This window comes from uncultured Vagococcus sp., assembly GCF_963518325.1.
GTDB lineage: Bacteria > Bacillota > Bacilli > Lactobacillales > Vagococcaceae > Vagococcus_D.
The window spans coordinates 1-57,671 of the sequence record NZ_CAUQJB010000011.1 but is presented as its reverse complement, the minus strand read 5'-3'; the positions used below and the strand labels follow the sequence as shown (position 1 = coordinate 57,671).

Genomic DNA, 57,671 nt, shown 5'->3' with positions numbered 1-57,671 from the left:
CGATGAATATGATCCGTGGTTACGGCTGAACTAATCCCTTTATAAAAACGATAAGGTTGCTCCTTATACCAGCGTTCCCAAACAGTCTCTGCTTTACCAGTCTCGCCTCTGCCTTCGGCTTGTTCAGCCGACCAAGCGGACCCCCACCAAAAATCTTTTGGAAATGTTAACTGTTGCTTATTCATCCTATATCCTCCTCATTAAAAAACTAATAAATCTGTTAGTTGTCTCAACCATAATATCATGCTTAATAACAAAAAGAAATGTTTATTATTAAAAATATATACTTTATTGTGATTAGGTGATGTTTTAAGTGGAAATGACGACCATTTTTATGTTAAAGTATAGTAGCAGGTATATCTATAGGATAGAATGGATGAAAAAAATGAAAAAAATACCAAGATACATGGAAGTTTATCTCGATACAAAAGAAAAAATCACTAATGGTTATTATAAAATCGGCGATAAGTTGCCAACAGGAGATGAACTAGCAGAAAACTTTAAAACCAGTAAGCTGACGGTGAAAAAAGGATTGGATATGTTAGTAACAGAAGGAATTATTCGAAGTCGAAGCGGGTTTGGGACAGAGGTTTTAAGAACGCCAATTGATAATTCAAAGGTTTTTGGTCCTAACGAAGGATTGTTCAGTGTAGTGGGAGAAGAGCATGTGGACTCAGAAATTCATACCTTTTCAATTGAACTACCATCGGAAAAAGTAGCTGAAATGCTAAAAATCAGTGCCAAAGATTATGTGTATAACATTATTCGAAGTCGTTTTATCGATCATCAACCTTATTCCATTGAACAAACTTTTATGCCGCTGTCGGTTATTCCGGGATTGGAGCCGAAGCATTTAAAGAAATCAGTTTATTCTTACATTGGTAATGAGCTGAACTTGGAAATAAAGTCCTCTCACATCTGGATAAAGGGTGATTTAGCGACTGAATTTGACGCTCGTTTATTGAGTATTGAAGCTGGCGATTTTATGATAGAAGTGGATAAGGTGGTCTCGCTAGCGTCAGGCACGCCTTTTGAGTACTCTTTATCCCGACATATTTATAAGGATTTTATTTTTGAAGCTGTTTTTGTTGAAAATTGATAGGATTAGAAGTCTAATAAATTAAGAATATCAGAGAAATCATGGACTAGGCATTGGACTATTCCATGATTTTTTTTATTTCATATTAAAATATATATCTTTTTAAAAAGAGGTTTACTTTTATAATTAAATGATGTATTATTTTGTTGTAGACAGAGGAACCGTTTGCAGAAAATGAAGAGGAGAACTGTTATGGAGAAGACGAAGAAAGACATTATATTTGAAAAATTTGGAATCGTCGCCACGAAAATCGGCAATCAAATACATTTAAGAACCTTGCGTGATGCATTTGCTACCTTTATGCCGTTTATGATGTTGGCAGGTTTTGTTACATTAATTAATTATGTTATTTTGGAACCAACGGGCTTTATGGGAAAGATTATCAACCCTGATACCTTGATTAAAGTTCAAGAAATCGGCACGTCAATTGCCAACGGCACCTTAAGCATAACTACTTTATTAGTGGTTGCCGCTGTATCATATCACATGTGTATCAGTCGAAATTACACCAACCATATTGCAGCGGTTTTAGTGGCAATTTCCACATTTGTTGTACTAACCCCCATGAAGACCATGTTTATGCCTGAAACTGCCAGTAAAGCGATTGAAGTGACTGGGGTTATTCCGGTTTCACATACAGGGGCGTCAGGTATGTTTGTGGGGATTTTTGTTGGTTTGTTAACGACCGAGTTATTTATTAAATTATCGACTAATGAAAAATTACAAATTAAACTATCGGGGAATATTCCGCCGGCAGTCTTGAAATCATTTAATGTTCTGATTCCGATTATGATTACTATTACATCCTTTGCTATCTTGTCTTTTATTATCAACCAATTATTTAATATGGATGTGAATGGGTTGATTACCAAACTTATTACAGGTCCATTAAGTAAGGTGACAACTGGATTACCGGGCTTTTTACTGATAACGTCTGTGGCTAATTTGTTTTTTGGTTTTGGGATTCATCAAGCGGTTATCTCAGGATCGTTGCTGGACCCGTTCCTGATTCAAAACATGCAGGAAAATATGGCAGCTTATGCTAATAAGACCGAAATTCCACATATTATTAACATGGCTTTTAAAGATACCTTTGCCGTGATGGGGGGGTCTGGAAATACGATTGCGTTGCTAATCGCTATTTTTATTTTTAGTCGTCGGAAAGATTATAAGGACTTTGCGAAACTGTCAGTGGCACCTGCGGTATTTAATATTAGTGAACCAATTATCTTTGGCTTACCAATCGTTTTTAATATCAGTTTGATTATTCCTTTTGTCTTGGCACCCATTTTTTCATTGACAGTCGCTTATTTTGCTACCGCGGCTGGTTTAATTAATCATGTGGTAGTCCAAATTCCTTGGACAACACCACCAGTTATTTCTGGCTTTTTAGCGACAGGAGGAGATTGGCGGGCAGCTGTATTACAAATCGCCATTATCGTCGCCAGCGTCTTTATCTACTTGCCGTTCTTGCGTGTAGATGAGAAAGTGACTGCGAGTATGGCTTTAAAAGAAACTAGCAACTAAAGGACTGGGGAAAAAAAGTCGAGTAGGTATGACCTCATTGCTGAATGAATTTAAAATAACGATTGTTTGCAGGCAATCTATGAAATAAACGGAGCTAGTTGGGTGTATAATAAGAATATAAAATAACAGTTAAATAACGTATCGCTAGGATTCCAGAGAGTAGGAGTGATTGAGATGTGGCCATTTCTTTCAGTATTTTTTACCCAAGTGATGATTGTTGCAGTGTTGTTTACTTTTATTCGGTGGCTCAATTGGTACAGAAGACGATTATAAGAATAGCGAATCAATGCCAGTGATCTTGGCAATTGATTCGCTTTTTTTAATTAAGATAAATCAGACAATTCATGACAGATATTCTTAGTAGCCGGATAGACCTGTTGATAGACCTGATAAAGTCGTTGATAATCTGCTACGTTTTCTGGAATAGGCGTGTAATGATCGCTATAGTGAACTAAGGCCTTGCTGCATTCACTTATATCTTTATACCAACCGGCACCGACAGCAGCAATCATGGCTGCACCAAGGGCAGGACCTTGCTCGCTAGTTAAAGTTGTAACGGTTGTGTCAAAGATATCAGCTTGGAGTTGGAGCCAATGCTTATTTTTTGATCCTCCGCCTACAGAAATGATCGTTTCAATTGCTTTTTTAGCGTGTTGGGTCATTATGTATTGTGACTCTTTTAAGGAAAAGGTAATGCCCTCAATAACAGAGCGCGTAAAATGATCAAGAGTGTGACGGGCATCCATCCCAATGAAACTTCCTCTAATTTGACTGTCAGCGTAAGGGGTTCTCTCTCCCATAATATAAGGACTAAATAACAACCCATCTGCACCAATTGGCATATCCCCAAGGTTGTGCAAGAGCTCCTCATAAGTTTTATCGGCAGCAAATGTGTCCTTAAACCAATTCAAGCTATAACCGGCGGAAAGGGTGACCCCCATTGAATAATAGGCATTTTCCGCGGCGTGGTTGAAGTAGTGAAGATCACCGTGATAGTCGGCCTGACTACCTTTTTCATAAGACAGAAAGACACCGGAAGTGCCAATACTAGCCAAAGCCATTCCTTCTCGAGTTATTCCAGCACCCAAGGCAGCACAGGCGTTATCGGCACCACCGGCATAAACCATGACGTCTGCGGTAAAGCCTAAGTGTTTTGCCAGTTCAGGTTTCACCAGACCGATAGCCGCGGAAGAGTTCACCAATTTCGGGAAAATGTTTAGTGGCAACTCAAATAGAGTCGCAATGGTCTCACTCCAAGTGCGTTTTCCCACGTCTAGGAGCAAGGTACCTGCCGCATCAGAATAGTCCATTTGTTGATTGCCAGTCAAATAAAAGCCGGCATAATCTTTGGGTAAAAGAAAGCTGGTTGTTTGTTGCCAAACCTCAGGTTCGTGCTCCTTGACCCACAAAATTTTTGGCAAGGTAAAGCCTTCCAAGGCACGATTTTTAGTAATGCTAATGACTTCTTGACCAGCTCTCTCCATGATGTTCCGACATTGAGGGGTGGTTCGTACATCATTCCATAAAATGGCTGGACGTAAAGGTCGTCCTTCTTGGCCAAGTAGAACCAAACTATGCATTTGACCTGAAAAACTAATTCCTTCAGTCCGCTCAGCGGCATCAGGTATTTCTTGAATAATTTGCTGAATCACTTGCTCTAAAGCATCTGTCCAAACATCTGGATCTTGTTCACTATAACCTGTTTGAGGGGTGATAAGCTCATACTCTTCTTGTTTAATGGTGACGATTTCGCCTGCTCTATTAAGTAGAATTCCTTTTAAAGAGCTAGTGCCTAAATCAATTCCAATCAAATAACTCATGTTGAACCTCCTGTTTTAAGTGATGTAACTTGTTAAAAGCTAAGGCAGACTAGTTTAAGTTTGCCTTAGCTGTCAGATGACTAAACTAAGTAGTCATTTAATTTTGATTTCAATAACTCGATATGGGTTGATTCGTTTGTGATTTGATCATTCTCTAAGGCATAAGCTGCTAGAGAACTTAGAGTTTCGTTACCAGCGACAATCGACTCACCAATACCTGTTTGATAACTGGCGTAACGACGCTCGATTTCTTTATCAAAGAAGCGGTCTTCTTTTAGTTTAGCAGCAGCTTTTAGACCACGGGCAAAGGTATCCATACCGGCGATGTGAGCAAGGAATAAGTCTTCCATGGCAAAAGAGGAACGGCGTACTTTGGCATCGAAGTTAATGCCACCTGGGGCAATGCCACCATTTTCCAAGACTTGGTACATAGCTAAGGTCGTATCGTAAATATTTGTCGGAAACTCATCTGTATCCCAACCTAATAAAACATCTCCTTGGTTCGCATCTAATGAACCAAGTGCATCATAACATCTGGCAACATAAATTTCATGTTCGAAGGTATGACCAGCTAAGGTCGCGTGATTTGCTTCTAAGTTTAATTTGAATGAATCTTGTAAATTGTATTTTTGTAAGAATGCCATGGCAGTCGCTGCATCGTAATCATATTGGTGTTTCGATGGCTCCATTGGTTTTGGTTCAATTAAAAATTGTACCTCGTGTCCGATGTCTTTGGCATAATCAACGGCCATTTGAAACAGTCGGGCAATATTGTCTTGCTCCAACATCATATCAGTGTTTAGTAAAGTTTCATAACCTTCTCGCCCCCCCCAAAACACGTAGTTTTGACCGCCCAGTTTTTTGCTCAATTCTAACCCTTTTTTGACTTGTGCAGCCGAATAAGCGAAGACATCTGCATTGGAAGAACTGGCAGCCCCATGAACAAAGCGTGGGTTAGTAAACATATTAGCCGTATTCCAAAGTAATTTAATACCAGTTTCGGTCATTTTTTCTTTGATTAAATCGGTAACAATATCTAAGTTGTCTAAAAATTCTTGCAACGTTTCTCCTTCAGGTGCAATGTCGACATCATGAAAACAAAAATATTCCATGTTTAATTTTTGCAGAATTTCAAAACCGGCTGTTACACGATTTTTCGCTGTTTCCATTGGATCGTCAGTAAGCCATGTACGCTGGTTAACGGGTGCACCAAAAGGATCAGATCCATCTTGAGTTAGGGTATGCCACCAAGCCATTCCAAAACGTAAATGTTCTTTCATGCTTTTGCCAAGAATAATTTCTTCAGGGTTGTAATGTCTAAATGCAAAAGCGTTTTCAGTTTGAGTGCCTTCATACTTGATTGTGCTGATTGTTGGGAAAAATTCCATTGTAATACCTCCAAGTTTTTTGAGTAAGTTTATCGTACTAACTATATGATAATGAATTGAAAGTTAATTGTCAATCATTATCTCAGGAGAGAGAATGGAGGCGCCGAGGGAGTAAGGATTGTTATGAAGGGGCAATATGATATAATACTTTCAAAGGGATTATCAAGCATGTCAGTCTCAGTATAATGAGAAAATTGCCAGTCTAATGGCGATACGTTAGCATGATGAACTAACAACTCAGTTATCTAGATAATTGTTAACTAAAATAAAATAGGAAGTAGTGAAAGCAATGCTTGTAGATAAATACATGATTAGGAAACAAAATGAATCCATGGTATTAGAGCAAATTATTAAACACCAAAGGATTTCTCGAGCAGAAGTAGCCAAAAAAACGCACTTGAATAAGGCGACTGTGTCGGAAATTACTGCTAGTTTAATCGATAAAGAACTAGTTGAGGAACTAGGTGAGGGGAATAGTGCCAAGAAAGGTGGGCGTAAACCGGTGTTAATGGGTTTTAATAAGCAAGCCGGCTATACCTTAAATTTTGATTTAGGATATAACTACGTCTCAAGTTCTCTAACTTATCTAGATGGTAGTTTTGTTGATACTAGAAAAATCAAAAATTTTAGTGTTAATCGAGGCAATGTCTTGAAGATTCTAACAGAAATAATCAATGATCATCTGACTAAATGTCAGGATAGTTCGACGTATGGCATAGTGGGCATTACAATTGCCATACACGGAATTGTTGAAGAAAATCGGATTAGTTTTACACCCTATTACGATTTGGATCAAATCGACTTGGCAGGGGAATTAGGTAAGCTTTTTAACGTACCAATCATGTTGGAAAATGAAGCTAATTTAACGGCGATAGCAGAAGCAACCTTCTCCAGTCGTGATTTTGAAATTGTTAGTTTGAGTATTTATAGTGGAATTGGGGCAGGGATTATTATGAACAATCAACTCCACAAGGGGAAGGCGGGCAAGTCAGGAGAAGTTGGTCATTCCACCTTATTTCCTAAAGGGCGGACTTGTCCTTGTGGCAATCAAGGGTGTTTGGAGCAGTATTGTTCTGAAAAAGCCGTACTTGAGGAGTTTTCAAATAAAACGGGCTTAGAAGCGGATTTGGATGTTTTTATGACGGAGTACCAAAACCAACAGCCCATTGCTTTAGCAATAATCGCAGAAATGGCGTTTCATTTGTCAATCGGTGTCAATAATCTAATTTGTCACTTTTCACCGGAGACCATTTTTTTAAACAGTGCCATTATTCGTAAAATACCTGATATGCTGCCGCTCATAGCCTCTCATCTAACAAGTTCCTTTAATCAGGATGTGGAGTTAGTCAATTCTGCGTTAGGGGCAAATGCCACTCTTTATGGTGCGGCTGCCTTAAGTATTCGCCAGTTTTTAGAAATTAAGTCTTTGGATTTAACAGAGGCGTTGTAAGGTACGGAATCAAATTATCAGGGGGAGTGGCTTAACCTTTTTAAGTTACTAACCGGAAAGTAGTGAAACAAAATGAAGTCAATTTGTGATTTATTAGGTATTCGTTACCCTCTTTTTCAAGGAGCGATGGCAGAGGTTGCGCGATATGAATTAGTCAGTGCCGTTTCCAATGCAGGGGGGCTTGGGATATTAGCCTCAGGTGGACTCTCCGCCGATCAACTGCGAGAACAAATTAGAGCATGTAAAGAACGGACGACCAGCCCTTTTGCTGTTAATCTAATGCTCATGATGCCTAATCTTGTTGAATTGATCGCTGTGGTGATTGAAGAAGACATCAAGGTGGTGACGACGGGAGCTGGTACACCTAAGCCTTATATGAGTCTATTGAAAGAGGCTGGGATTAAGGTGATACCGGTAGTGCCCTCAGTTAAGATTGCCAAAAAGATGGAAGGGCTAGGTGTGGCTGCGATTATAGCAGAAGGTACAGAGTCAGGTGGCCATGTAGGAGAGACCACGACTATGGCCCTAGTCCCTCAAGTTGCACAAGCCGTCAGTCTTCCGGTTATTGCAGCAGGTGGAATTGCTGATGGACATGGGGTCGCCGCCGCTTTTGCATTAGGGGCTCAAGGGGTTCAGTTGGGAACTCTTTTTTTGACAGCCTTGGAGTGTCCCGTTCCACTCAGTGTCAAACAAGTGATTTTGGCAGCCGACGATACGTCGACAATCGTCACTGGGCGTAATCGTGGGGTTCCTGTTAGAAGCATAAAAAACAAGATGATTCAAGAGTATCAAGCCTTGGAGGTTGCCAATGGGTCTCGTGATGAATTGGAAGCGTTGGCCCTAGGATCGCTGCGCAAAGCGATGATTCAAGGAGATGTGGAAAATGGCTCAGTGATGGCTGGGCAAATTGCAGGGATGATCAGGGGGATTCGCCCTGTACAGGTAATCATTGAAGGGCTTTTTGTTGAAGCCAATCAGGTGATTGCATCGTTGAAGTCAATCAATTAGTGTCAGATACTAAAAGACCAAGTTGGGACTAGTCCCAACTTGGTTTTTTTACCCGTGTAAAATTTTTTTTTGAAACAATTCTTTATTAGGGTGTTCGTTATAATATTTTTTGGCGTAAGTGCAAAGATAGTCGCATAACAATTTACTGTTAATGCTAATATGTTCGATTGGTGGCTGATCTTTGGTGATTGGTGAAACTGTTCGGGGTTCTTCACCAGAATGAATATTAAAGTAAAGATTGTCGTATTTAATTTCACCTGTCATCGCTGAATCCCCTTGGTGAAGTAATAAACAACGTAGCTTGTAGCAAGCATAACCATTAAACTTATGAAGCATTTCTTCCATCTCGTGAATGGCATTGAGCTTGTCATAACTGTTCAGTGTGTTAAGGGTGCAATGGAAATCTTCATGCTTATGCACGTGGTTATTGTACCAATTGCGATAACGATAACCGACATTTTTTTCATTTGGGTATTCAATTTGGCTGCAAATATCAGGCAAGGTTAAGGCCAAAGCTAGGGCAGGTAAGGGACAGTTCTTGGCATTGGCATCTTGAATGACTTCAATTATTTTTAGCATGAGCAGTTCCTTTCTCAGTCTATTTATACAATAAATAATGTTATATTTTATTTAATTATACAGGAGAAAGGTCTTATTTGATAGTTCCTAGAAAGAAAAAAGTAAAACGTTTGCATTATTATCCGGAAAATAGTACCATCAACTTATATTAGTTGGTACTAATATTCCGGATAGGTTTTTGGCCAAAACCATGCACGTTTAAAATCGCAACTGGAGGTAAAACCATGAATAAACTAAGTGAAGTGTTAGAAAAAAGATTAGGACCAATCGCATTGAAGATCGGCAATCAACGACATTAATTAGCTATTAGAAATGGAATTACGTTAGGCATGCCACTAATTATCATAGGATCAATATTTCTAATTTTGGGAAATTTACCAATTAGCGGCTATGAGGATTGGCTAGCGGCCAATGGAGACTTAGGAGCTTGGTTTGCTAAGGTGGTGGATGGTTCTTTTGGTTTGATGGGGATTATTGCCGCCTTTGGAATCGCCTATAACTATGCTAAAGGGTATAATGTTGACCCAGCATCAGCAGGAATTATTTCATTGTCATCCTTCGTGATTGTGACGCCAAAAATGTTTGATGCAGATGGTGGGGCAGGGATTTCTTATGGATTTATGGGTAGTAAAGGGCTGTTTGTGGCTATTATTGTTTCATTAGTAAGTGCTGATATATTCCGCCGTTTTATTCAAAAAAATATTACCATCAAAATGCCGGATACGGTGCCTCCAGAGGTTAGCTGATCTTTTTCAGCCTTAATACCAGCAGCTGTAATTATTACTCTCTGGGCCCTTTTAATAAAATTCCTGGAATTACTAGGAATAGGGAATATTCATGATATAGTAATGTTAGTATTAGGTCGCCCTTTGGGAGTTCTAGGTGGAAGCTTAATTGGAACGGTTATAGGGATTATGTTAAATTCACTTTTTTGGTTTACGGGGATTCACGGTGGAAATATTGTGGGATCGGTCTTAAATCCTATTTATTTAATCAATACCGACGCCAATCGTCTGGCCTTACAAGCCGGAAAAGAGTTACCAAATATTATTACTTCGCCCTTTATGGATAATTTTGTTTATATTGGTGGTGGCGGTGCAACATTGGCACTGGTGATTATTTTAGTAGGTTTCGCTAAGAGCAAGCAATTAAAAACAATGGGGAATTTATCCTTGGCATCGGGTGTTTTTAATATCAATGAGCCGATTATGTTTGGAGTCCCTGTGGTGATGAATCCGACATTAATCATTCCTTTTGCCTTGGCACCGATGGCCAATGCTATTATCACTTATTTTGCCATGAGTGGGGGAATCGTGTCTAAAACAGTCGGAGTTGCAGTCCCCTGGACGATGCCACCAGTGATATCCGGATTTTTAGCGACTGGTGGCGATGTAAAAGCATCGGTTTTACAGATTATCTTAATTCTTATTGATTTTGTGATTTATTTCGGGTTTGTTAAGACATTGGATAAACAATTGTTTGCTGAAGAGCATGGGCAATTGAGTTATAAATAGAAAAAAGGATAGGTGAAAAAAATGGTAAAACGATTATTAAGTTGTTCAACAAGTGATATTGAGAAGATGAGCGGCTCAGAGTTAAAACAATCTATTTTAGCATCAGAAGGACGGATTATTTGTACCGAGACAGTTGTTATGGCGGCACCTGTGGCAAATGATATTACCAATGCGGAAGTTGCTAGAGCCTATGGTGCCGATTTGATTTTGCTTAATGGCTTTGATTGCTTGAATCCAGTGGTTATGGGATTACCGGGAATGACCACATTTGAGGACATCATCAAGGTGATGGAATCAGGTGCCGCAGGTAACCCAATCGCTGAATTGAAGCGCTTAGTTGGCAAACCGATTGGGGCTAATTTGGAACCCGTGGATTTAGAGGCAGATATGGCAGAGGACTTACTGGTAATCCCAGAAGGACGGATGTGCTCTGAAAAAACCTTGAAAGCAGCTGAAAAATTAGGTTTAGACTTTGTATGTTTAACTGGGAACCCAGGGACAGGCGTTACTAACAAAGAGATCGGCAAAGCGATTGTTCTCGCTAAAAAACATTTCTCAGGTCTAATTATTGCTGGTAAAATGCATGGTGCAGGTGTGGCTGAACCTGTGGCATCTTTGGAAGCAGTCAAAGCGTTTGTGGCAGCCGGAGCTGATGTTATTCTCTTCCCTGCTGTCGGAACGGTTCCTGGTTTTACTGACAGTGAATTAATTGAAGCGGTGAAATTGGCCAAGAGTCAAGGATCCTTAACAATGTCTGCCATTGGCACAAGTCAAGAAAGTGCCGATCAAGAGACGGTTAAACAAATTGCTTTACGCAATAAAATTTGTGGGGTGGATATTCAACACATTGGCGATGCTGGATATGGTGGCATGGCACCTGCGGAAAATATTTATGCGATGTCACTTGCTATTAGAGGGATGCGTCACACCTTAAATCGGGTTTCTCGCTCAATTAATCGCTAATTACAGGTTATAAAGATAAAGAACTAATGGGGGGCGTATTGGTGGCTAAATATCATGACATTGCGGCAGTGCTGGCAAAGAAAATTGTGGAAGGTGACTACCGAAAGGTCAAAAAACTACCAACCGAAAAAGAGCTGATGGAACAATTTCAGGCCAGCCGTAATACCATTAGAAGTGCTATTTCCTTGCTGTCTGATCAAGGTTATACGTATCAAGTCAGAGGAAGTGGCATCTATATTAAAGAAATAAATTTTGATAACAGTGTCAACTTAAACGTGGTTAAAGGAATGACCAGTGAATTTCGAGAAAAAGTTAACCAGTCCAAGTTGCTGGAGTTAAAATCGATTGAGGCGGATCAGGAACTTGCTGAGTTGTTTGGTATTTCCAAAGGGGATCTCTTGTATTACGTTAAGCGAATTCGCTATCTAGATAAAGAACCAATTCGCGTTGAGATGACTTATTATCGTCAGGATATCATTCCTTATTTAGGAAAGGATATTGTGGAACATTCGATTTATGATTATCTGACAGAGAATCTGGGACTGCAGATTGGTTTTGCTGATCGTCAAATTTCAGCGGATTATTTATCGGAAGAACATGCTGGCTATTTGAAGTTAGGGACTCAGGATCCTTGCTTAAGAATTAAAGAAAAAACTTATCTTACCAATGGGCAGTTATTTGCTGTAGCAACAGGGATTCTGCATTTTCAAAAGATTACCTTGTTTGCCAGTGGCAAAGTCTTTGAATAACAGTGGAAAAGGGAAGTCAGTGATGACTTCCCTTTTTCCTGTTTGAAACTAGCTTCCTTATTAGTTTTTTTTCTCAAAATCTGATAGAGTGAAGGTATATAGTTCTTGTTAACTGATTAAGTGACAGGATATTATATCCTTATAAAATAGAACAAGGAGCGATGTCTTAATGAAATCTAAAGCAGCCGTAGCATTTGGTCCAGGTGAACCATTAAAAATTGTAGAAATCGACGTAGCAGCACCGAAAAAAGGGGAAGTTATGGTTAAGATTTTATATACCTCTGTTTGTCACACAGACGCGTTTACTTTGTCAGGTGATGATCCGGAAGGTGTTTTTCCTGCGGTCTTAGGTCATGAAGGTGGCGGAGTAGTCGTGGAAATAGGTGAAGGCGTCACTTCTGTTGCTGTTGGTGATCACGTTATTCCCCTTTATACAGCGGAATGTGGAGAATGTGAATTTTGTTTATCTGGCAAGACTAATTTGTGTAGTGCCGTCAGAGAAACTCAAGGAAAAGGCTTAATGCCTGATGGCACCACTCGTTTCAGCTACCAAGGTGAGCCAATCTACCATTATATGGGAACCAGTACGTTTAGTGAATACACGGTATTACCGGAAATTTCCTTGGCTAAGATCAACCCAGAAGCACCATTGGATAAGATGTGTTTACTCGGTTGCGGTGTAACTACGGGGATTGGTGCCGTTCACAATACAGCAAAAGTCGAAGAAGGGTCAACGGTAGCGGTCTTTGGTTTAGGCGCCATCGGGTTAGCTGTCATTCAAGGAGCGGTTCAGGCTAAAGCCAAACAAATCATCGCCATTGATCTAAACGAAGATAAATTCCGATTGGCCAAAGAAATGGGGGCGACGGATTTTGTTAACCCAAGCCAGCATCAAGAACCGATTCAAGAGGTGATTGTGGCCATGACTAATGGTGGCGTTGATTATAGTTTTGAATGTATTGGCAATGTGGATGTGATGCGTTCAGCTTTAGAATGTTGTCATAAAGGCTGGGGCGAAAGCATTATTATTGGTGTGGCAGGGGCAGGGAAAGAAATCTCTACCCGTCCTTTTCAATTAGTGACCGGTCGTGTCTGGCGTGGGTCGGCTTTTGGTGGTGTTAAAGGACGCTCACAATTACCAGATATGGTCGAGGATGCCATGAGTGGCAAAATCGACATCGACCCATTTATCACTCAGACCTTACCATTTGATGATATTAATGAGGCTTTTGAGTTATTACATGCAGGGCAAGCAATTCGAACTGTTTTATCCTATGGAGGTTAATATGACACTAACAGTGGAGTTAATTAAATGCAACAAAGTCTTTGATGGGGAACAACGAAAGTATCGTCATTATTCTGATACACTGAAATCAGAAATGACCTTTAGTCTGTATTTACCTGCTAGCGAGGAGCCACTGCCGCTGGTTTGGTGGTTATCTGGTTTAACCTGTAACGACGATAATTTCTCTCAAAAAGGGAGTTTTCAAAAGTATGCGGCTGATCTTGGACTAGCTGTTGTTATGCCAGATACATCCCCACGAGGTGAGTCAGTTGCCGATAGTGAGGATTGGGATTTAGGCAAGGGTGCTGGTTTTTATCTAGATGCAACCGAAGAGCCCTGGCGGGAAAATTATCAAATGGCGAGTTACATCTTAGGTGAACTTTCGGAAATAGTGAAAAGTTTAATTCCTGATTTTTCTGGTAAAGAGGCGGTGATGGGCCATTCAATGGGAGGTCATGGTGCCCTTGTTCTGGGGTTAAAAGAAGAGGAACGCTTTACTTCGATTTCGGCTTTTGCGCCAATTCTAACCCCTTCAGATGTGCCATGGGGGCAAAAGGCATTTCGCCATTATTTAGGCCACGATGAAAAAAAATGGCAGGAGTGGGATGCAACTGCCTTACTCAGCCAGACTGAAAAAGTACCAGCGATTTTAGTGTCACAAGGTGATCAAGATGAATTTTTAAAAGAACAATTAGTCTCCACAAAATTCTTAACGGTCTCTGAGAATAAGCCTGAGGTTCACTATGAACTAAAATCAGGGTATGACCATAGTTATTACTTCATTGCCACATTTATCGAAGAGCATCTAAAGTTTCACTATCAGTATTTAACTAAATAGACAAAAGTGCCATTCCATTCAATTTGTGGAATGGCGTTTTTTTTCGAATATCCTACTTAATGAAAAAAATCACGAGAAACGATTGTAAATAATCTGAAACTCATCTATAATTCTAAATGAGATTGATTCTCATTATCAATTAAAGATAGAATGATATCTATAAGAAGTGGAGATGAGTAAAAATGAAAAAAAAGTTAGCCATATTTTTAAGTATTGTTGGAGTCGGCAGTTTATTAGCCGCCTGTGGAAGTAACAAAGAGGCAACAGAAAAAAACAATCAAAGCAAGATTGTCAAGACTGAAATGGGGGATGTGGAAGTCCCTGTGAAGCCTAAAAAAGTTCTAGTTAATTGGTATTTAGGTGATGTGGCAAGTTTAGGTGTGACACCTGTTGGTTATTCAGGCTGGGCACAGGAAGCGATGCCGTTTTATGAGACGATTAAAGAGGTACCAGCCATTGAGAAATGGGAAAAAGAAGAACTATTGTCGTATGAGCCTGATTTGATTATTACCTACAGTAAAGAGGATTTTGAGAAATTTTCAAAAATAGCACCAGTAGTTGTGGTGTCGGAAGCAACGAGTTCAGAGGATCGCCTGACCTTTTTAGGTGAAGTTCTTGGCAAGGAAAAGGAAGCCAAAGAGCTGAACCAAACTTTTGAAACAAAGCTAGCTGGGGCCAAAGAAATGTTTGCAGGAGATGAATTTAAGGACAAGACCTTTAGTTTGTTTGAAGACTGGGGAAGCGGGTCTTACGGAGTTTATTATGAGACAGGTTCTCGTGGTGGCAAGCTGTTGTATGACTATATTGGATTGAAGAAGCCTGCCAAGTTAGAAGAATTGGTGAAAAGTTCTGGTGAAGGTCGTGGCTCACTATCTTATGAAGTTGCCGCTGATTATTTCGGTGATTATATCTTGTGGTTTTTACAGCCGGATAAAGAGTCTGAATTTGAACAAACGGCGATTTGGAAAACCATTCCAGCTGTGGAAAAAGGCAATGTCACCAAAATACCTGGGAACCTCAACGGGTTGTTTTATTACTCAGATGTGGCTAGTTTAACGGGTCAATTGGATTATTTTGTTGAGCATTTAAAGGTTAGCGCAAAGTAATATAAAAGCTTCCCAAACATATTTTTGGGAAGCTTTTAACCTACTATCGAATGAATCATAAAATGGAGTGAAGATATGCAACAATCAATCAAAAGGGGGCAGCGAAAAGGATCTTGGAATTTCACCTTTTACATCGCTTTGGGCCTCCTGTTACTCGTTATGGTTGCTATGGCATCGATTGCTTTTGGTGCGGCTGACATGAGTCTCGCAACTGCCTGGGGGGCTTTATTTGACTTCGATCCTAGGGTGACAGAACATCAAATCATTCGAACGCTGCGATTGCCACGAACGGTTGCTGACATGATTGTAGGGTGTAGTTTAGCGGTTTGTGGGGCAATCATGCAGGGAACAACAAAAAATCCACTGGCTGATTCAGGTTTGATGGGGATAAGTTCTGGGGCGACCTTTGCGATTGCGTTGTGTTTGGCTTTTTTGCCTAATCGAACCTATAGCATGGTCATGTTTTATGCGTGTATAGGCGCAGCCCTTACGACGGGATTGACGTATTTTGTCGCCTCAACAGGTCGACGAGGTATGACACCTCAACGTTTGGTATTGGCAGGGATGTCCATCTCCATGCTTTTCGGTGCCTTAAGTTCCTACCTATCCATTAAATTTCGTTTAGGTCATGCCTTAATGTACTGGTCTGCTGGTGGGACAGCAGGGGCAAAATGGAGTGAATTGACGTTGATTTTTCCTTTCTTTATATTGGCTGTATTGGGGTCCATCGCTCTATCACCATCCATTACCATGTTGAGTTTAGGAGATGAAGTGGCTGTCGGCTTGGGGCTTAACACAAAAGCGGTTAAAGGGGTCTCCACGCTGATCGTTCTGGTTTTAACTGGGTTATCTGTAGTCGTTGTGGGACCTGTAGGTTTTGTGGGATTAATTGTTCCTCACATGATGCGTTATTTAGTGGGGGTTGATTATCGTTATATTATTCCAGCCAGTGCTCTTTATGGTGCCTTGTTAACAGTGGTTGCCGATATTATCGGACGGCTGATCAACCGGCCTTTTGAAACGCCTATGGGGATTATTTTTTCCGTGATCGGTGTGCCCTTCTTTTTATATTTAGTGAAAAAACAACGGAGGGAATTTGAATGAAGACAACGGCTTATAGCTTGAAGCGAAATATAGGGATGATTGTTGGCTTGATTATTCTCACCTTTGTGATTGGAATTATTAGTATTAATTCTGGGAAAATGAACCTGTCACCTAGTGAAGTTTTGGCTGTTATCATGGGAGAGGGGACGGCTCAGCAGGCTCTAATCGTCTATGAATTTCGGCTACCACGAATTATTTTGGCCATTTTAGTAGGGATCGGCATGGGGGTCTCGGGGACGATTATGCAGAGCTTGTTACGAAATGATATGGCTAGTCCAGGAACCTTGGGAATCAGTTCTGGTTCTGGTTTGTTTGTCTTAATTTATATCGGAGTATTTTCGACGAAAGGTTTTTCTTCCGCTTTCGGGCTACCGATTGTGGCGTTTATTGGCGGGCTCCTATCTGCTCTGATTATTTTTCTGTTGTCATACAATCGTGGTCGGGAGATTTCACCAACAGGGTTAATATTAACGGGTGTTGCCGTCAGTAGTGGCTATAGTGCTTTAACCACTCTGATTAGTCTGAAGCTAGATGAGCGCCAAATGGATTTTATTCAACGGTGGCAAGCGGGAAATTTGTGGGGAGATGACTGGCGTTATTTAGCTATTTTAGCACCCTGGGTCATCATTTTATTGACTTATACGATCTACAAATCTCGTGTGTTAAATGCCATTAACCTCGGCAATGAAACGGCTACGGGCTTAGGTGTTGCGGTTAAACCGGAATTTTTAGGTTTATCCTTGGCGTCAATTGCCTTGGCTTCTGGTAGTGTGGCATTAGGTGGTAATTTCTTTTTCGTGGGCATGATAGCCCCCCATATGGCTCGCAAATTGGTGGGGGCCAACCATAAATTCTTTTTACCCGTTGCTGGTTTATTAGGGGCGATTATCATTTTATTTGCAGATACCCTGACCCGTTCGATTAGTTTTGGCAGCGATGTGCCAACGGGGATTGTCATTACGGTACTAAGCACCCCTTACTTTTTATATTTACTGTCAAAAGCTGATTAGGAGGTTACTATGAATCGAATAGAGACACAATCATTAGATATTTCATATGATGACGTATTGATTGTTGAAGAGTTAAATTTAGGAATTCCAGCGGGGAAAATAACATCGATTATCGGACCAAATGGGTGCGGTAAATCAACTATCTTGAAAGCGATTGGACGTATTCTGAAAAAAAAAGCTGGCGTTGTTTACTTGAATGGTCAAGATATCAGCCAGTTATCCACCAGAGAAGTGGCTCAAAAAATGGCGATTTTACCCCAAACACCAACGGCCCCAAGTGGCTTAACCGTTGGGGAATTGATTGCCTATGGTCGTTTTCCTCATCAAAAGGGGTTTGGTAAATTGACGGAAGAAGATAAGCAAATTGTGGCTTGGGCTTTGAGTGTTACCAAGCTCAGCGAATTTGAGTTGCGAGAGGTTGATAGTTTATCAGGCGGTCAGCGTCAGCGGGTATGGATTGCCATGGCTCTGGCCCAACAAACAGAACTGATCTTACTGGATGAACCAACGACATACCTGGATCTGGCTCACCAATTGGAAGTCCTTGAGCTATTGCAAGAATTGAACCATAGTCAAGGCTGTACCATCGCCATGGTTCTTCACGATTTGAATTTAGCTGCTCGTTTTTCTGATTATATGGTGGCTATCAGTAGGGGGAAAGTGATTTGTCATGGTGCCCCGGAAGAGGTCTTCCTACCTGAGGTCTTGAGGGAAGCCTTTCATATTGATGCAGAGATTATTATCGAACCACGGACACAACGGCCGATTTGTTTAACTTATGAATTGATTAAGGAGGAGTTAGATGAAAACGGTACTTAGAGTATTAAAAGATTCCCAGGCCTATCATCGCTACATCTGGCTGGGAATTGGGGCGATTGCCTGTTCCACTCTTGCTAGTCTATACGCACCTTGGGCCATGCAACAATTGACCGTCTTAATCACCAGTGGGGACGCTGATATTGCCAGCAAATCATTAAAGATGGGGCTGATCTTACTGTTGGTTTATCTGTTACAGGCGATCTTTAATTACATCAAAGGGTATTATACTCATTTAGGGGCCTATCATTATGTGGCTGAACTACGCCTGGCTGTCTATGATAAGATGCAACACCTCTCTTTGCGGTTTTATAGCGATAAGCAAACAGGGCAATTAATGAGCTATGTTATGGCTGATGCCGGGGGAGCGGAGCGTCTCTTTGCTCATGTGTTCCCTGATTTAGTCGTCCATGGGCTAACTTTGCTAGCTGTGGGGTTTATGTTGTTTACCATCAATGTTCCCTTAGCTCTAGTTAGTTTAGTTAGTGTCCCATTGATCATTTTTGCTAATTATGTCTATTCAAAACGCGCGCTACCACTCTGGAGAAAAAATGCGAAGGTAATGGCGGAGATGAGTGGCACGTTACAGGATAATTTATCAGGCATGAAAGAAATTCAGGCCTTTAACCAGCAACAAAGTGAAAAAGAACGAATGAAAGCCGTCATTCACAAAGAGCGTGATGCGATTTTAGAAGCCGTGAAGACCGATGAATTTGTACGGCCTCTGATTAGCTTTTTTAGTTCTGTCGGCTTGGTAGGGGTGATTATTTATGGAGGCTATTTAACCTCAGTTGGTCAAATGGAAGTGGCTGAATTAGTCGGTTTTACCTTGTATCTAAACCTGTTTTACGGACCGATTAGTGCCTTGTCATCTTTAAATGAAAGTGCTAATACGGCGATTGCTAGCTGCCAGCGAGTATTTGATTTACTGGATCAAGAGTCAGAGGTTAAAGAGTTAAGCGATGCCCGGAGCGTTTCTCACTTAGTAGGGAAGATTGAGCTACGACAACTGGATTTTCATTATCATGAAGGGCAACCGGTTCTCAAAGAGATTGATTTAATCATTAAGCCAGGGCAAACGATTGCTTTAGTTGGCTCGACAGGTGTAGGGAAAACGACGATTAGTAACCTATTGAATCGTTTTTATGATCCAGTAGCTGGTCAGATTCTATTTGACGATCTGGATTTAAAAACCATGACCTTAGGAAGCATTCGCAACAACATCAGCATGGTATTGCAAGATACCTTTCTCTTTAACGGCACAGTCTATGAGAACATTGTGTATGGGTTGAAAAATGCCACTAAGGAGCAAACCATTGCTGCGGCAAAAGCGGCTAATGCCCATAGCTTTATTACAGCTTTAGAAAATGGTTACGAAACCTTGATTGGAGAGCGAGGATTGCGGTTGTCAGGGGGACAAAAGCAGCGGTTATCGATTGCCAGAGCGATTTTACGAGACACGCCGATTTTGATTATGGACGAAGCGACGTCGGCCTTGGATACTGAGACGGAAAGAGAGATTCAACAAGCATTGGATACTATTTCTAAAGGTCGGACGACAGTTGTAATTGCTCATCGATTATCAACGATTCGTCATGCTGACCTAATCGTCGTGTTGGATCAGGCCCAAATTGCCGAGCTTGGTACTCACGAAGAACTGATTCAGGGTGGCGGTGTCTATGCTCGCTTGTGTCAAAACCAACATATTTAATGAGCACGTGAAAATCGTTAGTCAAAGAGGGGTGTAGGAAAAGGCAGTTGATTTGACTACCAGAGGAAGAGATTGATTTTAGGTGAAAGGCTAAAGTCAATTTGTTTCTCTTTTTTTTAGTCCCTTTTTTAGTTATAATAAGGGAATGATTCAAGTCAAAATGGAGGGCTAAGGATGAGACGAAAAGAGCGAGCAATTGAAGATCTAAAGGAGATTAAAAAATTGGTAGCGGACTGCCAGGTTGTGAGAGTCGCTGTAAACGATGCTGAATACCCTTATATCGTGCCGGTTAATTTCGGGTATGAGTGGCAGGGTGAGGATTTATCACTTTATATCCACGGCGCCAGGCAAGGAAAAAAAGTGAGTTTAATCCAACAAAATAATAAAGTGGCTGTTGAGATGGACACCGATCATGAACTTATCTCAGGTGGTTCGCGGCCAGATAAGTATTCTTATGGCTATCGCAGCTTGATTGGTTATGGTGAAGCAGTCGTTCTGACTGACCTTGAGGAAAAGCGTCAGGCACTTCAAGTTTTGTTGGATCATACAGTTAAAGAAACGAATCTAGATTCAATGCCAGACCGAATGGTTGCGGGGACTGCCATCATAAAAATTAAGTTACTGACTTACACTGCTAAACAAAATAAGCCGATGGTGTAAATAAATTCGTTTATTGGCGACCTAGTCTTTTGTTAGACAGTTTTTAGTAAATAGTGGTATAATCAAAAGAGAGGAGGCGCTTACAATGAGTGGTAGGTATAAACATATTCTAGTCGCTGTTGATGGGTCCAAACAGTCGGAAAAAGCATTTAGAGAAGCCTTGGAACTTGCGAAGGAAAGCCGTGCCAATTTATATGTGGCGTGCATTATCAATGAGGTGGAAATCGCATACAGTGCCTATGCTTACAGCAAGATACTAGCTGAGGAAAAAGCTAATGTGGAGATGGAGATGTTGAAGAAGGTCCACGATGCAAAGGAATTTGGTTTGAAGCACATTACAGCTATTGTTGAGTTGGGAAATCACAAGGAGTATTTAACCAAAATTATTCCTGAGACCTACCCAATTGATTTAATTGTAATTGGCGCAACTGGCAAAGGCGCAATCCAGAAATTTACCGTTGGTTCGACAACGGATTATGTGGTAAATCATGCTCCCTGTAATGTGATTGTGGTCAAGTGAAATTAGAAAAAAACTTAGTGAGTCACATGAATGATGGGGCCTTGGAATTTTTAAGTGGTTTCGTAAGTAGATTACCTGATGGCAGCAAGATACTAAAGAGTCCTCCCAAAAGGCCATGGCCTTTTGGGAGGACTCTTTATGTTAACGATCTTGCGCAAATCAATAACCATTTTTTAGGATAGAGTAGATAGGAATATGGTCAATGTAAATAAAAGGCGATCTATACACTAATGTATAAACCGTCTATTACCAAAAGCCTTATGTCCAGACCAATGAGCTAATCCAGCGATGGCTTCGGATGAATTACCTGGTCTTCCAATTTTTTTTTGATCGTTGCTGTGCCATTTCTATGAGGAATAAATTCAATTCGATCACCTGGCTTTATATTGAGACAAGCGAGAATCTCTGGTGGCAGCGTTACGATTTTACTACCGCCGCTCGTACTTACTACTCGATGCCGCAAATCATCAGCCCCTTTCTCGTTGTTGTTTCTATGGTAAAGCTTTCCTTTTCTTAATACAAGCAATAAGGTAAAAAAATGAAATTTCTGATAGGTGATTAGTCATATCCATAATGATTGATGGTGTCTGAGGTTTCCTAGAAGAGACGGTCCTCTAATTGGTATAAGTCAGTTGTTTGGCCCACAGATAGTTCTTGAATATACCTGTAATATTGTTTTTTCCTCAAAGAAATAGTTTGACTGTTACCGTCATAACCTATGAATCCGTGATAATGCCGAAATAGCTATGTAGATTGCTATTTTAGCCCCAAAACGATTGTATGTAAAGGCTTTTTTGTTTAAACTAGAAAGGTAATAGTGTGACAGATGAAGGAGGATTATCATGTATTTAGCAAAAGAAGAGCGTTATCAGGAAATGACCTATCGCCGAGTGGGCGATTCAGGCTTGAAGTTACCAGCGATTTCTTTGGGATTATGGCATAATTTTGGAGATGTGGACCCCCTGAGCAACCAACGGGAAATTCTTCACGGTGCATTTGATATGGGCATTACTCATTTTGATTTGGCAAATAACTATGGCCCACCAGCTGGTTCGGCAGAGGAAAACTTTGGACGAATATTGCGGGAAGACTTTAAAGGATATCGTGATGAGATGATTATTTCATCAAAAGCGGGTTATTACATGTGGCCAGGCCCTTATGGTGAATGGGGCTCAAAGAAAAATATTATCGCCAGTTGTGACCAAAGTTTAACACGTATGGGACTTGATTATGTGGATATTTTTTATCATCACCGACCTGACTACGATACACCCTTAAGAGAAACGGCTCATGCTTTAGATTTGTTGGTGCGCCAAGGAAAAGCATTGTATGTCGGCGTTTCAAACTATGATGCCCCAAGAACAAAGGAAATGTCGCAGATTTTTAAAGAGTTAGGCACACCTTTTATCATTCATCAGCCGAACTATAATATGTTTGATCGTTGGATTGAAGAGGGGCTCCTAGAAGTTTTGGAAGAAGAAAAACTAGGGGCAATTGTCTTTAGTCCACTAGCACAAGGCATGTTAACGAATCGTTATCTTAATGGGATTCCTGTTGATTCAAGAGCTCATCGCTCAGATAGTCCCTTTCTATCAGAGGACAAGGTTGAATCCACTTTAAAAATAGTCAGAGAGTTAAATAAAGTGGCTGAGAGCCGCAATCAAACCTTAGCAGAGATGGCGTTAGCTTGGAATTTGCGTCAACCAGCGATTGCCAGTGTTTTAGTGGGGGCTAGCCGTTTGAGTCAGCTAAAAGACAATGTCAAGTCTTTGGAGAAGCTGTCCTTTGAAGCAACTGAATTAAAAAATATAGAGGGCATTTTACACCAATAATAGTAATGAAAATTAAAGGCAGTCAGATGGAGGCAGCTGAAAAAGTCTGAAGTTTCTTAACTGAAAATTCGGACTTTTTTTCCACTAGGATAGTAAAGACTAATAAAATAGGAAGACGTATCCCTGTAGAAAAGGCGTCATTCGCTCTATTTTGGCAACTAAATTCTATCTCTTTCCTGTCTTGTTATTTTATGATTTTTTCAGTAGCTTCGTCAGATGAGCCTGTATTTTTTTTTTAGCAAAGAACGCTTGCCTTGAAGTTGACTCCAAGGTGTATGGTTAAACCAGAAACAATCTGTTGAGGGCAGATAAAAAATGGTAGAGGAGTTAATCTTGTGAAAAAACGTGAACTAGGTAAGAGTGGGTTAGAGGTTTCAGAAATAGGTTTAGGTTGTATGGGCATGAGTTATGCCTACGGTACTCCCGAAAAAAAGGAAATGATCAAATTGATACAGGAAGGGATAGAGTTAGGGGTGACCTTTTTTGATACGGCAGAAGTCTATGGCCCCTTTGTTAATGAAGCTTTAGTGGGTGAGGCTCTGGCATCTTATCACAATCAGGTGACAATCGCGTCTAAAGTGGGGATTAAAATCATAGATGGCAAACAAGTGGTGGATGGTCGCCCACAAGGCATTAAAGAGTCGATTGAAGGTTCCTTAACACGCTTGAAGTTAGACGCTCTAGATTTATATTACTTGCATCGGGTTGACCCTAATGTCCCAATTGAAGACATCGCCTTAACAATGCAAGGGTTAAAAAAAGAAGGCAAGATAAAACACTGGGGATTATCAGAAGCAGGAGTTCAAACAATTCGTCGCGCCCATGCAGTGGAACCTTTAGCGGCAGTTGAAAGTGAATATTCTTTGTGGACAAGAGAGCCTGAGGACGAGTTATTACCGACCTTAAAAGAGTTAGGGATTGGTTTTGTTCCGTTTAGTCCATTGGGAAAAGGTTTCTTAACGGGCTCTATCAACGCGGATACAAAGTTTAAAGAGGGGGATGGACGCAACAGCTTGCCACGCTTTACCCAAGAGGCTATGGCGGCTAATCAGGTTTTGGTGGAATTGATTAAGCAAAAAGCTGAAGAAAAAGTAGCCACACCGGCTCAAATTGCCTTAGGCTGGATTTTAGCTCAGCAACCTTGGATTGTGCCAATCCCTGGGACGACTAAACGGCACCGTTTAAAAGAAAATAGTGGGGCGGGGAAGCTCCACTTTACTTCGGAGGAATTGGCAGCTTTCGATCGTGCCACAAAAGACATTGAAATTGTCGGACATCGCTATACGCCAGAGTTGGCAAAGCGAGTAGGATTGTAGTTCACCCATAAAGCCAGATATTATGAGTGTCTTTATTGCGCAAACTTTGCTAAAGTAAGAGTATCAATGAGCGTTTAGGTGGTGGATAGTGATGATAGGGCAACATAATATTAGGAAAGTCATTCAACATGCTGAAAAGCTAAGTGCGATGACTCAAGCTATGGTAAATGAGGATAGGAACATGGCAGGATTACTCTCGGTTATTTTTAATAAGTCCCAAGATATCTATCAGCTAGCTCAGTCAATTGAAAGTCAGCCGATCCAAGGGGCTTTTGATTCTGATTTAGGGCTAAGAGCACGGCAGTTAAACTTGTGCAAACGACTAAAAGCAATCCAACGTAGGCGAGACTCATTAGCCTCATTGCCAGTCCTAGGCGTGTTTTTCAAAAGGCTAGGCAAACAAAAGCAACGAGGTTTAACTAGTCAATTATCAGACGTTGAGACGGAAATTCAGGTTATCGTAACAAAAGAGGTTCAAATCAAGCTACAAATCGCAAGCTTGAATGATCTGGTTTTTGAATTGAGCCAAACTATTTTAGAGTTGAAACAGCGGCGTTTCTTTAAGAGTGAGAAGGCCTTACAAATAGAAAGTGGCTGGTACGACCTCTATCAGGTCTGGCACGGCTTGAATGGGCTGTCTTATTTGAATCAGACAACTTATCGCAGTTTTGTTCACTATTTCTTAAAAGAGGAGCGGCGCTTAAGAAGTGACGGCTGGCAAGGAATGGCGATTTTGATCTACCAGAGCGTATTAGTTGAAAAAAGCCAGCAGACTGAAAATAAGGAAGGCTTACTTCTGTTGCAAAAATCAATTAAACGGAACAGTCGCTTAGTAGGCTCCCCCCTTTATGAGGCGATGTACGCTGCTCTTGAAGGCGCGACGAATGATCAGATAAAATGGAAGGCACAGCTGCCCATTAGCCACTTAGGGGGTTACATCGATCATCATGGCATGTTGCAGTTAAGGGGGGCCTTTCATTTTTCCCCAGACGTATCCCCAGACAGTCATTTTTGGGAAGAATACGCTGAGACGGTAAAAAAAGCCTATCCAAAAGGCTTGTTGCCGGCTGCTTATGGGGTGGATCCACTGATGACCGAGTATCAAATGATTAAAGCCATTCATCAGTTTCGAATGTATGTGGATCGCCAGAATATCTTTTATATACGGGCGAATTATCAGGGAGCAACGGATTATGATAAGCTGAAGGCTTTTGAAAAAGAGGCAGTCGCACGAGTTGGTCTGGGTGGGCGACTTGACTATAGTTCTAACTCGAAGTTTCATAATCGAACGTCACAGCAACTGCCTTTTCACGGGCAGCACAATGATAAGATTAGAAGCCACAACGGGTTATCTGAATTTATCGTGAGAGTAAAGACAGGCTCTTTTGCCACTCAGTGGGATGTTTTGCGGACCGTTGATCAGCGGTCTTTTTTTATAAAAGAAGGAGATCGAGTGATTGGGTTACGCTCGCAACTGGTTAACAGTAACCCAGAGGATTATGACCTCCAAGGGCTTAGCGGCAAAGAAATTGTGGACACAGAGTCCTTTAATTACTCCGCAAGAGACAAGCGAAAACTAGGTGACATTAGTCACAGTTTATTAGATGTGGACCCAGCCAATGGCAGACTGGGCTTGGAGCATGATGTTAAGATTTTAGCGAAAAAAACTTGGAAAACCCAGAGTTTGAAATCATATGGCCGCAATGGTAGAGATTCGTATCAATCACCTTTGCCTGGTTTTAAATAAGGGGAAGCAGTGGATAAAGGTATGAGTTGCTGTAAAATTGCGCTATAATAAGTCTAATCAGATAAACCTAGGAGGTTCCAGATGAAACTAGCAGAAGCATTATTGTTGCGAGGAGAGTACCAAACAAAGGGTGAGAATTTAAAAAGTAGAATTTTACAAAATCTTAGGATTCAAGAAGGGGATAAACCAAGTGAAGATCCCCACTCTTTATTGACAGAAGCCTTTGAATTAAATGAGCAGTTAAATGAGCTGATTAAAGCGATCAATGAACGGAATAATCTAGCCCTGTTACCTGATGGCCGAAGCCTTGCTCAAGCCCTTATTGACCGTGAGAGTATAGTCAAAAAACGCCGTTTGTTAGTTTCGATTACAGAAGCAGGTAGTAATCAGGAATATCGTTATTCACGCTCTGAAATCAAGTTCCAGTTAACGCTAAGCTTGGGGGATATCCATAAGCAAATAGATCAGCTCTCTCGACAGTTTAGAGAGCTTGATACGATTATTCAAGGGTTAAATTGGAGTGTAGACGTATAAATTAGTTTGGTAACTGTTGGTTATGGGATATCAGGTTCGTATCAACCGATGATACACTCCTATGAGGATATGGGGCAGTCCTAACTAACAAGTTAGCCCGAAACCAGTCACATAGGTACCAGTCATATTTAACAAGTCACTACCAGATATCAGTAACGATCAGCGAGGGTGGCGTAGGGGAACTAAAAATAACAATTATTAAACGCGTTTGAAATCGTGTTTAATAATTGTTTTTTATATTTTCGAATTCTGATGGAGTCAAGCTTAGCCTCTTGCCCTATGCTTAAAAGTATGACGATAAACGGTTTCAGCATATCATGAGGTGTTTTTGTTAAAGTGGGGTATAATAAATTTAGAGATGTTTTACAGCAGATTTTTTATCAGGCATAGAAAAGAAGGGTAGGATATTCATGAACGAAAAACAGATGACAAGAATGAGTAGTGGTAAAGGATTTATTGCGGCGTTGGACCAAAGTGGAGGCAGTACCCCTAAGGCTCTTAAGGCATATGGCATTGATGAAAGTAGCTACGACACTGACGAGGCGATGTTTAATTTAGTTCACGAAATGCGCTCCCGAATTATTGAAAGCCCTGAGTTTACTTCGGAGCATATTCTCGGCGCCATTTTATTTGAAGGTACAATGGAACGGGAAATTGAAGGGTTGCCGACAGTTGATTATTTGTGGGAGAAGAAGGGGATATTATCTTTCTTAAAGATAGACAAAGGGTTAGCTGCAGAAGAGAATGGCGTTCAGTTGTTAAAACCTATTCCCGATTTAGCAGAGATTTTGGAAAATGCCAGTGACCATCATATTTTTGGCACAAAAGAGCGTTCACTGATCAAATTGGCGAATCGTGATGGCATTAAGGCAGTTGTCACTCAACAATTTGAATTAGCTAAACAAGTATCTGATGCGGGGCTAGTGCCGATAATTGAACCGGAAGTAGACATTCACAGCCCTGAAAAAGCAGCAGCCGAAGCGATATTAAAAGAAGAATTAGTGGCTCATTTAGCTACATTAGAACCGCATTTTAAAGTGATGTTAAAACTGTCTATTCCCACGATTGATAATTTTTATGAAGAATTGGCAGTAGATCCCCACGTTGTACGTGTAGTAGCTTTATCAGGTGGTTACTCCAGAGATGAGGCAAATGAGCGATTGAGTCGCAACCATCAGTTGATTGCCAGCTTCTCAAGAGCCTTATCTGAAGGGTTGACGTTTCAGCAGACCCCAGAGGAGTTTGATCAAAGATTAAAAGAATCTGTGTTAGCTATCTATCAAGCCTCGATTGCTTAAGCTGATAGATGAGGCATCAAGGAAGGGAGGCGACAGACATGCAAAAAGTTACCGCAATTACAAGTAGTGATTATAGCCTAATCGTTTCAGAACTAGAAGGACTAGTTGAAAAAGGCGGCACCATCGTTAATTTCAGCGTTACCTATGATACAAAAGAAGAAGAATACGCATTATTCGTAGTCTATACGTTATAAGAAAAGCTTCGCGAATCGCTGCCGTCGTTCTTATTGCTTTAGCAATTAGAAATTGATGAGATCGAAGCGAAGCGGAGAGCCTTAACTCTTGCAAGTTTACTTGCCTAGAAGTTTAGGACAACGAAATTTATGTAGTGGTTGATGAGCTAAGCTCGACACCGACTATAATATAGAGGAAGTGATATACGTTCCTATATTATAAGAAAATAAAACCAGTGATTAGTCACTGGTTTTTTTCTATCATTATTTATAGTAAAGGCGCGGCCCAGCTTTTGACATCGGCACGTTTTCCATTGCTTCGTGGCGCATCGGGATCTGGGTATCCAAGGCGATAGTTAGCGATTAACTCATAATTAGCCGGAAAGCCCAAAGACGTGGAAAACTCTTGGTCCATGGTAAAAGCACTAGAGGCCCAAAACCCAACGAGACCTACTTCATGAGCCAGTAGAGAAAAGTTTTGAATTAAGGCAGCTGTCCCTTGAATCGAATCGGAATCCAAGCGCTTGTTATCAGTGATAATCTCTCTGGCAAATAAAATAGTTGCCGGCGCATTTTTTAATAGGCGAGTCATTTTTGTTTCGAATTTTGTGCGGCTTTCATTGTCATGAATCATGCCCGTTTCCTCATAACGCGCAATGACTTTGTCATAGAGGAATTCTTTCTCGGCAACAGTCGTCACAATTTTGGCTTGCCACGGTTCTCTTTTATGGAAAGGGGCGTAGCGGGCTTTTTCAAGCAGTTCATAAATCAGTTCAAGGCTGACATCGTCGGATAAACTTCTTTTTGATGTTCGTCTTTGAACAATGGCTTCGTTGACAGTATTTGGCATAGGTAAAGTCTCCTTTTTAGTTATATCAGTCTCACACTTAAGTATTAATTGATAATCATTCTCAATTAAAATAAGTTTACCGTTTATCCATCAGAAAAACAACTTATATGCGTCGAGACTGATCGAAGCATATAAACTGTTCAAGTGATCAAAAATAACGTAAAATAGGTGGCGTATATAAAATAGTAAACGGAGTGGAACCAGTGAAAAAAGGAAAAATAATGAAACGAGTGTTGATTGGTATCGGCATTCTCTTTGTATTGATCGTTGCAGGTGGCTTAACGACGGTTAAGATGAAGACCTATCAACCGGAAAAGTTAGCGACAGACGCACTAAAATCGGAAGCTAATGTGAAGATAGAAGAAAAAAAAGAGCTGACCATTTTCACACCTAAGGAGCTCGATCAGACCGTACCTGCGATTATTTTTTACCAAGGGGCTTTAGTTAAGGCGGAAAGTTATAGTTACTTGGCAAAAGAATTAGCGACCCAAGGTTACCCCGTCTACCTCTTGCACCATCTCTTAAATTTACCAATTTTAGAGATGAAGGCAGGCGATAAAGTGGTAGAGGAGTATGATTTAGACCAGTTTGTAGTTGGTGGTCATTCATTGGGTGGTGTAGTAGCTAGTCGTTTTGCCAAGCGGGAATTGACGAAGGAAGGATTAAAAGGTGTCTTCTTTTTAGCAAGTTATCCTGATGAAAAAGGTGATTTACGTTCATTTGAGGGTGGTGTCCTTTCTCTGACAGGGACGAATGACAAGGTCTTAAATTGGTCAAGTTATGAAGATAGCCAAAAATTCTTACCAAAACAAACGGTTTACCAGTCAATTGAAGGTGGGAATCATGGCGGATTTGGCGCATACGGTCAACAAAAAGGCGATGGTCAGCCAGAGATATCGACAAAAGAACAGCAAGACCAAATAGTCAGTTATTTAGTAACATGGCTCAAAGACATTGAGTAATTGCCTGAAAAAAGTTCGTTTAAGTGGACAAGGAAAACCTCAAATGGTATTATTACTTATATTTTAATAAGAGGTAGCAATGCAAATGAGTAAAACCCTGGAGAAGGCATTTGAAGAGGGGGTTTGAAAGGTAATCATTGCCGAACGGTATTAATTGGCAAATTAATGACGTGGGGATATAGGAAAAACTTATATCACTCCTACTTTTTCAGGTAGAGGCGCAAGAATAAGTTGATTGATATCAAGTGCCTATTTAAGCGAATAGGCACTTTTTTTATGTTTTTCTTGTGAATCGCAAGGCAAACCCTGTTAATTTAGATATTGTGAAGGAGTTAGTGCTGAAAGGGGCTTGGAAATGAAGGTAAGAAAATATAATGGTTGTGGCAATGACTTTGTGATTATAGACGACAGGGCGGGCTTGGATTATAACACTCTGGCTCAGGAACTTTGTCAGGATTCTCAATTTGATACGGACGGCTTAATCGGTGTTAAACAGGAACCTCTCGAGATGATTTTTTATAATCGGGACGGTAGCCGAGCGCCTATGTGTGGCAATGGGATTCGTTGTTTTGCAAAGTATGTCTATGAAGCGGGGATTGTCACGGAAAAAGAATTCCCTGTTGAGACATTAGCAGGAACTCTGACAGTGAGGATTACACAAGAAGAGCCTTTCGAATGTCGTGTCCAAATGGGGCAAGCTTATTATGATAACCAGTTAATAGGCGCCAGCGATCAAGAGAGTTTTCAGCAGCGGACTATTGAACTGTCGACGGGAATGGTGGAGATAACCAGCCTTTTTGTGGGAACTATTCACACCGTTGTGTTTGTAGAAGATGCCGTGGCTGAAATTGAATTAAGCCGTGGTTCGGAGATTTGCCATCATCCATTGTTTAAAGAACAAACAAATGTCAATTTTGTTCAAGTGCTCAATGAACAAGAGTTACTTGTCAGAACCTTTGAACGTGGTGTAGGCTGGACCTTAGCTTGCGGAACGGGTTGTTGTGCGGCTTATGTGGTTGCTCGGGATTTGGGAAAAGTCACAAGTCAACCGGTGATAGTTCACTTGGAACAAGGTCAACTGGAAATTTCTGGCGATGCTGAGATTATCATGGCAGGACCTGCAGTTTTTGAAAAAGAAGTGACAGTTTAAATTAAACAATTGGGGGAACAGATATGAACGCACATGAGATTATAAAATTTATTCAAACAGCAGAAAAGAAAACACCTGTGAAGGTCTATATTAATTTATTAGAGCCAGTGGCATTTCCAGGATGCCAGACTTTTGGCTGCAAACGTAGTAAAACGGTCTTTGGTGATTACAAAGTGGTGTCGGAGATTTTAGCGGCCAATGAAGATAAAATTAAAGATTTTGTCATCGAAAATGATGGGCGCAACAGTGCCATCCCGTTACTGGATACGAAAAACGTTAATGCCCGGATTGAGCCTGGTGCGATTATTCGTGATCAGGTGACCATTGGCGATCAAGCAGTGATTATGATGGGGGCTATTATTAATATTGGAGCCGAAATTGGCGAAGCCAGCATGATTGATATGGGAGCGGTGCTTGGTGGTCGGGCTACCGTCGGGAAACGTTGTCATATTGGAGCAGGGGCCGTCTTAGCTGGCGTGATTGAGCCGCCTTCAGCAGATCCTGTGGTAATTGAAGATGATGTCTTAATTGGGGCTAACGCTGTGATTGTTGAAGGGGTGCGGGTCGGAAAAGGCAGTGTCGTAGCTGCTGGGGCGATCGTGTTAGAAGATGTTCCAGAAAATGTTGTAGTTGGTGGCGTACCAGCACGTATTTTAAAAGTGAAAGATCAACAAACCATTGATAATACAGAAATGTTAGATGCTTTAAGAGAACTGTAGAAGTAATCGATAGAATCAAATAGAAATTATATAGTGAAGTAGGTGACTCATGACATTAATCAAAAATCGGATGGCCTTGCATCGAATTCCTGAGCTTGGCTTTCAAGAATTTAAAACCAAGGCCTATCTGCTTAATGAAGTAGTCGATTATGACTGTCGCATTCATCATGTGGGAGAGACGGGTCTGGTCTTGTATTTTGATAATCGACAGCCAGACACAATTGCCTTCCGTACGGATATTGACGCCTTACCAATTAAGGAAGACACAGAACTGAGTTTCCAGTCTCAGCATCCAGGTTACATGCATGCTTGTGGACATGACGGCCACATGGCCATGGTGTTGGAGCTAGCGGCCTATCTCAACCAGCATAAACACCAGTTGCCTCATAATGTGGTTCTGATATTTCAACCATCTGAAGAGATATCTGGTGGCGCTCAAAGTATTGTTGATTCCGGTTTATTAGAGACTTATGATGTGCAAGCCATCTTTGGTTTTCACCTTTGGCCAGGTTTAGCCTCTGGAGACGTTTTTTCTCGAAAAGGTGGGATGATGGCTCAAAGCAGTGAGACAGATATTATTGTAAAAGGAAAATCTGCTCATATTGCCTCTCATGAGCAAGGGATTGACGCTTTAGAAATTGGGGTACGCTTGATGACGGATATTTATGACTTTGATCAAACCGTCCCAGCTGAAGAGTATCATCTGCTGAAATTTGGTGAGATTCATGGTGGGACGATTCGCAATGTCTTAGGGGAGATGGTGACCATCTCAGGGAGTATTCGCTCCTATAGTGATGCCACGCAGACGTATTTTAAAGACACCTTGAACCAATTGGCTGAACCCTACCGGAAAACGAGAGGGTGCCAGATTGAGTTTAAGTATAACGATGGTTACCCAGCAGTTATTAATGATGAGGCGTTGTTTAATCAAGTGAGAAAGGTATTGCCCAACTTAAATGAATTGAGCTTACCAGTCTTGCAAGCCGAAGACTTTGGTGTTTATACCCAACACTATCCCTGTGTTTTTTTCTTTTTAGGTGTCGGAGAAGTACCGCCACTCCATAATCCTAAATTTGATTTCGACATGTCCTTATTGACAGTTGGCGTTGAAACATACCGTCAGTTATTAGACATAAAATTAAAATAACGAGGTGTGGCAATCAGCCACACCTCGTTATTTTGGGTACTTATAATTGGTTTTGCTGCTTCATTAAACGCAGTAGAACACTGGCAATCGCCGATGTAGCAATTCCGGCGACAATCGCTTCAGGCACGCCATTGATCAAAATAACCGTTAGGACAGCTTTATAAACGGCGCCACCTAAGGCAATTTCACGAGCTTCAGCATAACTGTCACGGAAGAGGAAATAAATTAAATTCATGACAAGTAAGGTGTTAACCAGAGAGCCAGTAGCCCCAACTAAAAATAGCACAAAAGGTTGACTCTCTGGTTTTTTGGCCATCAGTTTCTTTAAGCTATGGAAGACGTAAAAAGGAACAATCCCAACTAAGATTCGGGGGAGAAAGGTGATGACCAGTGCCCAAAGGCTACCGTCTTGAGTACCTATGACAGGGATGAAAGGTGAAAAGGCAAAGGATAAAATTGACGGTGTCATCGTATTAATCAGTAAACTTGTCAGGCCAAAGGCACCACCTAGAAGAGCGCCAATACGTGGTCCTAAGATGATGGACGCGATAATAACCGGAACGTGAACGATGGTTGCTTTAATAAAACCTAAATTGATAAAACCGATTGGCGTGAAAGCCAATAGAAAAATAATGGCGAGAAAAATGGCGGTTAAGGTAAACTTGCGTGTTTTATTCATAGATGTGTCCCTTTCGACAGACTGCTCATGCAGAAGATAATTACTTCTATAATACTAACAGTGTCCTTAAAGGGAGTCTAGTTATTTAGCCTAAATTTAATAGTTTATAAATGATAGACAAAAAAACACCCATAAAGGGGCATAATAATGAATCTAAGTAAGTGGACGGTAGGATTCGAACCTACACCTCGAGCTTTGAGAACAAACAACGGTTAATTCCCACGGAGTGACAACACCACGTTCATCCACGAATGAAGTTATTGTTAACTTGAACTAAGTATAGCGGGAAAAGGTAAAGAATTAACCAAAAAGATACGAAAAAAGTAAGAATAGTTGTGCGTAAATTATGACCTTTAATTTGTTATTACAGTAAGCGAATAGGGAAAGTTAGAATTGTGTCTAATGCGCATAAAATAAGAACAGTTCTAATATCAATAAAAAATAACTAGAAAAACGCGTTATCATTTAGTTGTTGATGGAGGTATACGTAGTGTCATAATGCTAAGAGAAGTTATTTAATCTCTCATTAGTTTCAAATAAATAACCGTAATTATGAGGAAAACTTTACAAGTTGTTAATAAATAGATTATAATTTAGTAATACGGAAAAAAACCGTAAAAAGACGTCAGGTCTTTTTTTAGTTTAGAACAGTAAATAAAAGGGGGATAAAACGTGATTGAATTTCAAAATGTTGAAAAATATTATGGTGACTTTCATGCGTTAAAAAACATTAATTTGCGGATTACGAAAGGCGAAGTTGTTGTGGTGATAGGTCCTTCTGGTTCAGGGAAGAGCACAATGCTACGTTGTATTAATGCACTTGAGGAAATTACAACAGGTGTCTTGATGGTCAATGATGTTGATTTACATAGCTCAAGTACCAATTTGAATGATGTTCGGAAAAATTTAGGAATGGTGTTCCAACACTTTAACCTGTATCCGCACAAGACAGTCTTAAATAACATTACACTAGCACCGATGAAAGTGTTGAAAAAGAGCAAAGAAGAAGCCGTGGCGAAAGCAGAGGAATTGCTGGCAAAAGTTGGTATGTTGGACAAGAAAGATGCGTTTCCGTCACAACTATCTGGTGGCCAGCAGCAACGAATCGCAATTGCCCGTAGTTTAGCCATGGAACCAGATGTGATGCTCTTTGATGAGCCAACATCCGCTCTTGATCCAGAGATGGTTGGCGAGGTGCTAGAGGTTATGAAAGGCCTTGCTCGAGAAGAAGGCATGACGATGATTGTTGTGACCCATGAAATGGGCTTTGCTCGAGAAGTGGCAGATAGAGTGATCTTTATGGCAGATGGTCAAATATTAGAAGATGCCGAAGCAGAAACATTTTATGAGAACCCTCAGGAAATTCGTGCTCAACAGTTTTTAAGTAAGATTATTGATCACTAAGGAGGAGAAAGATGAAACATTCTAAATTAAAATTTTGTTATTTAATAATCCTTGTTTTGCTCCTGACAGTCTTGGCTGGATGCAGTAAAACGAGTTTAGCAGAACAAGATATTTTGGAACGAACCCAAACCAGTAATAAAATTATTTGGGGTGTGAAGAACGATACCCGCTTATTTGGTTTGATGAATATCGAAACACGGAAAGTGGAAGGTTTTGATATTGACATCGCCAAAGCCTTAACAGAAGAAATGTTAGGGGCAGAGGCTGAAGCTGAATTTATTGAAGTCACTTCCAAAACACGGATTCCTCTTTTGAAAAATGGAAACATCGATGCCATTATTGCGACGATGACCATCAGTGAGGAGCGGCAAAAGGTTGTTGATTTTTCCGATGTTTATTTTGCTGCGGGACAATCTCTCTTAGTGAAAAAAGGGAGTTCGATTAAAGGCATTGAAAGCTTAGATGAAACAACGACGGTCTTAGCTGTTAAGGGCTCTACATCGGCGGTTAATATTCGTGAAAAAGCGCCTAAAGCCCATATTTTAGAACTGGAAAACTATGCCGAAGCCTTTACTGCTTTACAGTCGGGTCAAGGGGATGCTATGACAACTGATAATAGTATCTTATTGGGAATGGCAGAAGAGAATCCTGATTTTGTTTTGGCTGGGGAAATCTTTACCGATGAACCTTATGGCATTGCGATCAACAAAGGCCAGGAAAGTTTTGTTGAAGCTATGAATAAAGCTTTGGCAACCATTCAAGAAAACGGCGTCTATGATGAGATTTTTGCTAAATGGTTTCCGAATGTAGAGAAGTAAGGAGAGGGGGAGACAAATGATTGCACTATTTACAGATAACAGCGACTTGATTTTTGAAGGATTGCGAACCACTTTATTGGCTAGTTTTATCGCTTTAGTTGCCAGTTTAATCATTGGAACGATCATGGCGGTATTACAAGTCTCGCCTTTGAGAATTTTAGGAAAAGTCGCAACTGCTTACGTGGAATTTTTCCGAAATATTCCATTACTCATTATTGTGATGTTCTTTTTTGTAGTAGCACCGATTTATGGGTTCAAATTTGATGGCTTTGCGTCTGGCACGATTGGCTTAACTTTATATACCTCTGCTTTTATTGCGGATACGGTTCGCGCGGGGATTGAAGGTATTCCAAAAGGTCAGATGGAAGCGGGGTTGTCAACAGGTTTAAGTTATGCCGAAGCCATGTGGTACATTGTGTTGCCACAGGCTTTTAAAATCGTCATCCCCCCATTGGGCAATCAATTTATCAATCTTGTTAAGAATTCATCGATTTTAGCGATGGTCACTGGGGTTGATTTGATGTATCAAGGTGATTTAATTGCCAGTACAACCTTTAACACGATTGGCACGTATACAATGATCGGTTGTTTCTACCTATTGATGACCTTGCCAGTCTCATATTTAATGAAATATATTGAAAATCGCTTAGCGGTTAGTAACTAGGAGGGGGAGTTTGAATGGACTTTTTTAATGCTTTTTCATGGATCAACATCCGCTTTTTACTGGACGGGTTAATGGTAACCTTGCAAGTGGCGATTGTCTCGATTATATTCAGTTTCATTATTGGCGGAATCCTAGGTGTCATTCGTTACATGAAGATTCCTTACTTTTCTAAGATTGTTGGCTTAATTGTCGACATTATTCGAAACTTACCGTTATTGTTGATCATCTTTTTCACTTATTTTGCCTTACCACAAATTGGTATTCAATTTAGTATTTTCTGGTCAGCTGTTGCGGCTATGACGATCTTTGAATCGGCCATGCTGTCAGAGATTATTCGGGCAGGTCTGATTGCTGTACCAAAAGGGCAAATGGAAGCAGGACGTTCGACGGGCTTAACTTATATGCAGTCTTTGTATTACATCGTCTTTCCTCAAGGCATTAAGTTGATGATTCCACCGATTGTTAGCCAGTTTATCTCGCTGATTCGGGATACTTCTTTGGCCGTGATCATCTCCTTGCCGGAATTGACTCACCATGCAAAAATTATCTACGCTCAAGATCCATCAGCTGTCTTACCGATGTTTGTGGCTATGACGTTCTGTTATTTTGTGATTTGTTATTCACTATCGGTTTTTGCCAAACGTCTGGAAATACGTTGGTCGGCTTCTTAAATTATGGGAAAGCAGTTGGAACGAGTTGTTCTGACTGTTTTTTTGACTATCTTCAAAGGGCAGATAGTGGTTGTGAAGGTGTTAAATCGGTTGACAGAGGTGAGGTAATATCCTATGCTTGGACAGTTGGCATGACTCTCTGAAAAGAGGGGGTGTTAATCTTGTTGTCGGCTGGATTTGCAGCCTATGAGTTAAGTTGTGCTCTTGAAGGAGCGGAGGAAATGACCCTTCCAATTGAATTCATTTAATCGGTAAAAGCCCACTTACTTATAAAAGTAAGTGTTTTTTTACACTTCAAAAAGCCAGAAATAGCAATAATAGTGTAATCAGTGTGAAATCGTGTTAAGATATGATGGCAGAAAAAATTCGCACCTAAGGGATTAACTAAGGTGAACAGTAGAGGAATAAGGACATGACAGAAAATAAATTTGAAGAATTACACTTAAGTGAGGAAATTAGACGAGCGCTGGACGTCTTGGGTTATGATCAACCGACTCAGGTTCAACAGGAAGCCATTCCTTTTATGATGCATGGGCGGGACATGATTGTTAAATCACAGACTGGGAGTGGTAAAACAGCAGCTTTTGCGATTCCGATTTGCGAACGGGTTAAATGGGAAAAACGCGAACCTCAGGCTTTAATTTTAACGCCTACACGGGAATTGGCTCTTCAAATACAAGAAGAGGTGTTTCATATTGGTCGTTTCAAACGTTTGAAGGTTGAGGCGGTATTTGGTCGTAGCTCTTTTGAGATTCAAGAACGGAATCTTAAACAGCGGACACATGTTGTAGTGGCAACACCAGGTCGATTATTAGATCATCTTGAGCGTGGCACAATTGATTTAAGTCAGATCAAGACCGTTGTGATTGATGAAGCAGATGAAATGCTGGCGATGGGGTTTATCGATCAAATTGAACGAGTTCTGGAAGAAGTGCCAACAGACGTCGTAAAAGCTTTGTTTTCAGCAACGATGCCGACACAAATTCAAAAATTAGCAGATTATTATTTAACAGAACCTCAGTTTATTCAAGTTGAAACGGAAAATAAAGTGGAAGACCGAATTTTGCAACAGTATTATGACGTGGACAATGAGGATAAAATAAGCCTTTTGCGAGATGTCTTAGTTGTAGATAACCCCGACAGCAGCATTATCTTTTGTAATACCCGGGCAGCAGTTGAAGAAGTTGCCAATGCTTTGGCAGATCTGGGCGTTCAAGTGGAAATGTTGCATGGTGGAATGGAACAACGTGACCGAACAAAAGTCATCAATGACTTTAAGCATGGTTATTTCCGTTATTTAGTCGCAACAGACGTAGCAGCTCGAGGATTGGATATTGCCGATATTGTTTTAGTGGTGAATTATGATTTACCAGATAATCCTGAAACTTACGTTCATCGGATTGGTAGAACAGCTCGCTTTGAAAAACATGGCAAAGCAGTTGCTTTTGTCAACCAATTTGATGATCGCCGTTTTGGGGATATTAAAGAGAAACAAGGGGAAATCCAAGCCTTACGGGCACCTAGCTATTCACTGGTCAACGATCGTATGACTTCTTTTGAGGCTAAACAACAACGAAAACCTAAAGTTCGCCAAACTAAAGGTCATGAGTTTAAATCAGAAATTATGAAGTTACATATCAATGCTGGGAAGAAAACTAAGATGCGTGCAGGGGACGTAGTAGGTGCTTTGTGTAATATCGAAGGAATGACGGCTGATGATATAGGGGTTATTAGTTTGCTGGATGTGTCTACCTTTGTGGAAATTCTTAATGGCAAGGGGCCGGCAGTATTAAAGGCTTTGCAGACGATGCCAGTTAAAGGACGGGTTCGTCGTGTTAGCAAAGCCAATGAAACAACTTACGAAAGAGAAGTTCGTGAAAACAGCTAAGGCTATTCTTCACTAACCTTCTGTTATGGGGTATAATAAACTCAAATAACAGGAAAGATGGTGGCCTAAGATGGTTGAATCTTTTGATGTGGATAAAACAATTGAGTATGCAGTGGCTTATTTGAAGATTGAAAAGAAACAATTGGAAAAGTTAATTGGAGAGACGCTGACCTCGGCTAATACCGACCTTATCCAAGCGTCTCGAGAACGTCTGGCGGCTGTTGATGAGGACTTATTAACTTATCGCCGACTTTTAAATGACACGATTCAGTTTCAAACAAAAGCAATACTCAAATAGAGAAAAAACCGATTAGTTTTCCTAATCGGTTTTTTTGTATGACTCCGTCATTAGTGCCAATTGTGCAGTGAGACGTTCGTTAATTTTAGCCACAAAGTGATTGGGACTGGTTACTTTGATAAAGGGCCCAAACGATAGTAAACGGATTAAGAGTTCTGTCTCATCGCTGGTGTCGTAATGGATAGTCAGTTCATAATGGTCTCCATTGGCTAGTCGTTTGGTTGTTTTTTGATAGTCAGCAAAGTGAAGCATGCTGCGGTTTAAGGCATCCCGTTTATCAATTAGCTGACAGGTAACCTGCTCAACTCGTCGTCGCGAAGTGATGGCTTTGTCCTCAATATTTTGGTGAGTGGGTGTTGCTTGAATCGTCACCATCCGATTAAGGTTTAACGTCACTTCAAAGCGACTTTTTCGTAATACTCGCCAGGCTTTCAGACGAAAGAGGTGGTTCTTTTCCGAGTATTCCAGACTAATTGGCCAAAAAATGCCGGTTTTGACTGTTGCTTGTTCATGCCGCTGATACTCAATTTTTAGGAATTCTTGTTGTTTAATAGCCAGAAGTAGCCGTTTAAAATGGTTCCGTTGTTGACTCTGCTGGACAAGGTTTTCTTGTTGTTTAAATTGGTCAAAATGAATAATATCTGTCATTTTGAACAAAGGTGAGACGGCATTTAATTGCTTATCCCAGTCCTCAATTTCGTACTGATTCATAAAATTAAGCAAGCGTGGGTCGCTGATGATGCCTTTGAGCCACTGACGCTCCAGGTCGGTTTGAAACGGGGGAGTTGGTTGTTGGGTCAGTGGCATCCACTTTTGGTCCTTGCCTTCTTTTAAGAGATGCCAAGGATTTTTTTGATTTAAAAGTGAGGGCATTAATTGAAGATGGGACTCATCAAATCCTTTAGAACGGACAATTATATCCAATTCTTTTAGGCTTAATGATTGTTGGCTGTTTAAAATAGTTGTGACAATTGAAAAGTAAATACCGTAAACTTCATGAAATAAGGGATTAGTTGTCATGATCGGCCTCCTTGGATAAATAAAGGGTGATTAATTGATCTAAATCGTCATTGAATTGTTCCAGCCATGTCAAGTCACTGCTCTCGATGGTGATAATTTTACCAATAAACGTTCGGAGGAAGGGATTGATGGCATAAAGATCAGTTAATTCAATCTCAAAGGAAACCGTTTGACGATCTAAGCGCCTACTATGGCCCATCCGTTGTTCACGGGTGAGGCGAGTCATTAAATAATCCTCTTTACCTTCTTCAATTCGCAGTAAGATTTTCAGTGATTTTAACCGTTGCTGATTAAAGCTACCATTCCAAGCTCGATGCTTTTTTTGCTCAAAGGCATCTCGATAAGTTTGATAATCCTTGACGACACTGCCCAGGGAGAGCTCTTTGATCCCATCAATTCGAATAGAGCTGAGGATGTTTGGCCGCATAAGCTGGCCAATCAGATACTGTCTGCCTGTTTCCGTACTGACATAGAGAGACATGGGAACCATAGTTGATTCTTTGCCATTAAAATGAGTGAGATGGAGCAATCGCCGTTGATTCAAACCTGCTAAGACATTCAGCACCACTTGTTCGTCTAAGCTGTGAACGATAAAGCGATGTTTAAAGGTAAAAGGACTGGCCGCTGGTACGAGTTGGTTTAAGAGGAACTGACCAATGACACCGGCTGGGGCAACTTCTTTAAAGAAGTGAAGAATGTCAACAACGTTATCAGGTAATGGCACCAGTGGTTTTAGCTGATAAATAATGCGTTTGTCCTTTTCAATTTCTTCTAAGATACCTAATTGGCAATATTCTTTGACCTTATTGCGAATGGTGATATCCGTCAAGGAGAGGGGCTCTGAAAATTGGTTTAAATAATTATTGTGAACCATCTTGGTGAGCTGAGGCAGTGATTGAACACCGCCGACAGCTAAACAATCAAGTAAAACAAAATGCAGGAAAATGTCATTTTTAGTGAAACTTTTTGTCTGCCACAAGCGAAAGAAAGGATGCTCCTGTTCTTGCGTAACTTCAAGGCGTAGGCTTTTACCTTGAGCTGTTTGCTCCCATTCGATATAGTCACGGAGGTAACTTTCAATGCGTCGTCGTTCATTGTCGTAGCTACGTAAACTTTTTTCTTGAAAGTCCTCCCGTTGCTTGTATCCATTAATATAGAAATCACGAGCATAGGAACGGATAGAGTTAAAATCTTTTACAAGTTCGTTAAATTGTCTGGCCATAGAGATATCCTCACTGTTAAATTTTAGTTGTTACCCCATTATAGCAAATTAAGAATGACATCTTCTTTAAATGACCCAAAAATGTTAGTAAGTTTAAAATTACCGATGCCTCATTAACGGTTCGTTTAATGATAGATGGCAGATTAACTTAACAAAATAGAGGAAAACAAGAGGTCGCAACATTTTTTTAAAGCAAGTGTTAACGAAATGATTTAGACTGAGAGTAGGAATCAGAACAGGAGTGAAAAAAATGTACGTGTCTTACGATAAAACAAAACAGATGGTACCGATTAAGATTTGGTTGGAAAACGATATAGAGGAGAACGTGTTGACACAAGCCACAGAGTTAGCCCAGCTACCATTTGTTTTCAAATGGGTATCGTTAATGCCAGATTGCCATTACGGGTATGGTATGCCAATCGGAGGGGTGATGGCAGCTAAAGACGTCATTGTGCCCAATGCGGTTGGGATGGATATTGGTTGTGGAATGTCTTATGTCCAAACGGATATTAAATTTTCCGAGTTACAACAAATTGAACACGATCGTCAACCTTTGATGAAATTGATCATCAACCAAGTGATGCGTGATGTCCCTGTTGGCTTTAATTTACACAAGAAAAAACAGCCCTCGCAGGTAATTGATCAAGGGCTGATTGACATGTGTGATGAAAGCTTGCCGAATGGTCAGGAATTACTTAAAAATGCTTACTATCAAATCGGTACACTTGGTGGTGGAAATCATTTCATTGAGTTTCAGCAGGACGAAGAGGGGTATTTGGGAATCATGCTTCATTCTGGTAGCCGCAATCTAGGGGCTAAGATCTGCAGCCACTTTAATGGAGTGGCTAAAGACCTTAACAGCTTGTGGCATAGCTGTGTTCCCGAAAAAAATCAGCTGCCTTTTTTACCAACTGCAACAAAAGAAGGTCAGGATTATCTTAAATGGATGAATCTGGCTCTGGATTACGCGTATGAAAATCGTGAGCAAATGCTGGATAAGAGCATGGGGATTTTGTCTCACTATGTTGATAAGTTTTTAGCTAAAGAGGTCAACTATAGCATGCGTGTCAACTGTCACCATAATTACGCCGCCCTGGAACACCATTACGGTCATGATGTCTGGGTTCACCGTAAAGGGGCGACTCGTGCTCGCGAAGGGGAATTGGGGATTATACCAGGAGCTATGGGATCCTATAGCTACATCGTGTCTGGTTTAGGTAATCCGGAAAGTTTTCATTCGTCGTCACACGGAGCTGGTCGCGTTTACTCCCGAAAAAAAGCCAGAGAAGCCATTTCTGTTGAGTCGGTTATTGTTGATTTAAAGGAACAAGAGGTGATTCTCGGCAAAGTCAAAAAAGATGATGTGGCAGAAGAAAGTCGCTTTGCCTATAAAAACATTGATGAGGTCATGTCAAATCAACAGGATTTAGTGATCCCAATAAAAAAATTGAAAACAGTAGGTGTTATTAAAGGATAATAGGTGCGCTTCACCTTGAAAATGCTATAATAGATTTAAGTAAGGAGAGGATGAAGATAAAATGACTTACGCAGAACTATTGCTGTTAACCAAGCATTACCATGAAGAGAAGGAATATTTGGAAAACGGGTATTTTCGCATAAGGCAAAAAGATCCCCAACATTATGAATTAGCATTTTTGAAAGTAGATGGATGCGGTACAACATCTGTTAGCCCTCAGATAACAGTGGAAGTCATAGATGAACAAGTCAGAGCCATCGGGCTGATGGACATGTACGCAGCACCCATTAGAACAATTGTCCAGTCTGAAGAGACGGCCGATTTACTTGAGCAGGAATTAAGCCAGTTAGTCACTAAATTTAAGTTGGCAAAAAAGATTTAACAGAAACTAGCAAGTTAGACAAAACGGAAGCCAATGACAGGCTTTCGTTTTTTTGATGGCAAGTTAATGAGAAAGAGCCCAATAGTGCTAATAAGAATTGCTTTGTAGTAAAAAATAGTTTACAGTTAAACTGATGGAGAAACCCCTTCCATTTTTTCGTCATCCCTTCAGTAAGTAAAAAAAGTGTGAATAGACGAATAAAATAGCAATTCCCATCGTATTCCTAAACTAAAACACACTAATCACTAGCGTCTTTTCGCTTAGGAATAGCTACTAGACCGACCTATTTTTGATCGGCCTTATTTTCGATGCCCAAGAATTAGAAGTCCAGAGCCTAGTCGGACTCATAATTAAAAGGAGGACAAAGAATGCGTAGATTAACCAAAGAAGAATTTGATTTAATGGAACAACAATTGGAAACATATGTTGACTTGAACAACCGAGTCTATGATGATGCGTTTCATCACCCCGAAAACTATCACTTTTATGGTGAAGTTTATGAAGAGGGGTATGAAAGCATGAGGATGATGATTAAGGAAGCCTTGACTGTAACGAATCAGCCGGAATGTTATTTGATTTCCGGAAAATTTGTGTACCCTCAAACTTTTTTGTACTTGTTTCGTGAAGAAGCCGATGTGGAAGAACGAACCGATATTGCGATTGAACTGGCAGATGTCAGTCAGGGCTTGTCTCACTTTCTTAAAGTGCTTCATGATATCTCTCATAAAGATGTAATCTTAGAATCAGAAATGATCTATTTGTTTATACCAGGTGGTGAGGTTATCTTAATCGGCGATCACGGCCTTAATTTAATGCTAGTAGGGATCCATAAAAGAATGGACTTGCCAATCACTAAGGATTACTTTCAGTCTTTTGAAGGCATTAACCGTTATGAAACTGGTGAATTTTTAACCAAATTAGACACAGCTTTAGTAAAGAGAGTCAAACAAAAGTACATGTGAGGGTATTTGAATAATACTTAAACGGCGCTTATTTAAGAGCTTACTGGCGATATTAAATTGACACACAACTGTTAACAAATTTACTTACTGATGTGATACTTCCTTGCTACACTTAAGGAAGTATTTTTATTTTAGGAGAAAAAAATGATTAAATTAGAAAATGTGACGCATCATTATCAGTCTAAGCCAACCCTACAAAATCTGTCTGTGACTATTTTGCAAGGTGAATTTGTTTATGTGGTTGGTCCCAGTGGTGCAGGGAAATCAACCTTCATCAAATTGATCTACAATGAAGAAGTGGTCAGCAGCGGCGACATTAGTGTGGCCGGCTGTGATCTTACTCATTTGACAACAGAAGAGCAAGCCAATTTTCGTCAACAGGTAGGTATTATTTTTCAGGATTTCAAATTGTTAGAGCGGTATACGGTATGGGAAAATCTAGCCTATCCTTTGGAAGTAGTGGGGATTTCAGAAGAGCTCATAGCCCAGCAGGTGCCGACTATCTTGGATTTTGTTGGTTTATCAGGTAAAGGCCTTAATTTTCCAGAAGAATTATCAGGCGGTGAGCAGCAACGGGTGGCAATTGCTCGTGCTCTAATCCGCCAGCCTGCTGTCTTGATTGCTGATGAGCCAACAGGCAATTTGGACCCTAATAATTCTCGAATGATTCTTAAGTTGCTGGAAAAAATCAGTGCCACAGGAACTACCGTTTTAATGGTGACTCACGATCATTCACTAGCTGAACAGTTTCCTCAAAGGTTACTGACGATCAAAAATGGACAGTTAGTGGCAGATTCAAAAGGCTCAGACGGGAAGGGTGACTAAATGGCAAAGAGGTTGCTTACAGAGCAAGTCAGGAATTATCAATGGAAGAATGGGTTAAAAATGATTAAGCGTAACCGAAAGCAGGTTTTTTTCAGTTTATTGGGTAGTTTCAGCTATTTTTTATGTTTAGGCTTGGGACTCTCTTTGCGCAGGGTTTTGCGAGAGTATATTAGGATTGAAGAAGCGCCTTTGTACGAGGGTGAATTGGTCGACAGTACCTTGGGCCAATTAATGGATTTGCTATCGGGAGTGGAAATTGGGATTGTTATGATGTTGATTGGCCTGCTTATTTTTGGTTACTTCTTTTTTTATACTGGGCTAAGACGTCAGCTCATTTTGCATCAGGAAGAAATAGCCATTAAACGGTTATTGGGAAGTAGTTTAAGCCATGTGACTCGTGAATTCTATTTAGAGTATGTTCTGCCAATAGTAGTGGCTGGCTTGGCTGGTTTATTGAGTGGCGTCGTTATTTTGGGCGTCATCTATTTGATTGTCACAATAGGGTATCTGCAAAATTGGCCAACGCCCTGGTATCACCCCTTTAAAGTGAATGGCTTGATTATCATAGTCGTTGCTTTAATCATAAAAATCCATTACCGGACAACCCTCAAATTAATTACTAAGGAAAAGAGCCAGTAAAAGTGGCTAGGAGCTTAGTCCCAGCTACTTTTATTTGCGAAGACTTGTGCCATCTTTTTTTACAAGACAAAGTGTAAGAAGCTGATGACATAAAGCTCACGGATTTTTTTAGCAGACTGATAGTTGGGAGAGTTGATTTGATGTTGGTAAACAGTCAGAGCATAACTAACAATCAAGGGCAAAGGCTCCTCAAAAGACCAGAATGTCAACTGATCATTGATTGTTTCCTCTGTGGTTAAGACGGAAGATAGTTCAATCGTTTGAGGCAGCAACCAATCTTCGGGGAAAATGCTGAAACAACTTCCTGATAATCGGGCGTATGAGCCAGGATGCTGACGACCTTAAGTTCCAAGATATCTGACAGGAATGCAATAATAATTTGTTCGTTTTCGGGACGAGAGGAACAAAAGATTTCAATGTGCAAATGGTAGTTTATCATGACTTAGCAGAACAAATTCACTATAAGTATCCCACGTAAAATGAAAACGGTTTTCAATGGCTTTTTTTTGAAAGCCAGACATCAAACTGATATGTCTGTCATCAAATTGAGACCCAACTTTGGAGCAATAATAATTGCTAGGACAGATTGCCAGATGGTAAACTGTGAGAGATAAGCGTAGGATGAAAAAAGGTAAAAGGGGGAGAAGAAGTTGAAGGTGAAAATATGGGGAGCACTGTTTGTTTGTATGTTGGGAATTACTTTTGGAAATGGGCGGACAGAAGCAGCCACAACTGCGGAATTAAAAAAAGCGTATCAACAGGATAGTCGACGGAACCAAATGACCTTTGAGGACTATCTGGGATTTAATACAGGATTAGAAAAGTCGGCAAGGATTGCCCCGCGAGCCGTTGCCACGACTAATCAACGCCAAGCCATTGTGAATGAAGCGCTCAAACACTTGGGAAAAGCTTATACACAAGATCCGAAGAAGCGGATGGGGCCAACGGCTTTTGATTGCTCTGGTTTAGCTTATTATGTTTTTCAGCAAGTGACAGGCAAAAACATTGGCACTTGGACAGTCCCTCAAGAAAAGTCGGGAACCAGAATCGCAGTCAATGGGGCGCAACCTGGTGATTTATATTTCTGGGGAGATCAGGGTAGTACTTACCACGTGGCGATTGCTATTGGGAATAATCAATATGTTCACTCGCCTACCTTCAACGAGCAGGTAAAAGTGGAAAGGATCAATCCTTATTTCGCCCCAAGTTTTGCCTTAAGAATGAATTTGACTGGACCATCTAGTGTGAATTTGGCAGATTATCACACCGTCAATCCAGGGAAAATCGCAACAAAAAAAAGTGACAGTCTCTACAGCAGTGTCGAATTCAATGGAAGCACGAAAAAAAAACAGTTGCCAAAAGATAGTCTATTGACAGTTCAGAGTATCGCTTATGCAGCGAACGGGACACCACGCTTTAAAACCTCTGAGGGCTATTATTCAGCGGCCAAGGCAGATGTGATAAAAGTTGTCGGGAATATCGACCCGTTTTATACCATTAATCCGGGCCAAATCGGGGTATTAAAAGACAACTATTATTATTCTAGTATTGAATTTAGTAATGGAACCCGTGGCCAAAAAGTTGTTTCGGGAAGCCTTGTGACCGTTTTAGGTGTCGAATACAGTTCAGGTGGACTGCCCCGTTTGAAGACCTCTAAAGGCTATTTGACAGCTGCTAAGAGTGAGGTGGTAAAGCCGATTAGTAATTTGACCAGCTACTTATCTGTCAACCCACTAAAAGTGGTAACCCTAACAGACGATACGTTTTACACTTCAGTGGAATTTAATGCCAGTACTCGAAAAACAAAAATTAAAGCTGGAACGGTGTTAACCGTTCAAAAAATCGAATTCAACGGGGCGGGGGTCCCTCGGCTAAAAACGAGCAGTGGCTACTACACAGCTGCTAAAGCAAGTGTAATCAAAACAATTAGCCAAATCGACCAGTATTTAACAGTTAATCCGTTAAAAGTCGTGACATTAACAGATGATGCCTTATATACCAGTGTTGATTTTACTACTAAAACTAAAAAAAGATTGCTGAAAAAAGGAACTGTTTTAGCTGTTCAAAAAATTGACTACACAGCAAATGGGACCCCTCGTTTGAATACCAAGGAGGGGTATTTTACAGCTGCAAAGACCAGTGTTAAACAAATAAAGTAAGTTTATGCAAGCAGGGACATAAAGTCGTTTTGTTTCCTCGACAACTCGTCACAGATAAATACATGCTCCGAGCACTACACAGGTTACGATGTCCCTTATCTCTAAGGAATAACGGCAGCAAATAGAGACAAGGGACAGCGAAACGAGCAGACTTTTGGAGCGCGTCTATCGCACAATGTTCGTAAAAGTATCGGAGGGAACTATTGTCCCACCCCCTTTTGATTGAGGTGTAGTTGTTAAAAAAACTTGAATGGCGCTTCCTAAAGGGGTATGATTGACCGTAAATCGAAAGAATACTCATGTTAGGGGATAGGACTTATGGAGCATTTGGGAACAAAGCGGTTAGAAACAAAGCGACTAATATTAAGGCGATTCACATTGGAAGATGCTGCACCGATGTACCGAAATTGGGGATCTGACAGTGAGGTAACAGCCTACTTGACCTGGCCAACCCATTCTAGTCTTGCCATTAGTCAAATGGTGTTAGACCAGTGGATAAAAGACTATAAACATCTTAATCATTATCAGTGGGCAATAGCTTTAAAAGAAGATGAATGGAACCCTATCGGTTCAATAGGAGCTAATTATTGTGATGAGGATACTCGAATGGCTCATTTAGGTTATTGTACAGGGAAAGCGTGGTGGCATAGAGGAATTGTTTCAGAAGCGTTACAATGTGTCATTACTTATTTACTTGATGAGGTGGGCCTGAATCGGGTTGAGGCGAAGCATGATGTAAATAATCCCAATTCAGGAGCGGTTATGAAAAAATGTGGCATGCAGTATGAAGGAACTTTGCGACAAGCGGGTTGTAATAATCAAGGTATTTGCGATATGTCTTATTATGGCGTGCTGGCTTCGGACTGGAACTGAGAATGGGAGCAGATGTCAAAAAAAAGCCTGTCAACTCATGCTTGGAGTTGACAGGCTTTTTTTTTGTGATTTTACTGCTGATTTTCAGAAAAAGAGAACTGCTTTTAAATAGTCGCAAGAAAAAGGAAGTTTCTAACTTGTCTATGCTTAATTTTCTCGGAATAGAAGGTGGTAGCTAGCAAGCTTATTTAACTGATGCCAGTCTAGAGTGATGCCTATTCCTAACCCAGTCGGCACGGTCATCAAACCATCCTTCAAACGAAAAGGGGTGGTGATAATATCTTCATGAAAATAACGCTCCGAGGCAGAGAGGTCTCCTGGGAAAGCTAAGGATGCCTGAGAAGCAAAGTGAAGATTTAGCCCGCGGCCGACGCCAGATTCAAACATTCCACCGAGCCAAACCATCAGCTCATGTTGTTGACAATAGTCGATAATGGCCATGGCTTCTGTTAGTCCACCGACTCGGGAGATTTTCAAATTAATACTGCGACAGCTGCCTAAGTGATGAGCCAGTTGACAATCTTTTAAATTACGAATGTTCTCATCCAAACAGATGGGGGTTTCAAGTTGTTTTTGCAATTGACGATGATCTAGAAAGTCATTGACAGCAAAGGGTTGTTCAATCATTGCCAATTGATAGCTATCCAGTTTTTTTAGTTGAGGAATATCAGCTAATCCGTAAGCCGAGTTAGCATCAACCATTAGAGTGAGCTCAGGAAACAGTTGACGCAGGCGTTTGACTGGTTCAATGTCGTAGCCGGGCTTTATTTTTAATTTAACACGCTGATACCCATTTTTGACAGCTTGTTCAACGGTAGCGATTAGTTTGTTTAAGTCTGTTTCAATCCCTAAACTGATGCCAACAGGAATTTGAGAACGAGTGTTTTTGAAATAATCGCTGATGGATTTTCCCTGAGCCTTGGCGTATAAATCCCAAATCGCTGTTTCAATGCAAGCCTTAGCCATTTCATTTCCTCTAACTGGGGCGAAAAAGGCACTGACATCACGAGGATGCTCGATGAGTCGATCTACCAATAAAGGAACTAGATGATCCCTTAAAATAATGCGGGCGGTAGCGAGGGTTTCTTCCAAATAATCGGGCTGTTCAAAGGGCAAGAGCTCACCATATCCCTGATTTCCTAGCTCATCGGTTACGATTATTAAATCAAAGGCCTTCGTAGTGAGAGTGCCATAGCTAGTTTGAAAGGGTGTCATCAAAGGCAAACGAACATGGTAACTTTCAATTTTAGTGAGTTTCATTTAATGTCTCTCCTTTTAACCACTGCTTCAGGCTGCTGGCGAATAATTGGGGCTGTTCCAAATGAACGGCATGACCGGCCAGCTCAATTGTTTGACTAGTGATGGATGGTTGCAAGGCAACCATCTTTCCCGCAATTTCTTGAAATTTAGGGTCTTCGCTCCCTGTAATAAGTAAGAGGGGCATCTTGTTCAAATCAGACAGCTGGGGCCAATAATTAGGTTGGCTACCAGTTCCCATTCCCCAAAGACTTGTGGCTAAGCCAAAAGCTGATTGATGAAGTCGTTCATTTTTTATTTTTAGCTGTATCGTGTGACCCAAACGTTTTTGGCTGGCGAATAAAGGCAACTGCTCCCAACATTTCACGAATTCTGCTATGGGGGAGTTTAAAAGTTTCTGAGCTAATTTCAAATCACTGTTGCGGCGTTGTTGGCGAGCTACATCAGTGGATAAACCAGGTGAGCCACTTTCTAGTATTAAATGGGTGATGGATTCTGGGTAAGTCAACGCAAAACTTAAAGCAACACGGGCTCCCATTGAATAACCTAAAAGTGCAAAAGAAGTTAAGTTAAGGTGATCCATCAATCCCTTAAGATCTTGAATCAAACTGGTAAGTTGGTAACGATATGGATGGACTAGGCTCTCGGTTTGGCCATGTCCAATTAAATCGATTGCCAAGAGGTTGTATTCGGGAATTTCCTCGGCTATCTGTCTGAAGGTTTCACTGGTTCCTGTGAAGCCATGGAGGCAGAGGAGTGTTGGCCGAGAACTCTGATGATCGTTCAGCCAAGTATAATAATAGGCAACACCGTGACGGTTATATCTCATCGATCTGACCTAATTGCTGGTGAATGGTTGCTTTAATTCGTTCTAATTCTGGAAGGTTCTCCTGACGCTGAGTTTGGATTTCCAAAACACGCAGATGATCCGTTGGCGTCTTAAGTAAGTGTACCAACTGCTGTGGGCTTTCTACTAAGTGATAGCTTCCTTCATAGAGATCGGCAACCAATGAAAAGTCCATGTCCAAAGGCGTACCGAAAAGAGCCTCGAAATCTGGTTCTTCCAGTTGATTCTGTGAAAGAAAGGAAAAAATGCCACCGCCATTATTATTCAATAGAACAATCGTTAAAGGTAGTTGGTATTTTTTACTGAGAAATAGTCCATTCATATCGTGATAAAGAGTTAAATCCCCAACTAGTAAGACGTTTTGTCGATGTGGCGCAGCTGCCGTCATTCCTAAAGCGGTTGAAACAACACCATCGATGCCGTTGATACCCCGATTTCCATAGAGTTGGTAAGGAGTGGCTCGTGGTACCATATAACGATCCAAATAACGAATAGGCATGCTGTTGGCGACAAATAGCTGCCCATCAGCTGTCATATGTTGATGAACCAGCAGACTAGCCTGAGCTTCAGTTAATTGAGGACTATCAGTGACTAAAACCTCTTGAACTAGCTTTTCAGAAACTTTCCATGATGCTAACCAAGCCCGTTCAATCGGCTCTAATGGCAGCGCAAGTAGCTCGCTGAGTAGGCCTTGTTCATTGGCTTGAATCATGACTTGAGCCTGTTTTAATTGTTCTTGCCATTGGCCATTTTGATCAATAAAAAAACGTTCAGTGTCAGTCGCCTCAAGAGTAGCAAGCCAAATCATTAGCTCTTTTGAAATGGGTAAGAGGCCGAATTGCACGATAATTTCAGGCTTCAATTTTTCAGGCAAATCGGCAATCAGTAAGTCGCCGCCGGCAATAATCGAGGGGCTTTGACTGCCACATGTCAGAATGTTTGCCAGCGGATCACTTAAGATTGGCCAGCCAAGAGACTCTGCGAGTTTGATGAATTGCTGAGCCTCCCTGGTCCCTTGACTACCGCCGACAATTAGCAAGCCCCGTTTATTAGACCAATGGGCGGCCAGATAGGTTAAGTCGCTGTTATTTAAATGTTGTTGACCTTGAAAGACTTGTTTAGTAGCAGGTGATGAGCTGGTTAAGTTTAAGTCAGGCAACAAAGGTTCTCTTAAAGGAAAGTTTAAATGAACCGGTCCAGCAGGGATTTGACCAGCTGTCTGGACAGAACGCAACCCTTGCCAATAAGCATAAGTGAGCATGGTTGGTGTAGCCTCAGGTAAGGCCATCTCCACAAACAGTTTGACATGCCCTTGAAACAGATTGAGCTGATCCATGGCTTGAGGAGCGCCGACTTGTCGCAATTCATGAGGTCGATCAGTTGTTAAGACAATTAACGGAATATTGCTTTCCTGAGCTTCGCAAATCGCAGGGTAATAATTTGCCGCTGCTGTTCCAGACGTACAAAGTAAGGCCACAGGCCGATTCTGAGTTTTACTTAACCCTAAAGCGAAAAAACCAGCGGAACGTTCATCGACGGCGATAAAGGTTTGAATGGCTGGCTCTCTGTGCAAGAGTAATGCGAGTGGCGTAGAGCGCGAACCAGGGCTAATGACAGCCGTCTTGACCTGACTGGCAATCAAGCCCTGAATAAATTGTAATAAATAACGTGTCATTATTTCTTGATGGGACATCTTGATTTCCTCCTAATTAAACACATACAGTTTACCTTAACCGATTGCTCGCAACATGGGTTGGAATTTTATCGCCGTTTCCTGTCGTTCAGATTCAGCCACTGAGTCAGCAACGATCCCACAACCGGCATAGAGATAGCCCGTTTGTTTAGTTAAAATCGCCGAGCGGATGCCGACGGCGAATTCACCACAATCATCTTGAAGTGAAACCCAGCCAATGGGGCCTCCGTACAATCCCCGACCTAAAGGTTCATGTTGGGCAATAAACTCTCTAGCTAATCCTTTTGGTTGACCGCCGAGAGCAGGGGTGGGATGTAATTGTTTAACCCCTCCAATCAAGGTTGTGCCATCTTTTCTTTTCCCTCGTAAAGGAATATGTAAATGCTGAATATCACGATTTTTTAAGAGACTTGCTGGTTGAATAAGCAAGTCCTCGGCGATCATCTGTTGAAAATCGCCAGCAATTTGGTCCACGACAATTTGGTGTTCTTGCTGATTTTTCAGATCGTTTAACAGTTCTTGACCCAAACGTTGATCCTCTTCCAGTGTGGCTCCTCTGGCAATCGAACCAGCAATGCAGGCGGTGATGTATTCAGAACTAGTCCCTTGAAGCAACCGTTCTGGACTTGCCCCAATAAAAAGATAATCGTCTTTTTCCAAAGCGTAAATGTAAGTTGCTTGTTGCTGCTCCGTTAAGCGTTTCAGAATTGTAGCAGTTTGCCATGGTCGTTGACTGTTAATGGCTAACTGTCGAGCTAACACGACTTTTTTTAAAGGAGAATGTGCTTTAATCTCTGCCACAGTTTGGTCAACAACTTCTAGCCACTCTTCAACATGGAGCTCTTTTTTTGTCAGTGAAGTCTTTTCTTCAGAGGGCAGAGGCGCCTTGAACCAGGTCAGAAGGTCTTCTTGTCGCTGGTGCCAGGCCTCAGATAATTCTTCCAAGGAAGAGGCAGCGAAGTTGAAGGTACTATAAGCATGACTGTCAATGATGCTAACCATTAAAGCTGGCAAATAAAACAACCCTTGATCGAGAGGTCCCCAAAGCTCTTCTGCGTGATGGGCGTGATTAAAGGGCAGACCACCGAATAAAAGGCTGCCTGTTCCAGGTATGTGTTGATTATGATAGATGTTATCTTGTTTAGCCTTCATTAGATGAGTTAATTCTTGGTCAGTTAGTTCAGTTGGAATAAGCATTTCCTGTTGACCACAGCCGATTAATACTAAATCATGGCTAGGTGTCTGCCAGTAAAAACGCTGACCTTGATAAGCTTGGCTTTTAGCGAAAAGAACTAAAGGATCGATTGCTTGTGATACTTCTACTATCCAGCTAAATTCACGATATCCTTCTTTATATGCTGTGACGAGAGAGTCTGGGAGATTCATGTGTTGCGATACTTCCTTTCTGTAGGCACTTCTGTAACTAAAAAAGTGACAGTTTCAACTCCCAATTATCTTAAGAATTTAGTTGAAAGTCAACTATTTACATTTATTGGACATAGGTGGAGGTTATGTTGTGAAAGCTACCTTGGCTATTAGTTTATATTACGGTCAAACTGTAGTATTATGTAGCTATATCACTTCTATTATAGACGTATTTAAAAGATATCACTTTAAAAAAACTGACTGACGGGAGACTTTATGAAAAATAGAAAGGAAATAGTACTTTCAATTATTTTACTTGCACTATTTGTGGTCTTGATTTTAGGGCTGTTTGTTGATTTGTATCCATTACTTAAGCAGGTGATAAAGGATTCTGGTAATGAAGGCAAAGTTGTGTCCTATATCCATACTTACGGTATCAAAGGTGTGCTAAGTTTAATTGGTCTACAAGCACTTCAGGCGATTTTAGTTGTGGTGCCATCAGCCGTTGTGGAAATACTGGCAGGTCTCTGTTACGGCATATGGTGGGGGACTTTAATTAGTTTGTTTGGTTATGTGCTGGGGAATACGATTATCTTTTTGGGCGTCAGACAATTCAAAAAAACCTTTGGGATGTTTTTTGCCAGCCGTCTTAAGGAGTCCAAGAAAAAGAATAAATTTTTTGATTTTAATAAAATTAAGGAAATGGAAAAACCTGAGTTATTAGTCTTTGCTTCCTATGTTATTCCTGGGGTGCCAAATGGGATACTGCCTTATATGTTTGCCCAAACGGAGATTACTTTGAGCCGTTACTTAATCAGTATGTCTTTGGCAAGTTTACCATCGACGATTATGTGGACGTGGTTAGGTGATTCAGTGTTGAAAAAAAATTATGCTATCATGGGGATAATCGCTGTCGTGGTATTGCTGATACTTGTAATCAGTCTTATTTTTAAACGTCAAATCCAAGAAAAAATGAACCAATTGTCTAAGAAGGGCAAAGTGGTTGAATCAGTTTAGTCTAAAAGCTGACAATTGCTGTTATAAAGGAGCGGGAAAATGCAAAATAAAAAAGTTACTTTGGCGCTGGCTCTAACAGCGGCTGCCACAATTGGGTTGTTTGTCACAAAAGTGATTGCTGAGGAGGCCACCTTATACGGTTTAGCTATCTTGTTATTGTTGTCTTTCATTCCGTCTGTGTCTTCGAAGGAAATTAAGTTTAAAACTGTTTATCTGGTCTTTTTCCCTGTCTTCATTGCTTTGTTATTTTTCATTAATTACGTGTATCGTTAAAAGTCTTTTAAGATAAAAACATCATCGCCTCAGATACTTGAGGCAATGATGTTTTTATTTGTTGTCGTTAATCTGACCGTTTTCTATTTCATTGATTTGCTTTTGTAATTCTTCAAGCAAGGAAAGTTGGATATTTTGCATTTCAACGAGGTGTTGCCATTCGTTGTTAAGCAGGTGATCCATTTTTTGATGGAGCAGGCGAATTTCTATTTCGGCCTTTAGGTTAGTTTGGTAATCGTTATTGGTTTGCATCCGGTCCCGCTCTCCTTGGCGATTCTGACTCATCATAATAACAGGGGCCTGAACTGCCGCCAGGCAAGAAAGAACCAGGTTTAACAAGATGAAAGGATAAGGATCAAAAGGTTTGGCAAAAAGAGCAATTGAATTGATAATAATCCAGACGACTAAGACTCCGATAAAAGTAAAGATAAAAGGCCAGCTACCGCCAAAACGAGCAATGGCATCTGCGGTTTTCTGACCTGCAGTTAACTGATCATTGATACTAGTATTGGTGTTTTCAGAAATTGGTGAACCGGTCTTAATGCTGCTGATGACTGTTTTATTAATTTTGGCCATTTCATCAGAATCGCTTTTTATCTGACTTTTAATATGGGCAAGGCGATAATCCATAACATGAGAAAAACAGATAAGCGAATCATCCTTAAGTTGGGGATAATCTTTCAATAAAAGAGCTTGAATTTCCGGTTCAATGTGTTGAAAAAGAACTGCTGAGGATAAAGAGGTCGAACAAATATCGCATTTTTTTTGTGTCGTCATTGAATATTCCTCCATCTAATTAATAATAATAAAAACACGGATATGAACAAGAGCTAAGACCGCATTATTGATCCCCTCTGCAAGGGCATTTAACCAGGGGTGTCCCTCCAGATTTGACTGGTCAATTATTATTTCGTGTCCCATATGAGTTACGACTTTCTCAAAATCAATCTCCCGGTGAGGGTATAGACTGTAGATATAGTCTGCGATGACTGGATTTTTATAAACTTCTTTGAAAGAAGTAGGAGGGGTGGTGGGAAAAGTCAGAAGCTCCTCAGCGTGAGGGAGGGCAGACAGAGACCTACCACTAAAATCCAATTGAATCATGTTGGAGGTGATGTCGATTTCTTTTGTCTCGATTTCACCAAAAATAACACCAAGCATAAGTGTTTCAAAAAGTTCATTCCATTCTTTGATTTTTTCTAGTTGATCTTGTTGCAATTGATCTGTCATTTTATTACCTCTTTTGATTTTTTTGTGCCTTAATTATAACATAGCTATACTAAAAAAGCGGTTTCTTATCATTTGTGATAAAATCGTGAGAAGGGTGATTTATCCGACCCAAAGAAAGTCTAGCCTGGTTTTATGATAAAATTATGTGATGAGATGAAAGGTGTTGAGAGGGAAAAATGGGAGTAGTAAAGGATCACAACTGGATGAACCCCTTTATTCAGAGAGGCTTGTTTTGCGAAAGCCTTTATACAGAGAACTTAGGGATTGAAAAAGACAATGATTTTTCGATGGTCTGGTTGACAATCAATTAGTGGCAAGATTAAGTTGCTTAGAATGAGAAGGTAAGTGTCGTACATTTAACGAGTTTTGCCGTTGTTTCGCGATACCAGGGACGGGGTTATGGTCTAAGATTAGTCCGCTTTCTGATAGAAGATCTAAGTTTACGAGGCTATGAAAAAATTAGTGTCAATGCTCAGGCAACAGCAAGAGTCTTTTATGAAAAATGTGGGTTTGTGGCAGTTGGTGAGCGACATTATAATAAATAGAATTACGTAGTGTCACTAGTGTTGTGAAGATATAGGGGCGTATTTCTTTAATTAAAGGGAGGGAAAAGACAAAAAAGCCTTTATATTGTTTGGTTGACTTACAAAGACCAATATAAAGGACTATCTCACTGATACGTCTAATTAAAAAAAGAATGAGAATTAATATCAAAATTTTAAAGGTTGATTGAGCCGTCACCTGTTTTATAACAAGCCATTTCATCATCGGTTTGTTCAAACAGAACAAGTAGTCCAGTGAGTGAAACCATGACTCATTTTCAGAATATTAAGAATGCGTAGTTATGAAAAAAGTCCCTCGTTACTAGCTAACTGCCATCTCAGCGATAAACTTCCAAAGGATGGATTGTTATGCTAAAAAATCAAAACGTCAATGGACGAGTGAAGTTATCAGTCGTTTTATAACGAATTATTTTATCGACGTTCTTGATCAAACAGAACAAGCAGTCCAGTGAGTGAAACCATGACTCATTTTCAAAATATTAAGAATGCGTAGTTATGAAAAAAGCCCCTCGTCGCTAGCTAACTGCCATCTCAGCGATAAACTTCCAAAGGATGGATTGTTATGCTAAA

56 protein-coding genes, 2 pseudogenes and 1 riboswitch (1 of these 59 running past the window's edge) are annotated in these 57,671 nt (G+C 40.7%); of the genes and pseudogenes, 43 read left to right on the top strand and 15 right to left on the bottom strand.

Annotation, left to right across the window (positions count from 1 at the left end; genetic code table 11):
- Positions 1–185: the start of a glycoside hydrolase family 1 protein gene (locus RWN13_RS11015; RefSeq protein ID WP_314063322.1), read on the bottom strand. 1,234 nt of this gene lie to the left of the window's left edge; the window shows 185 of its 1,419 coding nt (coding positions 1–185); the start codon lies at positions 183–185; its stop codon lies beyond the left edge, outside the window.
- A gap of 200 nt (positions 186–385) precedes the next feature.
- Between RWN13_RS11015 and RWN13_RS11010 the strand changes: the two genes are divergently transcribed.
- On the top strand, positions 386–1,099 hold the full coding sequence (locus tag RWN13_RS11010; RefSeq protein WP_314063477.1) for a GntR family transcriptional regulator: 714 nt from the start codon (positions 386–388) through the stop codon (positions 1,097–1,099).
- A gap of 192 nt (positions 1,100–1,291) precedes the next feature.
- Positions 1,292–2,626, top strand: a complete 1,335-nt coding sequence (locus tag RWN13_RS11005) for a PTS sugar transporter subunit IIC (RefSeq protein ID WP_314063319.1) — start codon at positions 1,292–1,294, stop codon at positions 2,624–2,626.
- Positions 2,627–2,949: 323 nt separating this feature from the next.
- Here the strand turns inward: RWN13_RS11005 and xylB are convergent, their stop codons facing one another.
- The gene (gene xylB / locus RWN13_RS11000) at positions 2,950–4,446 is read right to left on the bottom strand and encodes a xylulokinase (protein ID WP_314063317.1); all 1,497 of its coding nucleotides are present in this window, start codon (positions 4,444–4,446) and stop codon (positions 2,950–2,952) included.
- Between the two features lie 80 nt (positions 4,447–4,526).
- Positions 4,527–5,834, bottom strand: a complete 1,308-nt coding sequence (gene xylA / locus RWN13_RS10995) for a xylose isomerase (RefSeq protein ID WP_314063315.1) — start codon at positions 5,832–5,834, stop codon at positions 4,527–4,529.
- 289 nt (positions 5,835–6,123) lie between these two features.
- Between xylA and RWN13_RS10990 the strand changes: the two genes are divergently transcribed.
- Complete coding sequence (locus RWN13_RS10990) at positions 6,124–7,284, top strand: ROK family transcriptional regulator (protein ID WP_314063313.1); 1,161 nt, start codon at positions 6,124–6,126, stop codon at positions 7,282–7,284.
- A gap of 72 nt (positions 7,285–7,356) precedes the next feature.
- Complete coding sequence (locus RWN13_RS10985) at positions 7,357–8,292, top strand: DUF561 domain-containing protein (RefSeq protein ID WP_314063312.1); 936 nt, start codon at positions 7,357–7,359, stop codon at positions 8,290–8,292.
- 48 nt (positions 8,293–8,340) lie between these two features.
- On the opposite strand, the gene RWN13_RS10980 is transcribed toward RWN13_RS10985, so the two are convergent.
- On the bottom strand, positions 8,341–8,871 hold the full coding sequence (locus RWN13_RS10980) for a hypothetical protein (protein ID WP_314063311.1): 531 nt from the start codon (positions 8,869–8,871) through the stop codon (positions 8,341–8,343).
- Positions 8,872–9,176: 305 nt separating this feature from the next.
- On the opposite strand from RWN13_RS10980, the pseudogene celB reads away from it, so the two are divergent.
- The 12 genes and pseudogenes from celB to RWN13_RS10920 all read left to right on the top strand — a co-directional run bounded on the left by celB (position 9,177) and on the right by RWN13_RS10920 (position 21,147).
- Positions 9,177–10,385, top strand: a pseudogene (gene celB, locus RWN13_RS10975) (PTS cellobiose transporter subunit IIC).
- A gap of 21 nt (positions 10,386–10,406) precedes the next feature.
- Positions 10,407–11,348, top strand: coding sequence for a haloacid dehalogenase-like hydrolase (locus RWN13_RS10970; RefSeq protein WP_314063309.1), 942 nt, complete (start codon positions 10,407–10,409; stop codon positions 11,346–11,348).
- 41 nt (positions 11,349–11,389) lie between these two features.
- The gene (locus RWN13_RS10965) at positions 11,390–12,097 is read left to right on the top strand and encodes a GntR family transcriptional regulator (RefSeq protein ID WP_314063308.1); all 708 of its coding nucleotides are present in this window, start codon (positions 11,390–11,392) and stop codon (positions 12,095–12,097) included.
- A gap of 169 nt (positions 12,098–12,266) precedes the next feature.
- Positions 12,267–13,382, top strand: a complete 1,116-nt coding sequence (locus tag RWN13_RS10960) for an S-(hydroxymethyl)glutathione dehydrogenase/class III alcohol dehydrogenase (protein ID WP_314063305.1) — start codon at positions 12,267–12,269, stop codon at positions 13,380–13,382.
- Between the two features lie 13 nt (positions 13,383–13,395).
- Entirely contained in the window at positions 13,396–14,220 is an 825-nt protein-coding gene (fghA, locus tag RWN13_RS10955) for an S-formylglutathione hydrolase (RefSeq protein WP_314063474.1), read from the top strand.
- A 182-nt stretch (positions 14,221–14,402) separates the two neighbouring features.
- Entirely contained in the window at positions 14,403–15,326 is a 924-nt protein-coding gene (locus RWN13_RS10950) for an ABC transporter substrate-binding protein (protein WP_314063302.1), read from the top strand.
- 75 nt (positions 15,327–15,401) lie between these two features.
- On the top strand, positions 15,402–16,430 hold the full coding sequence (locus tag RWN13_RS10945; RefSeq protein WP_314063299.1) for an iron ABC transporter permease: 1,029 nt from the start codon (positions 15,402–15,404) through the stop codon (positions 16,428–16,430).
- A complete protein-coding gene (locus RWN13_RS10940) occupies positions 16,427–17,440 on the top strand; it encodes an iron ABC transporter permease (RefSeq protein ID WP_314063297.1) in 1,014 nt (337 codons plus the stop codon). Before RWN13_RS10945 ends, RWN13_RS10940 begins: the two co-directional genes overlap by 4 nt.
- Before the next feature lie 9 nt (positions 17,441–17,449).
- Positions 17,450–18,259, top strand: a complete 810-nt coding sequence (locus RWN13_RS10935; RefSeq protein WP_314063295.1) for an ABC transporter ATP-binding protein — start codon at positions 17,450–17,452, stop codon at positions 18,257–18,259.
- Positions 18,243–19,967, top strand: coding sequence for an ABC transporter ATP-binding protein (locus tag RWN13_RS10930; protein ID WP_314063292.1), 1,725 nt, complete (start codon positions 18,243–18,245; stop codon positions 19,965–19,967). The genes RWN13_RS10935 and RWN13_RS10930 overlap by 17 nt, the downstream gene beginning before the upstream one ends.
- Positions 19,968–20,141: 174 nt before the next feature.
- On the top strand, positions 20,142–20,627 hold the full coding sequence (locus RWN13_RS10925; RefSeq protein ID WP_314063291.1) for a pyridoxamine 5'-phosphate oxidase family protein: 486 nt from the start codon (positions 20,142–20,144) through the stop codon (positions 20,625–20,627).
- An 85-nt stretch (positions 20,628–20,712) separates the two neighbouring features.
- A complete protein-coding gene (locus RWN13_RS10920; protein ID WP_314063288.1) occupies positions 20,713–21,147 on the top strand; it encodes a universal stress protein in 435 nt (144 codons plus the stop codon).
- A gap of 277 nt (positions 21,148–21,424) precedes the next feature.
- Here the strand turns inward: RWN13_RS10920 and RWN13_RS10915 are convergent, their stop codons facing one another.
- Positions 21,425–21,610 (bottom strand): AbrB/MazE/SpoVT family DNA-binding domain-containing protein, encoded by a 186-nt coding sequence (locus RWN13_RS10915; protein ID WP_314063285.1) that lies wholly within the window; start codon positions 21,608–21,610, stop codon positions 21,425–21,427.
- Positions 21,611–21,989: 379 nt separating this feature from the next.
- Between RWN13_RS10915 and RWN13_RS10910 the strand changes: the two genes are divergently transcribed.
- From RWN13_RS10910 to RWN13_RS10885, 6 genes are all read left to right on the top strand, one after another.
- A complete protein-coding gene (locus tag RWN13_RS10910) occupies positions 21,990–22,979 on the top strand; it encodes an aldo/keto reductase (protein WP_314063283.1) in 990 nt (329 codons plus the stop codon).
- A 335-nt stretch (positions 22,980–23,314) separates the two neighbouring features.
- Positions 23,315–24,295 carry an aldo/keto reductase gene (locus RWN13_RS10905; RefSeq protein WP_314063280.1) on the top strand — a complete coding sequence of 327 codons (981 nt, stop codon included), beginning with the start codon at positions 23,315–23,317 and terminating at the stop codon, positions 24,293–24,295.
- A gap of 91 nt (positions 24,296–24,386) precedes the next feature.
- On the top strand, positions 24,387–26,042 hold the full coding sequence (locus RWN13_RS10900; protein ID WP_314063278.1) for a DUF3114 domain-containing protein: 1,656 nt from the start codon (positions 24,387–24,389) through the stop codon (positions 26,040–26,042).
- Positions 26,043–26,123: 81 nt separating this feature from the next.
- The gene (locus tag RWN13_RS10895) at positions 26,124–26,576 is read left to right on the top strand and encodes a DIP1984 family protein (RefSeq protein WP_314063276.1); all 453 of its coding nucleotides are present in this window, start codon (positions 26,124–26,126) and stop codon (positions 26,574–26,576) included.
- A gap of 410 nt (positions 26,577–26,986) precedes the next feature.
- Positions 26,987–27,874, top strand: coding sequence for a fructose bisphosphate aldolase (locus RWN13_RS10890; RefSeq protein WP_314063274.1), 888 nt, complete (start codon positions 26,987–26,989; stop codon positions 27,872–27,874).
- Positions 27,875–27,912: 38 nt separating this feature from the next.
- Positions 27,913–28,068, top strand: coding sequence for a hypothetical protein (locus RWN13_RS10885; protein ID WP_314063272.1), 156 nt, complete (start codon positions 27,913–27,915; stop codon positions 28,066–28,068).
- 247 nt (positions 28,069–28,315) lie between these two features.
- Here RWN13_RS10885 and RWN13_RS10880 read toward each other — a convergent pair whose 3' ends face one another.
- A complete protein-coding gene (locus RWN13_RS10880) occupies positions 28,316–28,897 on the bottom strand; it encodes a nitroreductase family protein (protein ID WP_314063269.1) in 582 nt (193 codons plus the stop codon).
- A 203-nt stretch (positions 28,898–29,100) separates the two neighbouring features.
- On the opposite strand from RWN13_RS10880, the gene RWN13_RS10875 reads away from it, so the two are divergent.
- The 4 genes from RWN13_RS10875 (at position 29,101) to RWN13_RS10860 (ending at position 32,875) form a co-directional block, all read left to right on the top strand.
- Complete coding sequence (locus RWN13_RS10875; protein WP_314063266.1) at positions 29,101–29,859, top strand: alpha/beta hydrolase; 759 nt, start codon at positions 29,101–29,103, stop codon at positions 29,857–29,859.
- A gap of 60 nt (positions 29,860–29,919) precedes the next feature.
- Positions 29,920–30,073, top strand: a riboswitch (Lysine riboswitch).
- Between the two features lie 141 nt (positions 30,074–30,214).
- Positions 30,215–31,009 (top strand): diaminopimelate epimerase, encoded by a 795-nt coding sequence (dapF, locus tag RWN13_RS10870; RefSeq protein ID WP_314063264.1) that lies wholly within the window; start codon positions 30,215–30,217, stop codon positions 31,007–31,009.
- A gap of 23 nt (positions 31,010–31,032) precedes the next feature.
- Entirely contained in the window at positions 31,033–31,728 is a 696-nt protein-coding gene (gene dapD / locus RWN13_RS10865; protein ID WP_314063262.1) for a 2,3,4,5-tetrahydropyridine-2,6-dicarboxylate N-acetyltransferase, read from the top strand.
- Between the two features lie 49 nt (positions 31,729–31,777).
- The gene (locus RWN13_RS10860) at positions 31,778–32,875 is read left to right on the top strand and encodes a M20 family metallopeptidase (RefSeq protein ID WP_314063261.1); all 1,098 of its coding nucleotides are present in this window, start codon (positions 31,778–31,780) and stop codon (positions 32,873–32,875) included.
- Between the two features lie 40 nt (positions 32,876–32,915).
- Here the strand turns inward: RWN13_RS10860 and RWN13_RS10855 are convergent, their stop codons facing one another.
- A complete protein-coding gene (locus RWN13_RS10855) occupies positions 32,916–33,554 on the bottom strand; it encodes an ECF transporter S component (RefSeq protein ID WP_314063260.1) in 639 nt (212 codons plus the stop codon).
- Positions 33,555–34,226: 672 nt separating this feature from the next.
- Between RWN13_RS10855 and RWN13_RS10850 the strand changes: the two genes are divergently transcribed.
- The 6 genes from RWN13_RS10850 (at position 34,227) to RWN13_RS10825 (ending at position 39,297) form a co-directional block, all read left to right on the top strand.
- Positions 34,227–34,958, top strand: a complete 732-nt coding sequence (locus tag RWN13_RS10850) for an amino acid ABC transporter ATP-binding protein (RefSeq protein ID WP_314063257.1) — start codon at positions 34,227–34,229, stop codon at positions 34,956–34,958.
- 11 nt (positions 34,959–34,969) lie between these two features.
- Complete coding sequence (locus RWN13_RS10845; protein WP_314063255.1) at positions 34,970–35,776, top strand: transporter substrate-binding domain-containing protein; 807 nt, start codon at positions 34,970–34,972, stop codon at positions 35,774–35,776.
- Between the two features lie 16 nt (positions 35,777–35,792).
- Positions 35,793–36,440 carry an amino acid ABC transporter permease gene (locus RWN13_RS10840; RefSeq protein ID WP_314063252.1) on the top strand — a complete coding sequence of 216 codons (648 nt, stop codon included), beginning with the start codon at positions 35,793–35,795 and terminating at the stop codon, positions 36,438–36,440.
- Between the two features lie 14 nt (positions 36,441–36,454).
- The gene (locus RWN13_RS10835; protein ID WP_314063250.1) at positions 36,455–37,111 is read left to right on the top strand and encodes an amino acid ABC transporter permease; all 657 of its coding nucleotides are present in this window, start codon (positions 36,455–36,457) and stop codon (positions 37,109–37,111) included.
- A 412-nt stretch (positions 37,112–37,523) separates the two neighbouring features.
- Complete coding sequence (locus RWN13_RS10830; protein ID WP_314063246.1) at positions 37,524–38,999, top strand: DEAD/DEAH box helicase; 1,476 nt, start codon at positions 37,524–37,526, stop codon at positions 38,997–38,999.
- A gap of 70 nt (positions 39,000–39,069) precedes the next feature.
- Positions 39,070–39,297, top strand: a complete 228-nt coding sequence (locus RWN13_RS10825; RefSeq protein WP_314063244.1) for a hypothetical protein — start codon at positions 39,070–39,072, stop codon at positions 39,295–39,297.
- A 21-nt stretch (positions 39,298–39,318) separates the two neighbouring features.
- Here RWN13_RS10825 and RWN13_RS10820 read toward each other — a convergent pair whose 3' ends face one another.
- A complete protein-coding gene (locus RWN13_RS10820) occupies positions 39,319–40,317 on the bottom strand; it encodes a WYL domain-containing protein (protein WP_314063242.1) in 999 nt (332 codons plus the stop codon).
- On the bottom strand, positions 40,307–41,539 hold the full coding sequence (locus RWN13_RS10815; RefSeq protein ID WP_314063240.1) for a WYL domain-containing protein: 1,233 nt from the start codon (positions 41,537–41,539) through the stop codon (positions 40,307–40,309). The genes RWN13_RS10820 and RWN13_RS10815 overlap by 11 nt, the downstream gene beginning before the upstream one ends.
- A gap of 250 nt (positions 41,540–41,789) precedes the next feature.
- Here RWN13_RS10815 and RWN13_RS10810 point away from each other — a divergent pair, with 250 nt between their 5' ends.
- The 7 genes from RWN13_RS10810 to RWN13_RS10775 all read left to right on the top strand — a co-directional run bounded on the left by RWN13_RS10810 (position 41,790) and on the right by RWN13_RS10775 (position 48,856).
- Positions 41,790–43,016, top strand: a complete 1,227-nt coding sequence (locus RWN13_RS10810) for an RtcB family protein (RefSeq protein ID WP_314063239.1) — start codon at positions 41,790–41,792, stop codon at positions 43,014–43,016.
- Between the two features lie 61 nt (positions 43,017–43,077).
- Positions 43,078–43,398 (top strand): hypothetical protein, encoded by a 321-nt coding sequence (locus RWN13_RS10805; protein ID WP_314063236.1) that lies wholly within the window; start codon positions 43,078–43,080, stop codon positions 43,396–43,398.
- A 368-nt stretch (positions 43,399–43,766) separates the two neighbouring features.
- On the top strand, positions 43,767–44,360 hold the full coding sequence (locus tag RWN13_RS10800) for a hypothetical protein (RefSeq protein ID WP_314063233.1): 594 nt from the start codon (positions 43,767–43,769) through the stop codon (positions 44,358–44,360).
- Between the two features lie 144 nt (positions 44,361–44,504).
- Positions 44,505–45,185 (top strand): cell division ATP-binding protein FtsE, encoded by a 681-nt coding sequence (gene ftsE / locus RWN13_RS10795; RefSeq protein ID WP_314063230.1) that lies wholly within the window; start codon positions 44,505–44,507, stop codon positions 45,183–45,185.
- Positions 45,186–45,824: an FtsX-like permease family protein gene (locus tag RWN13_RS10790; RefSeq protein WP_314063227.1), complete on the top strand. Its 639-nt coding sequence runs from the start codon at positions 45,186–45,188 to the stop codon at positions 45,822–45,824.
- A gap of 656 nt (positions 45,825–46,480) precedes the next feature.
- Complete coding sequence (locus tag RWN13_RS23650) at positions 46,481–47,983, top strand: DUF5776 domain-containing protein (protein ID WP_399553653.1); 1,503 nt, start codon at positions 46,481–46,483, stop codon at positions 47,981–47,983.
- Positions 47,984–48,301: 318 nt separating this feature from the next.
- On the top strand, positions 48,302–48,856 hold the full coding sequence (locus RWN13_RS10775) for a GNAT family N-acetyltransferase (protein WP_314063225.1): 555 nt from the start codon (positions 48,302–48,304) through the stop codon (positions 48,854–48,856).
- Between the two features lie 147 nt (positions 48,857–49,003).
- On the opposite strand, the gene menC is transcribed toward RWN13_RS10775, so the two are convergent.
- The 4 genes from menC to RWN13_RS10755 are packed head-to-tail and all read right to left on the bottom strand — an operon-like array spanning position 49,004 to position 54,039.
- Complete coding sequence (gene menC, locus RWN13_RS10770) at positions 49,004–50,116, bottom strand: o-succinylbenzoate synthase (RefSeq protein ID WP_314063223.1); 1,113 nt, start codon at positions 50,114–50,116, stop codon at positions 49,004–49,006.
- Positions 50,103–50,942 carry a 2-succinyl-6-hydroxy-2,4-cyclohexadiene-1-carboxylate synthase gene (gene menH / locus RWN13_RS10765; protein WP_314063221.1) on the bottom strand — a complete coding sequence of 280 codons (840 nt, stop codon included), beginning with the start codon at positions 50,940–50,942 and terminating at the stop codon, positions 50,103–50,105. Before menH ends, menC begins: the two co-directional genes overlap by 14 nt.
- Complete coding sequence (gene menD / locus RWN13_RS10760; protein ID WP_314063218.1) at positions 50,932–52,653, bottom strand: 2-succinyl-5-enolpyruvyl-6-hydroxy-3-cyclohexene-1-carboxylic-acid synthase; 1,722 nt, start codon at positions 52,651–52,653, stop codon at positions 50,932–50,934. The genes menH and menD overlap by 11 nt, the downstream gene beginning before the upstream one ends.
- 36 nt (positions 52,654–52,689) lie before the next feature.
- Positions 52,690–54,039 (bottom strand): isochorismate synthase, encoded by a 1,350-nt coding sequence (locus tag RWN13_RS10755; protein ID WP_314063215.1) that lies wholly within the window; start codon positions 54,037–54,039, stop codon positions 52,690–52,692.
- Between the two features lie 255 nt (positions 54,040–54,294).
- On the opposite strand from RWN13_RS10755, the gene RWN13_RS10750 reads away from it, so the two are divergent.
- Both RWN13_RS10750 and RWN13_RS10745 read left to right on the top strand, forming a co-directional pair.
- Positions 54,295–55,035, top strand: a complete 741-nt coding sequence (locus RWN13_RS10750; RefSeq protein ID WP_314063212.1) for a VTT domain-containing protein — start codon at positions 54,295–54,297, stop codon at positions 55,033–55,035.
- A gap of 39 nt (positions 55,036–55,074) precedes the next feature.
- Positions 55,075–55,308 (top strand): hypothetical protein, encoded by a 234-nt coding sequence (locus tag RWN13_RS10745; protein WP_314063209.1) that lies wholly within the window; start codon positions 55,075–55,077, stop codon positions 55,306–55,308.
- Positions 55,309–55,362: 54 nt separating this feature from the next.
- Here the strand turns inward: RWN13_RS10745 and RWN13_RS10740 are convergent, their stop codons facing one another.
- Together RWN13_RS10740 and RWN13_RS10735 are read right to left on the bottom strand one after the other, a co-directional pair.
- The gene (locus tag RWN13_RS10740) at positions 55,363–56,085 is read right to left on the bottom strand and encodes a DUF1003 domain-containing protein (protein ID WP_314063207.1); all 723 of its coding nucleotides are present in this window, start codon (positions 56,083–56,085) and stop codon (positions 55,363–55,365) included.
- A gap of 15 nt (positions 56,086–56,100) precedes the next feature.
- Positions 56,101–56,538 (bottom strand): hypothetical protein, encoded by a 438-nt coding sequence (locus RWN13_RS10735; protein ID WP_314063206.1) that lies wholly within the window; start codon positions 56,536–56,538, stop codon positions 56,101–56,103.
- 176 nt (positions 56,539–56,714) lie between these two features.
- Here RWN13_RS10735 and RWN13_RS10730 point away from each other — a divergent pair, with 176 nt between their 5' ends.
- Positions 56,715–56,849: a hypothetical protein gene (locus RWN13_RS10730; protein ID WP_314063204.1), complete on the top strand. Its 135-nt coding sequence runs from the start codon at positions 56,715–56,717 to the stop codon at positions 56,847–56,849.
- Between the two features lie 45 nt (positions 56,850–56,894).
- Positions 56,895–57,083 (top strand): annotated as a pseudogene (locus RWN13_RS23645) (GNAT family N-acetyltransferase); the annotation flags it as partial.
- Between the last annotated feature and the right edge of the window lie 588 nt (positions 57,084–57,671).

Bases quoted from the DNA above. Each gene is read 5' to 3' on its own strand.
- RWN13_RS11010 (WP_314063477.1), top strand. From the start codon at position 386: ATGAAAAAAATACCAAGATACATGGAAGTTTATCTCGATACAAAAGAA.
- RWN13_RS11005 (WP_314063319.1), top strand. From the start codon at position 1,292: ATGGAGAAGACGAAGAAAGACATTATATTTGAAAAATTTGGAATCGTC.
- xylB (WP_314063317.1), bottom strand. From the start codon at position 4,446: ATGAGTTATTTGATTGGAATTGATTTAGGCACTAGCTCTTTAAAAGGA.
- xylA (WP_314063315.1), bottom strand. From the start codon at position 5,834: ATGGAATTTTTCCCAACAATCAGCACAATCAAGTATGAAGGCACTCAA.
- RWN13_RS10990 (WP_314063313.1), top strand. From the start codon at position 6,124: ATGCTTGTAGATAAATACATGATTAGGAAACAAAATGAATCCATGGTA.
- RWN13_RS10985 (WP_314063312.1), top strand. From the start codon at position 7,357: ATGAAGTCAATTTGTGATTTATTAGGTATTCGTTACCCTCTTTTTCAA.
- RWN13_RS10980 (WP_314063311.1), bottom strand. From the start codon at position 8,871: ATGCTAAAAATAATTGAAGTCATTCAAGATGCCAATGCCAAGAACTGT.
- RWN13_RS10970 (WP_314063309.1), top strand. From the start codon at position 10,407: ATGGTAAAACGATTATTAAGTTGTTCAACAAGTGATATTGAGAAGATG.
- RWN13_RS10960 (WP_314063305.1), top strand. From the start codon at position 12,267: ATGAAATCTAAAGCAGCCGTAGCATTTGGTCCAGGTGAACCATTAAAA.
- RWN13_RS10950 (WP_314063302.1), top strand. From the start codon at position 14,403: ATGAAAAAAAAGTTAGCCATATTTTTAAGTATTGTTGGAGTCGGCAGT.
- RWN13_RS10945 (WP_314063299.1), top strand. From the start codon at position 15,402: ATGCAACAATCAATCAAAAGGGGGCAGCGAAAAGGATCTTGGAATTTC.
- RWN13_RS10940 (WP_314063297.1), top strand. From the start codon at position 16,427: ATGAAGACAACGGCTTATAGCTTGAAGCGAAATATAGGGATGATTGTT.
- RWN13_RS10935 (WP_314063295.1), top strand. From the start codon at position 17,450: ATGAATCGAATAGAGACACAATCATTAGATATTTCATATGATGACGTA.
- RWN13_RS10930 (WP_314063292.1), top strand. From the start codon at position 18,243: ATGAAAACGGTACTTAGAGTATTAAAAGATTCCCAGGCCTATCATCGC.
- RWN13_RS10925 (WP_314063291.1), top strand. From the start codon at position 20,142: ATGAGACGAAAAGAGCGAGCAATTGAAGATCTAAAGGAGATTAAAAAA.
- RWN13_RS10920 (WP_314063288.1), top strand. From the start codon at position 20,713: ATGAGTGGTAGGTATAAACATATTCTAGTCGCTGTTGATGGGTCCAAA.
- RWN13_RS10910 (WP_314063283.1), top strand. From the start codon at position 21,990: ATGTATTTAGCAAAAGAAGAGCGTTATCAGGAAATGACCTATCGCCGA.
- RWN13_RS10900 (WP_314063278.1), top strand. From the start codon at position 24,387: ATGATAGGGCAACATAATATTAGGAAAGTCATTCAACATGCTGAAAAG.
- RWN13_RS10895 (WP_314063276.1), top strand. From the start codon at position 26,124: ATGAAACTAGCAGAAGCATTATTGTTGCGAGGAGAGTACCAAACAAAG.
- RWN13_RS10890 (WP_314063274.1), top strand. From the start codon at position 26,987: ATGAACGAAAAACAGATGACAAGAATGAGTAGTGGTAAAGGATTTATT.
- RWN13_RS10885 (WP_314063272.1), top strand. From the start codon at position 27,913: ATGCAAAAAGTTACCGCAATTACAAGTAGTGATTATAGCCTAATCGTT.
- RWN13_RS10880 (WP_314063269.1), bottom strand. From the start codon at position 28,897: ATGCCAAATACTGTCAACGAAGCCATTGTTCAAAGACGAACATCAAAA.
- dapF (WP_314063264.1), top strand. From the start codon at position 30,215: ATGAAGGTAAGAAAATATAATGGTTGTGGCAATGACTTTGTGATTATA.
- dapD (WP_314063262.1), top strand. From the start codon at position 31,033: ATGAACGCACATGAGATTATAAAATTTATTCAAACAGCAGAAAAGAAA.
- RWN13_RS10860 (WP_314063261.1), top strand. From the start codon at position 31,778: ATGACATTAATCAAAAATCGGATGGCCTTGCATCGAATTCCTGAGCTT.
- RWN13_RS10855 (WP_314063260.1), bottom strand. From the start codon at position 33,554: ATGAATAAAACACGCAAGTTTACCTTAACCGCCATTTTTCTCGCCATT.
- RWN13_RS10845 (WP_314063255.1), top strand. From the start codon at position 34,970: ATGAAACATTCTAAATTAAAATTTTGTTATTTAATAATCCTTGTTTTG.
- RWN13_RS10840 (WP_314063252.1), top strand. From the start codon at position 35,793: ATGATTGCACTATTTACAGATAACAGCGACTTGATTTTTGAAGGATTG.
- RWN13_RS10835 (WP_314063250.1), top strand. From the start codon at position 36,455: ATGGACTTTTTTAATGCTTTTTCATGGATCAACATCCGCTTTTTACTG.
- RWN13_RS10830 (WP_314063246.1), top strand. From the start codon at position 37,524: ATGACAGAAAATAAATTTGAAGAATTACACTTAAGTGAGGAAATTAGA.
- RWN13_RS10825 (WP_314063244.1), top strand. From the start codon at position 39,070: ATGGTTGAATCTTTTGATGTGGATAAAACAATTGAGTATGCAGTGGCT.
- RWN13_RS10820 (WP_314063242.1), bottom strand. From the start codon at position 40,317: ATGACAACTAATCCCTTATTTCATGAAGTTTACGGTATTTACTTTTCA.
- RWN13_RS10815 (WP_314063240.1), bottom strand. From the start codon at position 41,539: ATGGCCAGACAATTTAACGAACTTGTAAAAGATTTTAACTCTATCCGT.
- RWN13_RS10810 (WP_314063239.1), top strand. From the start codon at position 41,790: ATGTACGTGTCTTACGATAAAACAAAACAGATGGTACCGATTAAGATT.
- RWN13_RS10805 (WP_314063236.1), top strand. From the start codon at position 43,078: ATGACTTACGCAGAACTATTGCTGTTAACCAAGCATTACCATGAAGAG.
- RWN13_RS10800 (WP_314063233.1), top strand. From the start codon at position 43,767: ATGCGTAGATTAACCAAAGAAGAATTTGATTTAATGGAACAACAATTG.
- ftsE (WP_314063230.1), top strand. From the start codon at position 44,505: ATGATTAAATTAGAAAATGTGACGCATCATTATCAGTCTAAGCCAACC.
- RWN13_RS10790 (WP_314063227.1), top strand. From the start codon at position 45,186: ATGGCAAAGAGGTTGCTTACAGAGCAAGTCAGGAATTATCAATGGAAG.
- RWN13_RS10775 (WP_314063225.1), top strand. From the start codon at position 48,302: ATGGAGCATTTGGGAACAAAGCGGTTAGAAACAAAGCGACTAATATTA.
- menC (WP_314063223.1), bottom strand. From the start codon at position 50,116: ATGAAACTCACTAAAATTGAAAGTTACCATGTTCGTTTGCCTTTGATG.
- menH (WP_314063221.1), bottom strand. From the start codon at position 50,942: ATGAGATATAACCGTCACGGTGTTGCCTATTATTATACTTGGCTGAAC.
- menD (WP_314063218.1), bottom strand. From the start codon at position 52,653: ATGTCCCATCAAGAAATAATGACACGTTATTTATTACAATTTATTCAG.
- RWN13_RS10755 (WP_314063215.1), bottom strand. From the start codon at position 54,039: ATGAATCTCCCAGACTCTCTCGTCACAGCATATAAAGAAGGATATCGT.
- RWN13_RS10750 (WP_314063212.1), top strand. From the start codon at position 54,295: ATGAAAAATAGAAAGGAAATAGTACTTTCAATTATTTTACTTGCACTA.
- RWN13_RS10745 (WP_314063209.1), top strand. From the start codon at position 55,075: ATGCAAAATAAAAAAGTTACTTTGGCGCTGGCTCTAACAGCGGCTGCC.
- RWN13_RS10740 (WP_314063207.1), bottom strand. From the start codon at position 56,085: ATGACGACACAAAAAAAATGCGATATTTGTTCGACCTCTTTATCCTCA.
- RWN13_RS10735 (WP_314063206.1), bottom strand. From the start codon at position 56,538: ATGACAGATCAATTGCAACAAGATCAACTAGAAAAAATCAAAGAATGG.
- RWN13_RS10730 (WP_314063204.1), top strand. From the start codon at position 56,715: ATGGGAGTAGTAAAGGATCACAACTGGATGAACCCCTTTATTCAGAGA.